Origin of the sequence: Agreia sp., from assembly GCF_964263775.1 — a bacterium.
Taxonomy (GTDB): domain Bacteria; phylum Actinomycetota; class Actinomycetes; order Actinomycetales; family Microbacteriaceae; genus Agreia.
Genome location: NZ_CAXVWM010000016.1, coordinates 1 through 42,175, shown reverse-complemented (window position 1 = coordinate 42,175; position 42,175 = coordinate 1). Strand labels below are relative to the sequence as shown.

The window sequence follows — 42,175 nt, the reverse complement described above, 5'->3', positions numbered from 1 at the left end:
AGGGCGTGACCGTCGTCATCACCGATCTCGATCAGGCGTCGCTCGACGAGGCCGCTGCCCGGCTCGGCGCACCCGATGGCACGCTCTACGCCTTCGCCGCAGATGTGACGGACACGGAATCGCTGGCGTCTCTGCATGCACGGGTGGCGGATGCGGTCGGACAGATAGACATCCTGGTGCAGTCCGCCGGAATCACTGGCGCGCAGGGCCTCTTCCACGAGATCGACGACGCGGGATGGGTCGACACGCTCACGGTCGACCTGCTCGGACCGGTGCGTCTGGTTGCCGAGTTCTTGCCCGACCTGAGGGCAGGCGGGTGGGGCCGCCTGGTGTTCCTCGCCTCGGAGGACGCCGTGCAGCCCTACGACGACGAGCTCCCCTACTGCGCCGCGAAGGCGGGAGTTCTCGCCCTGGCGAAGGGGCTCTCGCGCAGCTACGCGAGCGAGGGACTTCTCGTCAACGCCGTGTCCCCCGCCTTCATCCACACCCCGATGACCGACGCGATGATGTCCAAGCGCGCCGAGAAGACCGGCACCTCGGTCGACCAGGCCATCGACAGCTTCCTCGCCGACGAGCGGCCGTACATGGAACTCGGCCGACGAGGAGAACCCGAAGAGGTGGCCAGCGTCGTCGCGTTCCTCTGCTCAGACCTGGCCAGCTTCGTCAACGGCTCGAATTACCGCGTCGACTCGGGATCCGTCGCGACCATCTGACCGTCACTCACCGCGAATCCATTCGAAAGGAAACATCATGACCACCACCATCGAACGTCCGACGAAGTCCCCCAGCGACGCGGGAGCGAAAAGCACCCGCCGGCAGAACGCCGAGCGAGGATTCAAGGCCTCCAAGGAGTTGACCGACAACCTGCAGAAAGTGCTCGTCGACCTCGTCGAACTGCACCTGCAGGGAAAACAGGCTCACTGGAACGTCGTCGGAAAGAATTTCCGCGACCTGCACCTGCAGCTCGACGAGATCATCGACGCAGCCCGCGAATTCAGCGACACGATCGCCGAGCGTCTCCGTGCGCTGCACGCGGTGCCGGATGGTCGAAGCGACACCGTCGCCTCGACCACCACGCTTCCCGAATACCCCAATGGCGAAGTCGACACGGCGGAGACCGTCGACCTGGTCACCGTGCGGATCGAGGCGGTCGTCGGAACGATGCGAGATGTGCACGACGAGGTCGACGAAGCCGACCCGACGAGCGCAGACATCCTTCACGCGATCATCGAGCGGCTCGAGCAGTACGCCTGGATGGTCTCCGCCGAGAACCGGACGGCGACCAAGAAGTCCTGACGCACGAAGCCTTGACACGACGAACGGCGTGCCGCTCCCCTGCTGGGAAGCGGCACGCCGTCGGTCGCTGTATCAGGTGACGCGAAAGGAGCGTCAGCGCGTCTCCTGGAGGAGGATGTATCCCTCTTCGCCGTGCACGACGGTATCGATTCCGGCGATCTCGTCTTCGTTCTTGACCCGGAAGCCCACCGTCTTCTCGATGACGAGCGCGATGGCGTAGGAGAGAACGAACGAGTACACCATCACGATGAGCGCAGACAGCGCCTGCTTGCCGAGCTGGGCCGGGCCTGCACCGAAGAACAGGCCGACGCCCTCGCCGAGGAGTCCGATGTAGAGGGTGCCGATCACGCCGCCGACGAGGTGGATGCCCACGACGTCGAGCGAGTCGTCGAAGCCGAGCTTGAATTTCAGATCGATGGCGAGTGCGCAGACGGCACCGGCGATGACACCGAGAACGATTGCCCAGAAGGGCGACAGCGCGGCACACGCCGGCGTGATCGCGACGAGGCCGGCGACGGCTCCCGACGCGGCGCCCACAGAGGTGGGCTTGCCATCCTTGATCTTCTCGACCACGAGCCATCCGAGAATGGCGGCGGCGGGAGCGGCGATCGTGTTGAGGAACGCGATCGCGGCGATGCCGTCGGCGGCGAGCTCGCTGCCTGCGTTGAAGCCGAACCAGCCGAACCAGAGCAGACCGGCACCGAGCAGTACGAAGGGAGGGTTGTGCGGCTTGTGGATGCCCTTGGCGAAGTTCACGCGCTTGCCGAGGACGAGTGCCAGGGCCAGGGCGGCTGCACCGGCGTTGATGTGAACCGCCGTGCCACCGGCGAAGTCGATGACTCCGAGGTTGTAGGCGATGAAGCCGCCGTCGATCACACCCTCGTCACCGAGGGTGAAGTTGAACACCCAGCTGGCCACGGGGAAGTACACGACTGTCGCCCAGACCCCGGCGAAGATCATCCAGGCGCCGAACTTGGCGCGGTCTGCGATGGCACCGGAGATCAGCGCGACCGTGATGATCGCGAAGGTGGCCTGGAACGCGGCGAAGGCGATGGCCGGGAACGCGGCGTCGCCGTCGGTCGCCGACGCGAAGACACCGTTCAGACCGAGCTGGTCGAGGTCGATTCCGATGAAGCCGTCGATGCCGACGAAGTTTCCGACACCGCCGTTCGAGAACGCGATGGCGTATCCGTACAGCACCCAGAGAACGCCGATGAGCCCCATGGCCCCGAAGCTCAGCATCATCATGCTGATCACGCTCTTGGCCTTGACGAGTCCCCCGTAGAAGAACGCGAGTCCCGGCGTCATCAGAAGTACGAGGGCCGCTGCTATGAGCAAAAAGGCGGTATTGCCCTGGTCCAGCTCCATTGAAATTACCTCTCTTAGTTGGTGCAAAGGTGCGCCGAGAGATGATGACGAACGAGGGTGCTGTTAGAAGGTAACCAGCGCGCGCGCCTCTCTCGGGTATGCCCAACTATCGTGTGAAGAAGTTTCACAACATGCGCTCGAATGTTTCCGGCTCGTAACGCTCCCGGGTGCAATGTAACAACTGTGTTTCGCGGCCCTACCGAAGAGCGGACAGCGGAGCCCCGGTACGACCGTGACTCAGTACTGGGTCGACGCGATCAGCCGCGACACCGCGCGTAGGTACTTCTTGCGGTAGCCGCCCGTCATCATGTCGCCCGCGAACACCTCGTCGAGGGGAGTCCCTGTGGCGAGGATGGAGATCTGCGCGTCGTAGACCCTGTCGATGAAGGCGACGAATCGCAGGGCGTCGGTCTGGCTGTGCAGGGGCGCGACGCCGTCGAGCACGATGGCGTCGATGCCGTCGAGCAGCTTGACGAACTTCGACGGGTGGATGGTGCCGAGGTGGGCGATGAGGCCGCTGAAGTCGTCACGAGAGATCGTCGCCGCCGGCGACGTGTGCAGCATGGCCGACACGGCTTCGTCGACTTCGGTGTGGTCGAGGGTGCGGGCGTGCCCCTCGATGTCTCGTCGGCGGTAGTCGAGACCGTCTATGCGCACCGTATCGAACCGGTCGGAGAGCGACTGGATCTCGCGCAGGAAGTCGGCCGCGGCGAACCGTCCCTCGCCCAACGCGTTCGGCGGAGTGTTGCTCGTGGCCGCCAGGCGGGTTCCGGATGCGCTCAGCTCGGTGAGCAGGCGGGTCATCATCATCGTGTCGCCCGGATCGTCGAGTTCGAACTCGTCGATGGCGATCAGCGTGGCGCCGGTGAAGAGCTTAACCGCCGCCGCGTAGCCCATGGCCCCGACGATCGCCGTGTACTCGATGAAGGTGCCGAAATACTTCGGCCCGGGCGCCGCGTGCCACAGCGCTGCGAGGAGGTGGGTCTTGCCGACGCCGAAGCCGCCGTCGAGGTAGATACCGGTCGGCCCTGCCGGAGTCTTCTTCTGACGAGAGAAGAAGCCTCCGGTGCGCCCCGTCGGAGCACGAGACGCGGAGAAGGTTCGCACGATCTCCAGGGCCTCCGACTGCGATGCGTAATCGGGGTCGGGTCGGAAGGAGTCGAACGAGGCGCCGTCGAACTGCCGTGGTGGCACGAGAACCGCGGCCATCTCGGCCCCCGACAGGCTCGGCGCGCGATCGACGAGTCGAACGAGTGTGGTCGGGGAGGATGACGCCATGTAAGAGCACTTCCGAGGAGTTTGTGTCGAATGGTGACATGTGCGGGAGAACGGACACCCGAACGGCATAGATTCGATAGGGAGACAAGTCTCTCCAGACTAAACCGCAGAACCCCGCCGTTCGGTCCCCGACCGTTCGCACGCACCCAGGAGGAACCCCATGGCCGTCGCCGCCGATCCGTCGCCCCGCTTCGCAGAATTCGCGCATCCCGAGCGTCTGGTGAGCACCGACTGGCTGCAACCCCGGCTCGGCGAGCCCGGCCTCGTGGTGGTCGAGTCCGACGAAGACGTGCTGCTCTACGAGACCGGGCACATCCCCGGCTCGGTCAAGATCGACTGGCACACGGATCTCAACGATCCCGTCGTGCGCGACTACATCTCGGGTGAGCAGTTCGCCGCGCTTGCCGCATCGAAGGGCATCTCGAGAGACACTACCGTCGTCATCTACGGCGACAAGAACAACTGGTGGGCCGCGTATGCCCTGTGGGTGTTCACCCTGTTCGGCCACACCGACGTGCGCCTCCTCGACGGCGGCCGGGATGCCTGGATCGCCGAGGGCAGGCCCGTCACGACAGACGAGTCGGAGACAGCTGCGGCCTCGTATCCGGTCGTGGAGCGCGACGACTCGGCCATCCGCGCGTTCAAGGACGATGTGCTCGCCCACCTCGGCAACCCGCTGATCGACGTGCGATCACCCGAGGAGTACTCCGGCGAGCGCACCACGGCTCCTGCCTACCCCGAAGAGGGGGCGCTCCGCGCGGGGCACATTCCTACGGCGCAGAACGTGCCCTGGGCCCGGGCGGCCGCCGCTGACGGCACCTTCCGCGGCCTCGACGAACTGAACGAGATCTACAGGGCTGGAGCCGGTCTCGTCGACGGAGACGACATCATCGCCTACTGCCGCATCGGAGAGCGATCGAGCCACACGTGGTTCGTGCTCACCCACCTCCTGGGGTTCGAGGGTGTGCGCAATTACGACGGATCGTGGACGGAGTGGGGAAGCGCGGTGCGCGTTCCCATCGCGACGGGCGACGCCCCTGGCGCGGTCTCGGCGCGGTAGGTCGCACTTTTCGTGGGCCATAATTTCACTGACATGGATGCGACAGAACTACCCGAAACCCTTGCGGAGATCCGCGACGACTTTCTCGGCCTCGAGGTGAAGGAGCGATTGCAGCTGCTGCTCGAGTTCTCGAATGAGCTGCCCGAGCTGCCCGAGCGCTACCGGGATCACCCCGACCTCTTCGAACGCGTGGAGGAATGCCAGTCGCCGATCTTCATCGTCGTCGAGGTCGACCCCGACAGGTCGGTGCATCTGTTCGCCATGGCACCTGCCGAGGCGCCCACCACCCGCGGCTTCGCGTCGATTCTCGTGCAGGGCATCGACGGATTGTCGGTCGATCAGGTGCTCGCGGTAGCCGACGACTATCCGAGCATGCTGGGGCTCACCGCGGCCGTCTCACCCCTGCGCGTTCGAGGGATGACGGCCATGCTCGCGCGCATCAAGAGACAGGTGCGCGCCCGAGTCGCGTGAAGTCACAGTCGTTCGAGCCACGTTCTGATCGCACAGGTCCAGCGCTCCCGCCCGCAATAGTCTTCGTCGGCGTGCCTGCGGAGCGCAGCGTGCGAAAAACTCTAGTCTGCAGACGTGTCCGACACTCCAACCACGTCCGAACCCTCCGCGGCCTTCGAGGCTGCCGTGGCAGCCGTTCGCGCAGCTGTGACCCGCCCGGAACTCGTCGTCAACGAGATTCCTTCGCCGGCCAACCTCGCCCCGTATTCGCTCGCGCTCGCCGCCGACGTCAATCCCGAGCGTCACGGGTCGGATTCGGAGCTCGGCACCGGACGGTTCATCCTCCTTCACGATCCGGACGAACCGGAGGCCTGGGGAGGAACGTTCCGCGTCGTCTGCTTCGCCCAAGCTCCTCTCGAGACCGAGATCGGGCTCGACCCCTTTCTTGCCGACGTCACGTGGTCGTGGCTCGTCGATGCGCTCGACGCGCGCGGTGCCCGATACTCCGCAGCATCGGGCACCGCCACCAAGATCATCTCCAGCGGATTCGGAGAACTGAAGTCGCAGGGCGACGGGGCGCAGATCGAACTCCGCGCATCCTGGACCCCGGACGACTACGACGTGAGGGCGCATGTGGAAGGCTGGGGGGAACTGCTCTGCATGCTCGCCGGTCTTCCCCCCGCGGTCGACGGAGTCACACAATTGAATGCGAGGCGCTTTGGGCGCGACTGACGACAACGTGACCGAAGACACCGTGACTGAACACGGCATAGCCGAAGATGGCACGGCCGTGCTCGACGTCGAGGCGCCACACGCACTCACGGAGCCGGCGCCGCGCACCCGTGCACTGACGGTCATCGATACTCGCGAGGCCTACCTCGAGGCCGTCGACGTGATCGCCGCGGGTCACGGCCCCATCGCGGTCGACGCGGAGCGGGCATCCGGCTTCAAATTTTCTCAGCGTGCCTACCTGATCCAGCTGTACCGTCGCGGTGCCGGCAGTTTCCTCTTCGATCCTCCGGCGATCGGATCGTTCTCGGAACTCAACGATGCGATCGCACGGGATGAGTGGATTCTTCACGCCGCGAGTCAAGACCTGGCGTGCCTCCGCGAGGTCGGACTCGATCCCCGTGTCATCTTCGACACCGAACTCGCCGCCCGACTACTCGGGATTCCCCGGGTCGGCCTCGGCAGCGTCGTCGAAGAGTTCCTCGGGATCCACCTCAAGAAAGAGCATTCGGCGGCCGACTGGTCGCGCCGACCGCTGCCGGAATCGTGGCTCGAGTACGCCGCCCTCGATGTGGAACTGCTCCCCGACCTGCGCGACAAGCTCGCAGAGCTCCTGATCGAGAATTCGAAAGCCGTGATCGCCGCCCAGGAGTTCGAGGCGACACGAGCGAAGGAGCCCAAGCCCGTCGCGGCCGAGCCGTGGCGCAGGCTCACGGGCGTGCACTCGCTTCGCAATCCTCGCAACGTCGCCGTGGCCAGGTCTCTGTGGTTGGCGAGGGACGCCCTGGCCCGAGAGATCGATGTGTCTCCCGGCCGACTCGTGCCCGATGCGAGCCTGGTCGCGGCTGCGCGTGTGCTTCCCGAATCCAAGCGCGAGCTCGCCGCCTTGAGAGAATTCTCGGGCCGGGCGAGCCGCACCGAGATCGACAGGTGGTGGGCGGCGCTCGAAGAAGGCAAGGCCGCCACCGACCTGCCGGCACATCGCCGCAATGAAGACACGCTGCCGCCTCCTCGAAGTTGGGCGGACCGCAACCCCGAGGCGGACTCGCGCTTGAAGGCCGCCCGGTCGGCACTCGCTGAACTGTCCGAATTCGTCAACATCCCCGTCGAGAATCTGCTCACTCCCGAGATTTTGCGCAGAATCGCCTGGACCCCGCCCGAGCCCGTGACCGCAGAAGCGATCTCCTCGTCGCTGGCGGCGTTGGGCGCGCGGCCGTGGCAGCGTGAACTAACTGCACAGCCGATCGCCCAAGGCTTTGTCGATGCCCGCCAAAAGGCAGAGAACGAGCCCGAAGCCTCGTCGTAGAAAGAGTCAATGGATGCCGACGGCTCACATGCCCCGGCCTAGGATCGTCTCGGTTCTCAACCAGAAGGAGGCAAAGTGGCCGAAACAGCCGAAGTCGTATTTGTAGACGGGGTGCGCACACCCTTCGGGCGTGCGGGCGAAAAGGGCATGTACTGGCAGACCCGTGCCGATGATCTCGTTGTGAAGGCGATCATCGGCCTGCTCGAGCGAAACCCGGCCGTTCCCGCGGAGCGAATCGACGAGGTGGCCATCGCAGCCACGACCCAGCAGGGCGACCAGGGGCTCACGCTCGGGCGCACCGCGGCACTTCTGGCGGGGCTCCCCCAGTCCGTTCCCGGATTCGCGATCGATCGCATGTGCGCCGGAGCCATGACGAGCGTCACCACACTGGGCAGCGGAATCGGATTCGGAGCGTACGACCTCGCCATCGCGGGCGGAGTCGAGCACATGGGCAGGCATCCGATGGGATTCGACGCTGACCCCAACCCTCGTTTCCTTGCCGAGAAGCTGGTCTCCGAAGAGGCGCTGAACATGGGATCGACGGCGGAGCGCATCCACGACCGCTTCCCTTCCCTCACCAAAGAGCGTTCCGACCGCTACGCGCTCCGCAGCCAGCAGAAGGTCGCTGCCGCCTATGAGGCGGGCAAGATCCAGCCCGATCTCATTCCCGTCGCGACCCGCAGCGCGGCGGGCTGGGGGCTCGCCACCCGAGACGAGGCGCCCCGCCCGGAGACGACGTTGGAGGGGCTCGCCGGTCTGCGCACGCCCTTTCGACCGCACGGCCGTGTCACCGCCGGAAATTCGTCGGGACTCAACGACGGCGCCACCGCCTGCCTGCTGGCCAGCGGCGATGTGGCGAAAGAACTCGGACTCACCGTGAAGATGAAGCTCGTCAGCTTCGCGTTCGCCGGGGTCGAACCCGAGATCATGGGAATCGGACCCGTGCCGTCGACCGAGAAGGCACTGCGTAAGGCCGGGCTCTCGATCACCGATATCGGGCTCTTCGAACTGAACGAGGCCTTCGCGGTTCAGGTGCTCTCGTTCCTCGATCACTTCGGCATCGACGACGACGATGCTCGTGTCAACGAATACGGGGGCGCCATCGCGATCGGCCACCCGCTCGCCTCGTCTGGCGTTCGCCTGATGAACCAGCTCGCGCGCCAGTTCGAGGAGCACCCCGAGGTTCGCTACGGCCTCACGGCGATGTGCATCGGACTCGGCCAGGGCGGCTCCGTGATCTGGGAGAACCCGCACTACACCAAGAAGGCGAAGGCAGCGAAGCGATGACCGACTATTCCGCGATCGATTTTTCCGCTCTGGCCGACCTGTCGGCAGACGAGGTCGTCACGCACTCCTATGTTCGCGACATCCCGCTTCCGAGCGGAAAGATCCTGGCCCTCATCACGCTCGACAACGACCGTGACCACACGCGCCCCTCCACCCTGGGGCCAGTATCCCTCCTCGAATACGGAGCCGCGCTCGATGCCCTCGCGGTGCGGGCGACCTCGGGAGAGGTCCAGGCGGTCGCCGTCACGGGAAAGCCCTACATTCTCGCGGCGGGTGCCGACCTCTCCAAGGTGAGCGACATCCCGAGCCGCGCCCTCGCCAAGCAGATGGCGCAGCTCGGTCACTTCACCTTCGGCAAGATGGCCGAAATCGGCGTACCGACTTTCGCGTTCATCAATGGGCTCGCCCTCGGTGGCGGTGTCGAGGTCGCCCTGGCCGCCGACTATCGCACGATCGACTCGTCGATCCCCGCACTGGCCCTCCCCGAGGTCTTCCTCGGCATCATTCCGGGCTGGGGAGGCGCCTACCTCCTGCCCAACCTCATCGGCATCGAGAACGCGCTGAAGGTCGTCGTCGAGAATCCACTGAAGAACAACCGCACACTGAAGGGCAGGCAGGCCTTCGACCTCGGCATCGCGGATGCGATCTTCGGACCGGCCGCCTACCTGGAGCAGTCCCTGGAGTGGGCCGATGAGGTGCTCGAGGGTCGCATCACGGTGAAGCGCCCGAACATGCCGGGCAAAATCGAACGTCTCGTGAAATGGGATGCCGCCATCTCGATTGCGCGAAAGATGCTCGAGTCTCGAATCGGCACCGTCGCGGCGTCGCCCTACGTCGCGCTCGACCTCCTGAAGGCCGCGAAGTCCGGTTCTGCCGAGGAGGGATTCGCCCGGGAGGACGATGCGCTGGCCGACCTCATCGCAGGCGACCAGTTTCGAGCAAGCATCTACTCGTTCAACCTCGTACAGAAGCGGGCCAAGCGGCCGGCTGGCGCGCCAGACAAGACCCTCGCCAAGCCGGTTACCAAAGTCGGCGTCATCGGTGCCGGACTCATGGCCAGCCAGTTCGCGCTGCTCTTCGTTCGTCGGCTGCGGGTGCCCGTCGTCATCACCGACCTCGACCAGGCTCGGGTCGACAAGGGCCTTGCCTATATCCGTGATGAGATCGCCGCGCTCAGAGACAAGGGGCGTATCGGTTCCGATGAGGCCAATCGGCTCAGCGCGCTGGTGTCCGGCACGACCGACAAGGCTGATTTCGCCGACGCGGATTGGGTGATCGAGGCCGTCTTCGAAGAGTTGGGCGTCAAGCAGGATGTCTTCGCGGACGTCGAGAAGTACGTGTCCGACACCGCCGTGCTGGCGACCAACACGTCGTCGCTGTCTGTCGAAGAGATCGGCGCGAAGCTCGCGCACCCGGAGCGTCTGGTCGGGTTCCACTTCTTCAACCCGGTCGCCGTGATGCCTCTGATCGAGGTCGTCAACACGCCGTCCACCGACGAATCGACTCTGAGCACCGCGATGGTGACGGCGGCGAAGCTGCGCAAGAATGCCGTCATCACGCGCGACACCCCCGGTTTCGTGGTCAATCGCATCCTGGCCAAACTGCTGGGCGAGGCGATGCACGCGGTCGACACCGGAACGCCGTTCGAGGTCGTCGACAACGCACTGAAGCCGTTCGGTCTGCCCATGACACCGTTCGAACTGCTCGAGCTGGTGGGTCTCAAGGTCGGAGCGCACGTTCTCGACACGCACCATGCTGCGTTCCCCGAGCGGTTCTTCGAGAGTCCCAACCTGCACCGGCTCGCCGAACACGGCAAGATCTTCGACCGCGATTCGAAGGGTGTCATCAAAGGATTCGACAAGGCGGCCGTCAAGATAGTCGCCGCTGGGGGCCCGGGCGGCGCTGCCCTCACCGAGGCGGAACTCTTGCGCCGAGTCGAGGACGGCCTGGCCGACGAGATCAAGCGCATGCTCGACGACGAGGTCGTGCACGCGGCCGAAGACATCGATCTCTGCCTCATTCTGGGGGCGGGCTATCCTTTTCAGATGGGCGGCGCGACACCGTATCTCGACCGGGTCGGCGCGAGCGAGAGGGTCTTCGGAGACACCTTCCACCACCCGACGATAGCCGGAACCCCGTAGCGGCACCGCTCTCGGGGGCTCGAGGGAGAAGAGTTGACGCTCAGCGCGGGACGCGCCGCTCGTCTACCTCTTCGCCCTCGAGCGGACGGGCGATCGGAATCTTGCTGCCCAGAACCTGTGCCACGACGTCACGTGCGATGTGCTGCGGCGTGAGACCGACCCGTTCCATGATCTGAGCACGCTCCGCGTGATCGAGAAACTCGTCGGGCAAGCCGAGTTCCGTTACAGCCGTGTCGATTCCCGCGTCGCGAAGATCCTGACGAATTCTGGTGCCGACTCCACCGACACGGATGCCGTCTTCGATAGAGATCACGATGCGGTGTTCCGCGGCGAGATCGAGCACGCTGCGGGGCACCGGCACCACCCAGCGCGGATCGATCACCGTCGAACCGATTCCCTGCGCGGCAAGCCGCTCGGCCACGTCGAGTCCGGTCTTCGCCATGGGGCCGACCGTCACGATCAGCACGTCTTTGCGCTCGTGCTCGACGAGCACGTCGACACCGTCGCCGAGGCGACGCACGGCGACGATCTCGTCGCCCACGCTGCCCTTCGGGAAGCGCACTACGGTGGGACCGTCGGACACGGCCACCGCCTCACCAAGCTCCTCGCGGAGTCGCTCGGCATCGCGAGGAGCGCTCAACCGTATGTTCGGCACGACCTGGAGAATCGCGAGATCCCACATGCCGTGGTGGCTCGGCCCGTCGGGGCCGGTGACACCGGCCCTGTCGAGGACGAAAGTCACGCCGGCGCGGTGCAGCGCGACATCCATCAGAACTTGGTCGAACGCCCGGTTGATGAACGTGGCGTAGAGGGCCACCACCGGATGAAGTCCGCCGAAGGCGAGGCCCGCGGCCGACGTGACGGCGTGCTGTTCGGCGATGCCGACATCGAAGACCCGCGCGGGGAATCGCTCGGCGAGCTTGTGCAAGCCGGTCGGGCGAAGCATCGCGGCGGTGATCCCCACGATCGTGGGATCCTTCTCTGCCAGAGCGACGATCTCGTCGCTGAAGACGCCTGTCCACGACGGCGCACTGGGCCCGCCGAGCGCCTCGCCGGTCTCGGGATCGATCTGCCCGACGGCGTGGAACTGATCGGCGACGTCGCTGAGTGCCGGCTCGTAGCCGCGCCCCTTTTCGGTGATCGCGTGCACGATCACCGGTTGGGCGTAGCGCTTGGCCTGAAGGAGTGCCTCCTCCATCGCCTGCAGGTCGTGCCCGTGAATCGGGCCGATGTACTTGATGTCGAGGTTGGAGTACAGCGCCTCGTTGTTCGTGAATCGGCTCAAGAACCCGTGCGTGCCGCCGCGGATTCCGCGGTAGATGGCGCGCCCAGGGCCACCGAATCGGTCGAAGAGCAGCCTCGACGACTGGTGAAGGTTGCGGTACTTGGTGTTGGTGCGCACCGAATTGAGGTAGCGGGCCATGCCCCCGATAGTCGGAGCATACGAGCGACCGTTGTCGTTCACGACGATGACGAGCTTGCGGGTGTTGTCATCGCTGATGTTGTTGAGCGCTTCCCACGTCATGCCGCCCGTGAGTGCGCCGTCTCCCACGACGGCGATCACGTGCCGGTCGTTCTGCCCGGTCATCTCGAAGGCACGCGAGATGCCGTCGGCCCACGAGAGCGAACTCGACGCGTGCGAGCTCTCGACGACGTCGTGCACGCTCTCTGAGCGCTGCGGATAGCCCGCGAGTCCGCCCTGCTGCCTCAGGCGGGAAAAGTCTTGTCGGCCGGTGAGGAGCTTGTGCACGTAAGTCTGGTGACCCGTGTCGAAGACGATCGCGTCGCGGGGCGAGTCGAATACACGATGGATGGCCAGGGTCGTCTCGACGACACCGAGGTTCGGCCCGAGGTGTCCCCCGGTCTTCGACACCTCGGCGACGAGGAACTGGCGGATCTCGGCAGCGAGTTGGACGAGCTGCTTCTGGCTGAGAGCGTCGAGGTCCCGGGGACCCGAGATGTTCTCCAGCAGGCTCATGCAGACGGCCTTTCAGTTCGGTTCGAGGACCGGTCGGCCCCTTCTTCCGAGTCTATGACGGATCGCCCCGAGCGCCGTCGGGAACGCTCGGAGCGCCCCCGGGATGCTATGAGGCATCCGCCGGGAGCGCTCCGGCTGATCAGGCGACGAGGCTGCGCAGCACGTACTGCAGGATTCCGCCGTTGCGGTAGTAGTCGGCCTCGCCGGGGGTGTCGATCCGCACGACGGCCTCGAACTCCACCGTCTGCTTTCCCGCCGGCGACTGGTCGCTGGGGGCGGCGGTGACTCGCACGGTGCGCGGTGTGACGCCGGAGTTGAGCTGTTCGATGCCCGCGATGCTCACGATTTCCGTACCGTCGAGTCCGAGCGACGCCCAGGATTCTCCCGCAGGGAACTGCAGGGGAACGACGCCCATGCCGATGAGGTTCGACCTGTGGATGCGCTCGAAGCTCTCGGTGATGACGGCCTTGACGCCGAGAAGGCTCGTGCCCTTCGCCGCCCAGTCGCGGGACGAGCCGGAACCGTACTCCTTGCCGCCGAAGATCACCAGCGGGGTCGCCGCGGCCGCGTAGTTCTGAGCGGCGTCGTAGATGAACGACTGGCGCCCGTCAGGCTGAGTGAAGTCGCGGGTGTAACCACCCTCGACGCCGTCGAGCAGCTGATTCTTGAGTCTGATGTTCGCGAAGGTGCCGCGGATCATCACCTCATGGTTTCCCCGACGCGAACCGTAGGAGTTGTAGTCCTTGCGATCGACGCCGTGCTCGTCGAGGTAGCGGCCCGCGGGGCTGTCGCCCTTGATCGATCCGGCGGGGCTGATGTGGTCGGTCGTCACGGAATCGCCGAGCTTGGCCAGCACGCGGGCGTTGACGATGTCTGTGACGGGCGTCGTCTCCATGGTCATTCCATCGAAGTACGGGGGCTTTCGCACGTAGGTCGACTCGGCATCCCACTCGAAGGTCGCGCCCTCGGGCGTCGGAAGTGAGCGCCACCGCTCGTCGCCATCGAAGACGCCGGCGTACTCATGCTGGAACATGTCGGTGTCGATCGAGGTGTCGATGGTCGACTGCACCTCGGCCGCGTCGGGCCAGATGTCTTTCAAGAAGACGTCGTTGCCGTCGGTGTCCGTACCCAGGGCATCCGTCTCGAAATCGAAGTTCATCGACCCGGCGAGGGCGTATGCGATGACCAGCGGCGGCGACGCGAGGTAGTTCATCTTGACGTCGGGGTTGATGCGCCCCTCGAAGTTGCGGTTTCCTGACAGGACAGCCGTGACGGCCAGGTCGTTGTCTTGAACCGCCGTCGAGATCTCGTCGAGCAACGGGCCGGAGTTGCCGATGCACGTGGTGCAGCCGTACCCGACGGTGTAGAAACCGAGGTCTTCGAGATAGGTCGTGAGGCCGGCCTTCTCGTAGTAGTCGGTGACCACCTTCGACCCCGGCGCCAGCGTGGTCTTGACCCACGGTTTCGCCTTGAGGCCCCTCAGGCTCGCGTTGCGGGCGAGGAGGCCTGCGGCGAGCATCACGGACGGATTCGACGTGTTCGTGCACGACGTGATCGCCGCGATGGCGACTGCGCCATGGTCGAGGGTGAAGTTCGTGCCGTTCTCGAGCGACACCGCGGTGGGCTTGGATGCCGTCGCGGGCGCGTGGCTGGCGTGCGAATGGTTGTGGGCGCGTGCGGGCTCCGCGTCTTCGGGAGAGAGTTCGCCGGGGTCGGAGGCCGGGAACGATCCCGTGCCGACGAGGTCGACGATGTCGTGCTCGACGCGGGTGTAGTCGTTGAGATCGCGCTCGAACTGGCTCTTGGATTCGCTGAGTTCGATGCGATCCTGCGGACGCTTGGGTCCGGCGATCGAGGGAACGACCGTTGCCAGGTCGAGCTCGAGGTACTCGCTGAAGATCGGCTCGATGCTCGGGTCGTGCCACAGCGTCTGCAGTTTGGAATAGGCCTCGACGAGCTTGACCTGATCTTCGCTGCGGCCCGTGAGGCGCAGGTAGTCGAGCGTGACGTCGTCGATGGGGAACATCGCGGCCGTCGAGCCGAACTCCGGGCTCATGTTTCCGATCGTCGCCCGGTTCGCGAGGGGCACCTCGGCCACCCCGGCTCCGTAGAACTCCACGAACTTGCCAACGACGCCGTGCTTTCGCAGCATCTGCGTGATCGTCAGAACGACGTCGGTCGCCGTCACACCCGTGGGGATCGCACCCGAGAGCTTGAAGCCGACGACCTTGGGGATGAGCATCGAGACCGGCTGGCCGAGCATGGCGGCCTCCGCCTCGATGCCTCCGACGCCCCAGCCCAGCACGCCGAGGCCGTTGACCATCGTGGTGTGCGAGTCGGTGCCGACACACGTATCGGGATAGGCGCGGAGAACCCCGTCGACCTCGCGGGTCATGGTGACGCGGGCGAGGTATTCGATGTTGACCTGGTGCACGATGCCCGTTCCGGGCGGCACCACCTTGAAGTCGTCGAACGCGGTCTGTCCCCAGCGCAGAAACTGGTAGCGCTCGCCGTTGCGCTCGTACTCGAGGTCGACATTGCGCTCGAGGGCGTCTTCGGAGCCGAACAGGTCGGCGATCACCGAGTGGTCGATCACCATCTCGGCCGGCGCGAGCGGGTTGATCTTGGTCGGGTCGCCGCCGAGGCTGCCGACCGCCTCGCGCATGGTGGCAAGATCGACGATGCAGGGAACCCCCGTGAAGTCTTGCATCACGACGCGGGCGGGGGTGAACTGGATCTCGGTGTCGGGCTCGGAAGTGGGAACCCAGCTGCCGAGCGCCGTGATGTGGTTCGACGTGATGTTGCCGCCGTCTTCGGTGCGCAGCAGGTTCTCGAGAAGAACTTTCAGGCTGAAGGGCAACTTCTCGTACCCGGCAACCTTGTCGATGCGGTAAACCTCGTACGAGTCATTACCGACCTTCAGTTGATCTTTCGATCCAAAGCTGTTGACTTTCGACACGTGGCCATCTCCTTCGCGCGGTTGAAGTCAATCTTTGCCCTGCAGAACGCGGAAAGGCTAGCAAGGATAACCTAACTGCGTCGACGAAACGGGCCTCGATGCGAGGGTCGCAATCTATCTTGACGTCGAGATAAATAGTACCACTCGACGGATGCCCCGGCGGAGGTCAGGGTCGCGTGTCGACCGATGACTTGGTGTGGCCGAACGCCGCGCGAACGAGAAGCCAGGTCACCCACAGCATCGCGGCGTACAGGGGAACGCCCAGGATCAGTTTCATGGACGCCAGAGCGGCTGCCTCGCTCGCCAGGTACAGGGGCACTTCGACGCCCGACCGCAGGGCGAAGAGCCCGACCCAGCACCACGTGGCCACGACGACGACTCGATACTTGGCCCGATCCGACCGCCATCCGGTCGCATCGCCCGTGAGCAGTCCGACGATGACGCCGATGAGGGGCCAGCGGGCGATGACCGACGCCAACAGCACCACCAGGCTGACCGCATTGATGATGAGGCCGGGAAGGAAGTTGTCTTCCGCGCGCCCGGTGAACAAGGCGAGCGCCGCAGACACGGCGACGCCCAGGAGGCCTGCGATGGCCGGCATGATCGGACTTCGGGTGATCGCGCGCACGACGATGAAGCCCACGGCAACGACGACCGGCGCCACGACGCTCGGGGTGAGGTCGCTGGTGACCGTGTAGATGACGAGGAAGGCGATTCCGGGAAGAAGTGACTCGACGAGTCCGCGTACCCCGCCGATGGCGCGCACGAGCGATGCCGCGGTGGGAGTCTCGCCCGGCGTCACCTGGCCGATTCCCGCCCGCCGGGCCGCATCCGCGAATGTCTGCGAGAGGCTGGGGGCCGGGGCCTCGTCGCCGGGCAGCGGATCGGTCATCAGGCGCTCGTCGTGGGAGACGCGGTCGCTGCGGTCTTCGGCATGCTCAGAGGAATCAGGTCACGGGGCGGCATGGGCTGCGTTCCGCGCACGACGACGACGCTGCGGAACAACTCTTCGATCGCGAGTTCGGCCGTGGGATTGGTCAGGGCTTCGCCTGCGATCACGCCTCGGAGGAACCATCGAGGCCCATCGACTCCCACGAAGCGGGCAAGACGCGATGAGGACGCATCGGCGGACGTGCCGGCGGCCACGGGCACCTCTCCCACGAGTTCTGGCCCGAACACACCGTCGCGAGCGGTGCTCGTGCCACCCTGCTTGGTGATCTGGTCTTCGATCTGCGCTCGGATCTCGTGCCAGAGTCCGGTAGAACGAGGTGCGGCGAAGGCCTGTACCTGAAGCGTGGAGCCGGCGAAATCGAGGCCGACCGCGACGACGCGGTTGGTGCCCTCTTCGACCTCGAGTCGAAGATGAAGGCCTTCGCGGGGAAGGATCTTGAGGCCACCGAGGTCGACATAGGGTCGGGCGGGGTTCGCCTCGTCGGCGTCGAACGGTCCGTCTTCTGCGCGATTCGCCGGAGCCGACTTGGAATCCAGCGGCAGATCGTCGTCGAACCCATCCGTCGACTCATCGCTCGATTCGGCGTTCGGCTTGTGCAGATCGCTCATGCGTTCTCTCCTTGTGGTTCGAGGCGTGCGGGCCCATCGTCGGCGAGTGACGACGCGTAGCCGGTCGAACCGAACCCTCCCGCCCCCCTGTCGCTCCCGGGAAGGGTGGCGACGGGAATGAAGACGGCTCGGGTGACCGGCATGACGATGAGCTGGGCGATTCGATCGCCGACGCCGATATCGTACGACACGGTGCTGTCCGTATTCAGGAGGGCGACCTTGACCTCCCCCCGATAGCCCGCATCCACCGTGCCCGGGGAGTTCACGATCGTGATCCCGTGCTTGGCGGCGAGTCCGCTGCGTGGAACGACGAACGCCGCGAAGCCGTCGGGGAGGGCGATCCGCACGCCCGTGCCGACGAGTCGACGCTCTCCGGGAGCGAGCGTGAGGGCCTCCGTCGACGTGAGATCCGCGCCTGCGTCGCCGGGGTGCGAATACCGGGGGACGTCGGCGGCCTGGATGAGTACTTCGACTGACTGGGTCACGAAGTCGAGGGTAGTGCAGTTTTTCTGGTCGAATAGAAGCATGTCTTCGTATCGAGAGCGGCTCTGGCCCTCAATCTGGATCTACCTGGCCACCGCACTCGTCATCCCGGCCAGCATCCTCGTGCTCGCGCCGGTGAACCTGATCGCGGGCGTCATTGCGGCCGCCGTCCTCTTCGGAGGGCTGGCCGGGATCTTCGTCGTGCTCGCACCGGTCATCGAGGTGAAGAACGGCACGCTGACCGCGGGCAGGGCCCGTATCCCGGTCGACCTGCTCGGCCCCGCTTCCACCTACAGGGGGGAAGCGGCAACGTTGCAGCGCGGCCAACGCCTCGATGCGCGCGCCTGGCTCTGCCTGCGCGGATGGGTGGATCCGGTCGTAAAAATACCCCTCGAGGATCCGGACGACCCGACGCCGTATTGGCTCGTGTCGTCCCGGAATCCCGAGGGGCTGAGGGCCGCCCTGTCGCACTAGGTGTCAGCGGCCGTGCGCGGTGCTCTGCCTCAGGCGGCGCACTCCACGCAGATCGGGCCGAGCTTCTCCTCGTGGTCGATCTGCGAGCGGTGCTTCACGAGGAAGCAGTTGACGCAGGTGAACTCGTCGGCCTGGGGCGGCAGGACGACGACGTCGAGATCGAGGTCGGAGAGGTCGGCGCCCGGCAGCTCGAAGCCGCCGGGATTGTCGGCGTCGTCAACATCTACGACGCCAGACATCTTGTCTGGAACGCGCTCTTTGAGCGCTTCAATCGACTCCGAATCGTCGTCGTTCTTGCGCGGAGCGTCGTAATCAGTTGCCATGCCCATCCACTTCTGAGGAGATTGATAAAACCAAATCGGCGGCGTTAGTTTGCACGAAAGCCACCGGAATAGCAATTCGGATTGAGAGCCCGTATCGCACAACGAGGCCATCAACTTGCGGCACGCCCAATACATTCCCGGTATTCGGCTCTTGGGCGTGGCATGGTCGTAGCAACAGTGACCGCTGGAGGCCTCTTCACCATGCAGGAATTGACAGTAATCGGCGTCGAAGACGGCGCCCTCCTCGTTGCATCCGACGCCGGCGAGCGATATCGCATCGCCATCGACGACGTGCTTCAGAGCCGAATCAGGCAGACGTTGACGCCGTCGTCGACGGGCAAGCGCATTTCGCCTCGTGAGATCCAGGGGCATATCCGCTCCGGTCTGTCGGCCGAGGAGGTGGGCCGCCTCACCGGCGCAGACCTCGACTACGTCGAGCGATTCGAGGGTCCCGTGCTGGCGGAACGCGCATATGTCGTCAACTCCGCACTCAAAGTCGCCGTACAGGTCGACTCCGCCCTCGATCCGCTGGGCGAAGAACCGACATCGACATTCGGCGAGGCCATCCAGGAGCGCCTCGAGGCACTCGGCGCCTCCGACGAGCGATGGGCAAGCTGGAAAGACGAATCGGGTTGGATCGTGAAGCTGTCGTTCGCCGCGAACGAGATCGATCACGACGCCCGCTGGCAATACGACCCCAAGCGGCACGCTCTTGCCCCGCTGAACACCGAGGCCGTCACCCTGTCGCAGAACGGCGAGATCACCGAGGGCCTCATTCCCAGGCTTCGTGCGGTCTCATCTCACACCGCCGACGCGTCTGACGTCATCCTGTCGGCGACCCCGGTCGCCACGAACGACACCGCGCCCAACCCCGAGGTGATCCCCTACGGTCGCAGTACGCCGTCGGCCGAGTCGTCGGCGGCTGCGACCTCGGCCGCCATCTCGCGGGCAGAGGAACGACCGACAGAGAACCTGAATCAGACGGCCGATCTCCTCGAGGCTCTGCGCCGTCGACGGGGAGAACGCGAAGCCGCCGTCTTCGTCGATGACTTCGACGACAGCGGATCGGCATCCAGCAGCACTGCTGGCTCCAGCACACCCGAGGCGCCGACCCGCGACCCAGAGGCACGACCCACGCTCACGTCGTCGATCTGGGCCTCCGCCGCCCGCAGCGACGCGACCCGCACCGACACAACCCGCACCGACGCAACCCGCAGCGACGCGACCCTAGACGGTATAGACACGCCAGGATCGGCCGCGCCTGCGCCGTCACAGCCCAAGCCTCCACGACGCAGCCGTGCCGCCATGCCCAGCTGGGATGAGATCGTCTTCGGGGCGCGAACCGACGACGACCTCGCGTGACCCCTCAGGCCGAGCAGATCAGCGTGCGAACGCGCCGAACCTGAGCAGGGGCACGACCAGTTCATCCGAGCTCCACGATCCATGCTGCCCGACCATCCTGCGCGCGGGGTCGTTGATCTTGCGGGCGTCGTAGTAGACGATGTTCTTCGCTGCGGCAACGATGATGTCGCCGATGCGAGGCCTGACGTCGTCGTCGACGAGACCGAACCAGCCCGCGTCGATGGCCTCGTCGCGGGTGAGCACCCACGCTCGGTCACCCTCTGTCCGGCGCCAGGCATCCAGGACCGCCCGACGGGCGTCGTCTGTGAGGCCGGCATCGAGATGCAGCTGCACGCATCGGGGCTCGCCGGCGACATGGGTCACGCCGGCCATCTGCGACGGGTCGTCGCCGAAGAGCACCTGGGATGTCTGGGGCACGTCGAGCACGCCGTGGTCGGCTGTGAGCAGCACACCCTCGTCAGTGCGAACAGTTCGCACGAACGACTGCACTGCCGAGTCGAGTTCTTCGAGCAGGTGAGTCCACCGGTCCGACTGCCATCCCTCGGCGTGTGCGGTCATGTCGAGTTCGGGTACGTAGACGTACGAGAGAGAGCGGGCGTGGGCGTCGAGCACCGAGCGGGCGGCGTCGAATCTCTCTGCGATCGAATCGGCGGGCACGTAGCGCGCTCCGCGCAGAACCGCCTCGGTGAAGCCCGAGGATTCATAGCGTCGAGGCCCGATGACCGCGGCGTGTATTCCGAATTCGCCGGCGCGCTCGAACATTGTGGAGCGCCTCTGCCAGACGGCCGGCTGCATGTCGGACGCCCATCCGGTGAGTTGGTTGGCCACCCTGTTCGAGGCCGGAACGAGAGCCGAATACCCCACAAGGCCATGCTCTCCCGGTGACGCCCCGGTTGTGAGCGACGCGAGCGCCGTCGCGGTCGTCGTCGGGAACCCGCTGACGAGAGTCGCCTTCTTCGAGAATCTCGACGCGAGGAAGCGGGCATGCCCGGTGCGCTGGCGCAGGGCGGATGCACCGAGTCCATCGACGAGAATGACGACGGTCTTCGAGACGGCCGGGAGCCCGAGCCTGTTCTTCTCGCCCTGGACCGCCGCGAGGCAACTGGGCAACACGTCTTTCAGGCTGGGCTCGCCTTCTCGGGTCGCCGGTAGCATAGGGGGCATCGGGCCAAGTCTGGCACACGTGGCTGCAGGACGAGTCGTCCCGATTCCGAACCGAACGTGTGCCGATCTCGCATCGGTACGCCGCCTTTCTTCGACGAAAGCCCCCATTCAGGTATGACCCCCCAGATCCCAGACGTATCCCCCGAGACGCCCGAGAAGATCCTCGATGTCGACGTCTCCACCGAGATGCAGGACTCGTTCCTCGAGTACGCCTATTCGGTGATCTACTCGAGGGCACTGCCCGACGCCCGCGACGGTCTCAAGCCCGTTCAGCGTCGCATCCTCTACCAGATGAGCGACATGGGCCTTCGTCCAGACCGGGGACACGTGAAGAGTGCCCGGGTCGTGGGCGAGGTCATGGGCAAGTTGCATCCACACGGCGACACGGCCATCTACGACGCCCTGGTGCGCATGGCCCAGTCGTGGACCCTGCGGGTTCCCCTGATCGACGGACACGGGAATTTCGGTTCACCCGATGACGGCCCGGCGGCACCCCGGTACACCGAGGCCCGTCTTGCGGCAGCGGCCCTCGCCATGACTGACGGCCTCGACGAAGACGTCGTGGACTTCGTGCCGAACTACGACAACCAACTCACCCAGCCCGATGTGCTGCCGGCAGCGTTTCCGAACCTGCTCGTCAACGGAGCCGCGGGCATCGCGGTCGGCATGGCGACGAACATGGCGCCGCACAATCTCGTGGAGGTCATCGCGGGCGCCCGATACCTGATCGGCAACCCGGATGCATCGATTGACGACTTGATGTCCTTCATCCCCGGTCCGGATCTGCCCGGAGGCGGAACGATCGTGGGCCTGGCCGGAATCCGCGATGCCTACACGACCGGACGAGGGAGCTTCAAGACGCGCGCCCGCGTCAGCATCGAGAATCTCACGGCACGCAAAGTCGGGATCGTCGTGACCGAGCTGCCCTATCTCGTAGGCACCGAGAAGGTGATCTCGAAGATCAAAGACGGAGTCACCAGCAAGAAGCTGGCCGGCATTTCAGACGTCACCGACCTGACCGATCGCACCCACGGCCTGCGGCTGGTCATCGGCATCAAGACCGGGTTCAGCCCCGACGCCGTTCTCGAACAGCTCTACCGCTACACACCGCTCGAGGAGTCGTTCAACATCAACAATGTCGCCCTCGTGCGCGGCGAGCCGCAGACCTTGGGGCTACGAGACCTTCTGCAGGTGTACATCGACCACCGCATCGAGGTGGTCACACGGCGCACTCGTTTCCGCCTCGCCCGCAGAACCGAACGGCTGCACCTGGTCGAGGGTCTCCTCATCGCCATCCTCGACATCGACGAGGTCATCCAGGTGATTCGCGCGAGCGATGACACCGAGGCGGCTCGTGTTCGGCTGATCGACGTGTTCGAGCTGAGCGTGCTGCAGGCCGACTACATCCTCGAGCTCCGTCTTCGGCGCCTCACCAAATTCTCCCGCATCGAGCTCGAGGCCGAGAGGGATTCGCTGCGCCGGGAGATCGAGCAGCTCACCGCCCTGCTCGGCTCGCCCGCCCTCATCCGCAAGACCGTCTCGGCTGAACTGGATGGCGTCGCCGACACGCTCGGCACGCCGCGACGCACCCTGCTCACCGAGGCGAAGCCCGGCGACGCTCCCTCCTCGCGCCGTGCGCAGCCCGTGATACTCGAGCTGGCCGACACCGCCTGCGCGATCGTGCTCAGCACGACGGGCAGGGCCATCCGAATCGACTATCCCGACGGTGTGGATGCCGCGCCGTTACCCGGGTCGACGACCCGACGCGCGAGTCACGATGCCGTGCTCTCACTGGTGACCACGACGAGCCGCAGCGAGGTCGGCGCCGTCACCACGCTCGGACGGCTTATTCGCATGCCCGTTCTCGATCTGCCCGTCGTGCCGGTCAACTCCGTGCAACTGGCCGCCGGCGTACGCATCGCCGAATACCTGGGGCTCGACACGAAGAAGGAACGCGTCGTCGGCATAGTGTCACTCGACTCGGCACAGTCGATCGCGTTGGGCACCTCGAGCGGCGTCGTGAAGCGGCTGATCGCGCAGGACTACGCGAACAAGCCCGACTTCGAGATCATCGCACTCAAGCAGGGCGACTCAGTCGTCGGTGTCGCGCAGCCCGGCGAAGCGAGCGAGCTCGTCTTCGTCGCGTCCGACGCCCAGTTGCTTCGTTTCTCGGTGAGTTCCGTTCGGCCTCAGGGTCGTACCGCCGGGGGCATGGCAGGAATCAAGCTTTCGCCTGGCGCTCGCTGCATCTTCTTCGGAGCCGTGTCGCCTTCCGACGATGCCATCGTGACGACCGTCGCCGGCAGCACATCCGTTCTTCCCGGAACCGACCCGGGCAGCGCCAAGGTGTCCGACCTCTCGGAGTTTCCCGCCAAGGGCCGCGCGACCGGTGGCGTCCGCGCCCAGCGGTTCCTGAAGGGCGAAGACATCATGCTGCATGCCTGGGTGGGCCCGCAGCCGCCGCTGGCCGTCTCGGCAGACGGCGCGGTGCGCGGGCTGCCAGAGGGCGGATCCCGTCGCGATGCTTCCGGCGTGCCGCTCGAGGCCATCATCGGATCCATCGGCTCCACGATCGGTTCAATCATGCCTCACACAGAAGGAGACATGCCTCAGGCAGAAGAAGAGGCCGCTCCCCGGTAGGGAACGGCCTCTGTGCGCGTGGGCGTCAGCTTCGGCGACTACTTCTCGAGCAGCCTGGCCGACTCGTCGAGCCAACTCTTCGCGAGCGGCGAAAGCTTGTCGTGGAATTTCTTGCCGTGGTGCGAGCAGAAGAAGAGCTCGCTGCCGGACTCCATCTCGACCCGAACGTAGGCCTGCGCGCCGCAGCTGTCACAGCGGTCTGCGCCGGTCAATTGGTAGGTGGTCTCGTCTGTGATGGTGCCGTTCTCCGTTGCTGTTGTGTGCATGTGATGCTCCTCACGCCTCGATGCTCGACAACCGTTCTCCTCATCAAATCATGTGTCTGTTTCGGGGGTGCCGGTTTTGCGGGTGTTTCGCTCTGCGCGTACGCCTAATAGTCGCTTTCGTGTCGAAGACCTGGCACGCCGCTGCGGTAACTACAGTTGAACGTCGGGCCCCGATCCGATCGGCCCCACGCTTATTTGGGAGAACACGTGGCATCGGCCGACTATTCCGCACGGCACCTGTCCGTACTAGAGGGCCTCGAGGCTGTGCGCAAGCGCCCGGGCATGTACATCGGTTCCACCGATTCACGCGGGCTCATGCACTGTGTCTGGGAGATCATCGACAACTCCGTCGACGAAGCCCTGGGCGGCCACGGTTCCGAGATCGAGATTCAGCTTCACGCCGACTCAAGCGTCGAGGTGCGCGACCGGGCACGCGGCATCCCCGTCGACATCGAGCCGAAGACGGGCCTGTCGGGCGTCGAGGTCGTTTTCACCAAACTGCATGCCGGCGGAAAGTTCGGGTCGGGATCGTATGCGGCGTCCGGTGGCCTGCACGGCGTGGGCGCGTCTGTCGTGAATGCCCTGTCTGAGCGCCTCGATGTCGAGGTCGACCGCGACGGCAAGACCTACGCCATGTCTTTTCACCGGGGTGAGCCGGGCGTCTTCGATGATTCCGGTTCGACGCCCACTCCGGATGCGCCGTTCACCCCGTTCGAGAACGGCAGCGAACTGCGCATCGTCGGCAAGGTCAGGCGAGGGGTGACCGGAACCCGCATCCGCTACTGGGCCGACCGTCAGATCTTCAGCTCGACGGCGCGTTTCCAGACTGAGGAACTCTTCGATCGAGCGCGCCAAACAGCGTTTCTCGTTCCCGGACTCTCCCTCGGCATCACAGACGAGCGCGGCGACGAACCCCGACGCGACGCATTCCGTTTCGATGGCGGCATCGCCGAGTTCGTCGAACACCTCGCAACGGATTCGGGTGTGACCGAGACCTGGCGGCTGCAGGGAACCGGGTCGTTCACCGAGACCGTGCCCGTGCTCTCTCCGCAAGGCGCGATGGTACCCACAGAGCTCAGCAGGGAATGCGAGGTCGACCTGGCCCTGCGCTGGGGAACCGGCTACGAAACGACGTTCCGCAGTTTCGTGAACATCATCTCGACCCCCAAAGGTGGCACCCACCAGGCTGGCTTCGAAACGGGCCTGCTCAAGTTTCTACGCCAGAGCGTCGAGGCCAACGCCCGCCGACTCAAAGCGGGCACCGACAAGCTCGAGAAAGACGACGTGCTGGCCGGATTGACGGCCGTGCTCACCGTTCGGTTGCCCGAACCACAGTTCGAGGGACAGACGAAAGAGATTCTCGGAACTCCGGCCGTGCGAAACATCGTCTCTCAGGTCGTCGCCAAGGGTCTGAAAGAGCGGTTCGAGTCGACGAAGCGCGACGATAAGGCGCAGACCGCGCTCGTGCTCGACAAGGTCGTCGCCGAGATGAAGTCGCGCATCTCGGCGCGGGCACACAAAGAGACCCAGCGCCGAAAGAACGCGCTCGAGTCGTCGTCACTGCCCGCAAAGCTGGTGGATTGCCGATCCAACGATGTCGCTTTGAGCGAGCTGATGATCGTCGAGGGAGACTCGGCCCTCGGAACGGCGAAGCTGGCGCGCAACAGCGAGTTCCAGGCGCTTCTGCCCATTCGAGGCAAGATCTTGAACGTGCAGAAGGCCTCGGTCTCCGACATGCTCGGCAATGCCGAGTGCGCCTCGATAATTCAGGTCATCGGCGCAGGCTCGGGTCGTTCCTTCGACCTGGCGACCGCCCGCTACGGCAAGATAATCCTGATGAGCGACGCCGATGTCGACGGCGCCCACATCCGCACCTTGCTTCTCACCCTGTTCTTTCGCTACATGAGGCCGCTCGTCGAAGACGGCCGGGTCTACGCGGCCGTTCCGCCTTTGCATCGGGTCGTCGTGATGAACCCGGGCACGAAACCCAACGAGACGATCTACACCTACTCCGAAGCCGAACTGCACACGCTGCTGTCACGACTCGACAAGGCAAAGAAGCGCTATCAGGACCCGATCCAACGCTACAAGGGCCTGGGCGAGATGGATGCCGACCAGCTGGCGACCACCACGATGGACAAGCGGCATCGCACGCTGCGCAGGGTCGGCGTGAGTGATGCCGAGCGGGCGGAACGGACATTCGATCTGCTGATGGGAGACGACGTCGCTCCGCGTAAGGAGTTCATCATCGCGGGATCCGAGGGCATGTCTCGAGAGCGCATAGACACCTGATGCCGCAGCTCGAGTGCTCGGGCGAAGACGATCGTCGCCGATCAGGCCATGCGCCGGGGAATGCGCGGGCTGAGGCGAACGACGAGCTCCTCTGACATGGTCGACGTGGCGTCGCCCCATTCCTGCAGGGTCGGCTCGCCCGCGCCGCCGTCTCCCCAGAGCGTCACGAGATCTCCCACGGCAACATCGTCTGTCGGCTCCAGGTCGATCCATGCGCGGTCGACTTCGAGAGGCGCGATCAGCGGCAGGCGTCGGCCGTGGATCGCCACCCCGATGCGCCCGGGGGCACGAGTCGAGATGCCGTCGGCGTAGCCGAGGTCGATGGAGGCCCGGCGGCGGCCATCCGATCGCCCCTCGATGGCCGTGACACGCGAGCGCAACGTCATCACCTGTCGCAGTCCCATGGTCTGTGCGCTCGGCCCGCCACCGGGCGGCAGGCCGTACACGAAAGCCCCGAAGCGCACGAGATCGAAGCGGGCGTCGCAGCGTGAGAAGGCCGCCGCGCTGGCCGCGAGATGACGAATGGGCGCCTCGACGCCGAGTTCGCGCGCACGCGTGACGGCACTTTCGAAGCGGGCGATGGAGGTCGAGTCCTCGGCGTCATCTGCTTCGGCGATGTGCGTCCACACGGCCGCCACCTCGACGACGCCCTGCTTCTCGAGTTGCACGGCGCGAGCCACGAGCCTCGGCCAGTCTTCGACCGTCGCGCCGTTGCGATGCAGCCCCGTGTCGATTTTGAGATGGATTCGTGCTGCGACGCCGCTGCGGGACGACGCGATGGCGTCGAGCTGCTCGATCGTCGAGATGCCGAGGTCGATGGCCGACGAGATGGCCGGCTCGAGGTCGTCGAAAGGATCGAGCAGCCAGGCGAAGATTCGTGTCGGTGGCGAGATCCCTGCCCCTCGAAGCGCGAGCGCCGTCGGCAGGTCGAGAGCGCCGATCCAGGTGACGCCGGCGGCGAGCGACGAGCGGACCACGTCGACGAGTCCGTGCCCGTAGGCGTCGTTCTTGACGACGACCATCACCTCGGACGGGGCGACCAACGCCGTCAGCACGGCGACGTTGTGCTGCAGGGCGCTCAGATCGACCACGATCTCGCTTGCGTCGCGGGTCATCGATAGCTCCGAACGATCCTGTCGCCGAGTGACGCCGTGACCTCGGCCGCGGTCTTGCCCAGCGTTGCCGCCCAGGAGACGGGCGACGGAAACCCCTGGCTCTCGTCGCCGAACAGCACGACCTCGTCGCCGGGCGAAACGACGCTGTCGCCCACGTCGAGCATGAAGACGTCCATCGCCACGCGTCCCGCGATGGGATGGCTGGAGCCCGCGAACCATGCGCGTCCTCCCTCGCAGGCGTGCCTGTCTACGCCGTCGCTATACCCGAGGCAGACCATGGCCAGCGTCGTCGCCCGCAACGTGCGGTATACGTAGCCGTAGGAGACACCCTCGTCGGCACCCACCTTCTTGGTCGAGAAGACGCGAGCCGAGAGGGTGAGCGCTGGCAGCAGTCCTTGAGCGCGGGGATCAGGAACGGCCGGGGAATCGAGGCCGAACAGCTCTGGCCCGAGAACGGTCGATTTGTCGTGAGAGAGCTGGGCGCCCAGGACGGCGGGCGTCGCCACGCCGCCCTCTCGGAGCGCCCGCGCGCTCGCTTCGTCGGAAACAAGGAACGCGTCGACTTGTTCACGCTCGAATGCGCTCGCTATGGCGAGGGCACCGTGTCCGTAGGCGTCTCCCCTCAGATCCACCACACGCGGCGACGCCGAGTTCGCGTCGAAGAGGATGCGCGCATTGCCCCGCAGAACGTCGAGGCTGATGACAGCCCGGCGTGGAGGCGACGAGCGGATCGCGGCGGACATCGTGATCATCAGATCGTGGTGAAGACGCTCTTGACGTTCGCAACGATGACTTCTCTGGATTTTGCGGCAAGACGATCGAGCTCGGCGTGGGCTGCGGACGGCGCGTAGGCCACGTCTCGGCGCTCGAGGGCCGCTCGGATCACGGCATCGGTGAGCGATGGGTTCAGCGGGAGGACGGGCCCCTTCGTCTGGGTTGCGATGGATGCGCCCGACAAGACGCCCTCTCGGCCGTTGCCGTTTCCTCCTCCGCTCGTGACGACACCGAGGGGAACCGCGCCGGAGTCGAGATTCCATTCCGACGCATTGTCTTCGAACCCGACGATCGTGCCCTGGGCGGCCTCCACGACGATGTAGCCGACCTGGCGCGGCACGCCTCGGCGGGCGTTGAAGGGAAAAATGCCCAGTCCGCTCAGGATGCTCCCATCGGTGAGCGTGATGCCGCCTCCGAGAAGCTCCGCTCCTGCGCCGACGGCGAAGAACGGTACTCCGTCGTCTGCAAGGGTTCGCAGGCCCGAGGCATTCTCGAGGAGGTCGGAGTGCACCGCGCGAACCGCGGAGACGGGGCCGTTGCCGATCACGACGATGTCGGCATCGTTCGGAACTCTCTGCCCGATCGAGTGCTGCGTCACCGTGACGAGGTGGCCTGCTCGCTCAAGCCTGGCCGTGAGGGCGGTGACGTTGCCGCGTTCGCCGCTGGCCTCGAGCTCGTCGGGGTACAGCTCGAGGATCGAGACCGGAATTGCGGATGACGAACTCAAAACGAGACCTCCATGTCGCCGTAGCCGATGATCTTTCTGGCGAGCATCATCTGCTCGTAATTGACCACCCAGGTCTTGTGGCCCCTCTTCGGCGAGGGCAGGGCACGCATCAACTCGATCGCCTTTTTGAGATCGGGCTCGATCGTGCCCACCGGGATGCCCTCGTGTTCGAGTCGAAGCGCGAACTGCCAGGCTTTGGCGCCCGTCAGAACGTCGACGTGATCGAGCTGGGCGAAGTCGATGTCGTACAGCCAGGAGACGTCTGGGGTTCCTTCGTCGATGGCGATCATCACCTGCTCCGGCGCCTCCGGGAGTGCGTCGAGATTCAGCTGCAGGCTCGCGGCGTTCTTGAACATCACGAACTCGACCTTCTCGTCGCCGAAGTCGAGCAGCTCGCCGCGCCCGTACGCCGGGGTCATGGCCGAGAATGCGGCAGACGCTCGAGTCAGATCGAAATGCACCCCGAGCACGCGTGCCGCCGTCGCAAGGGCCGCGGCGGCGTCGACGCCGTAGTGCAGGCCCTTGGCGGGCAGAGCAATTTCGACCAGTTCACCGTCGACGCGGATGCGCGCTCCCGCGCTGTCCCACGATTCGAGCTCAGCGAGCGCGTCGATCGACGACGTCGATGCCTTCTCGCGGTGATTTGCCGCGTTGAAGAGACCGTGCGCGGAGCTCGCCACGAGCTTCGGCGACGCACCGAAATATGTGACGTCGGGAACGCGGGCGCCCTGTTCGTCGAGGATCTCGCCGATCTTCGACAGGTACGCGTCGTCGCGGTTGCTGATCACGTGCCGAGTGGCGACAGCCGCCGTGTCGAGCATCATGTCGGCGACGACCTCGGTCTCGAAGAACCGGTAGAGCTGGTCGACCTGCACGTTGAGCATGAGGATCGTCGACGGAAGCAGTGTCTTCGAGAGCTCGAGGGCGAAGGCCTCATCGACCTCGAGGATGCCGATGTCGGCCTTCAGCTTTCCGGTCACCCGCACCTCCGACAGGAGGGCGGAAGAGATTCCCTGCGGAAGATTCGCCCCTGACGGGTTGGTGAAGACGGTCAACCCGTGCCCGCGGAGAACCTCGGTGAGCATGTGGGTCGTCGTCGACTTTCCATTCGAACCGAGCACGAAGACGATTCCGTACTCGAACTGTGCGACGACATTCTTGATGAAGCCCGGTGCCATCTTGTTGACGATGTAGCCGGGCAGCGCCGAACCGCCGCCGCGCGCCCGGGTGACCGCCCGAACCGCACGACCGACGAGGACGGGCGCGATATAGCGCATCCGCGGCCTACTCGAGGTAGTCGCGCAGTGACTGCGACCGTGACGGATGACGAAGCTTCGCCATGGTCTTGGATTCGATCTGGCGGATTCGCTCACGGGTGACACCGAACGTGTCACCGATCTGGTCGAGCGTCTTCGGCATGCCGTCGCCGAGTCCGAAGCGCATGCGGATGACGCCCGCCTCACGCTCGGACAGGGAGTCGAGGAGCGACTCGAGCTGCTTCTGCAACATCGTGAAGCCCACGGCGTCGGCGGGAACCACGGCCTCGGTGTCTTCGATGAGGTCACCGAACTCGCTGTCGCCGTCTTCGCCCAGCGGCGTGTGCAGCGAGATGGGCTCCCGGCCGTATTTCTGCACCTCGACGACCTTCTCGGGTGTCATGTCGAGTTCGCGCGAGAGTTCTTCGGGCGTGGGTTCGCGTCCGAGATCTTGCAGCATCTGGCGCTGCACACGAGCGAGCTTGTTGATGACCTCGACCATGTGAACAGGGATGCGGATGGTGCGGGCCTGGTCGGCCATGGCGCGCGTGATCGCCTGTCGGATCCACCAGGTGGCATAGGTCGAGAACTTGAACCCCTTGGTGTAGTCGAACTTCTCGACCGCTCGAATCAGGCCCAGGTTGCCCTCCTGGATCAGGTCGAGGAACTGCATTCCGCGACCCGTGTACCTTTTGGCGAGACTGACGACCAGACGCAGGTTCGCGCCGAGCAGGTGACTCTTGGCGCGGGCGCCGTCGCGGGCGACCCACTGGAGTTCGCGACCGAAGGCGGACTTCTTCTCGGCCTCGCTCATGGTCGACATGGTGTCTTCGGCGAATAGCCCAGCCTCGATACGCATGGCCAGTTCGACCTCTTCGGCCGCGTTCAGCAGAGCGACCTTGCCGATCTGCTTCAGGTAGTCCTTGACCGGGTCGGCCGTGGCACCCGTGATCGCGGTCGAATAGACCGGAACGTCGTTGTCGTCGTCGGCGTCCGAAATGACCAGCGCGCCGGCGGGGAGAACGATCTCGGCCGCAGCCTTGGGGGCGCTGTCGTCGGACTCGTCGTCGGTCGTGGTCTCGTCATCGTCGACGACGACCTCCACGACGACCGCGGCGTCGTCATCCGTGCCAGGGCCGTCGGCGTCGGCGGCAGCCTTGGCCTTCTTGGCAGCGGCAGCGGTCTTCGCGGCGGCGGCCTTCGTGGGTGCCTTTGCCGCTGCGGGCGTCTTGGCTGCTGGCGCGTGAGCGTCGGGTGCGGCCTTCGCTGCCGCGGCTTTCGCGGCTCTCGTTGCGGCTGCCTTCGTCACCGGCTTGGTCGCGACTGCGACAGCCTCGTCGGTGGTGGGTTCGAGTGTTGTGGTTGATTTGCGGGTGGCCATACGATCACCTTTCACGCCGGTCTCACCGGGTGGATTCGACTTTCACAAGCCGATGCCGATTGGAGGCTGGAGTTGTTTTCTGACATTACTAAGACCCATGTCAAGTGCGGGTTTTCGTCGCGGCCGATTGCTCGGACACCCTGCACAAGAACGGGTCTTGATTTTCAATTATTGCATGGAATGCGGAATCGCCCTGACGTCTACCGGCGGCCGGCCTTCCACTTGCCTACCAGTGCAACCCATAAGGGGGCCACCGATATTCCCTCATCCTCCTGAAGTCGTCGACGGGTATGCCGACGAGCGCGAAGGAGAAACACGACTCCGGCGCCGATCACGAGGTACTGAACCGCGAAGGCCAGCCTGAAAGCATCCATGGAGTAGAGCGTCGTCGTGAGGCCTGCATCGAATTGCACATCGAGAATGAACCCGATGAGAAAGATCATGACGAAACTCGCCATGAATCCACCGACATTGACGACACCGTTGGCCGAGCCCAGTGACCGGGCGGGGTTGAACGACCGGGCGAAGTCGAAGCCGATGAGCGATCCGGGGCCGCCGACTCCCAGGGTCACGGTGAGGATTCCGATCAGCCAGACCGGAGGAACGCCGGGCCAGAGAAGAACGCTCGCCCACACGAGTGCGAGTGAGGCGGTGATACCGAGCACGAGATTCGAACGTCGGAAGGGGAACCGTGCGCTCAGGATCCCGAGGACCGGTCCGGCGACCATGCCCGAGACCACGATGACGACCAGAAAGGTGGAGGCGGTGCCGCGGTCGAGTCCCACGGCGGACACGAGGAAAGGGAATCCCCAGAAGATGGTGAAGGCCGTTCCCGAGGACTGACTCACGAAGTGCGACCAGAACCCCAGTTGCGTTCCCGGCCTGCGCAACGTGGGGGCGAGCATCCGGATCGCCTCGCGCATGCCCCCGACCCGGCCCTCGTCGAGAGCATCCGCGGGGCGGTTCCTGAGGAAGGCGACCGACAGGACGAGGGCACAGAAGGACACGGCCGCAGCCACGGAGAACGCGGTCGACCAGCCGAAGCCATGAAGAACCCAGGCGAACGGAAGTGCGGAGAGCACTTGACCGAGCTGTCCGATATTGCCGACCCACTGGCTGAGTTGAGGCACGAGAGCGCCCGCGAACCACGAGGTGACGAGGCGGATGACCGATATGAACACGGCCGCGTCTCCCGCGCCGACGAAGACCCGCCCGATTACGGCCGTGGGGATGTCGGGCGCAAGCGACAGAACGAGTTGCCCCGCGACCATCAGCGCACAGCCGACCGAGATCAACCATTTCGGACCCACCCGGTCGATGAGGATGCCGACCGGAATCTGCAGGCCTGCGTAGACGACCAGCTGGACGACGGCCAGCGTCGACAGCAGTGCCGCAGACGAGTCGAAGCGCTGCGCCGCATCGACACCGGCGACCCCGAGCGTCGTGCGCTGCATGACGGCGGTCATGTAGGCGAAGACTCCGACGCTGAAAACGAGCCAGGCGCCTCGAGAGTTCACGCGTGCCATGCTACGGCGCTCGTGTCGAAGCCGAGGTCAGAGACCGAGGGAGGGCCCTGGGTCGTCGTCGCCTGAACGGCGGATGGCGAGGAATTTCTCGAGCTCTTCGGCGATCTCGTCGGCCGACGGCAGTTCGCCGTCTTCGTCGGTGAGCGGGGATTTGAGCGGTGTGCCCTGCATGTAGGCGTCGTGACGTTCCTCGAGCGTACCCACGAGCTTCTCGAGGTCGACGTTCGTGCCGACCTGCTCGTCGATCTTCGACAGAAAGACCCGGCCTTCTTCTCGGAGCCTGTCGGTGGGAAAGATCAGGCCAGTGGCTGCGCTGATGCTCTCGAGACTGGCGAGCGCGGCGAGCGGATACTCCGTATCGGCGAGGTAATGGGGAACGAGCAGCGCGAATCCCGCGACGGGATGAGCGAGTTCTTGAAGTCGGAACTCGACGAGATGCATCGCGTTGGCGGGCACCTGGGTGTGCGGCTTCCAGACGGACAGCGCGTCGATGAGTTCGACTCGGTTGCCGCTCACAGTCACCCGGATCGGCCGGGTGTGCGGAACCGGCATGGGAATGGCGTGCAACGCCGTCGTGGTCTTGACCTTGAGCAGGCCGATGAGCTCGATCACCGACCGGGTGAACGCTTCCCACCGGAAGTCGGGCTCGAATCCGTTGAGGAAGAAGAACGGCTGGTTGAGCTCGTCTTGCACGAGGTAGAGCCGGAGGGCGGGAGGCTGGTAGTCGCTCAGGTGATCCTGGTCGAAGTAGATGACGGGCCGCCTGGCCCGATAGTCGAGGAGAGTATCGGTGTCGAACTCGACGATGACGCGGTTGCTGAGGTTGTCGAGGATGTAGTCGCCCACCTGTGAGATCGCGCCGCCCGCGTCGGTGAAGCCGGTGAGCGCCATCACCAGGTCGAGTCCGTCAGGGATGTTGCCGAGCTCGCCGGTGATCTCATAGAGCTCGCTCGAATCCGTCATGGATTCAACTCTAATCGCGGCTGCTGTCAGCACCCGCCCGCCGCGGCATGCCGAGAGCGAACATCCGCGGCCTAGGGTTGAATCATGACTCTCGCCTCTCTTGCCATCTCTTCGTCGGACGTCGGCGATGTCGTCGCCGATGTCCTCGTGCTCGGAGTGATCCGCACCGATGACGGCCCGGCCCTGGTCGGCGACGCGGTGGCCCTGCTCGGCACAGACCCGGCCTTCGCCGACCTCGCGATACTCGGGATCACGGGCTCCAAAGACGACCTCGTGCGCGTACCGGCACCCGTGGGGATCGCGGCACGGTCCCTTGCGCTCGTCGGGCTTCCCTCTGCCACGCCGGGTGCCGATGACCTGCGGTATGCGACGGGTTCCGTGGCCCGACGGATGCTCGGGGTCGAGTCGATCGCGATGTCGCTGCCGATCGCAGACGAGTCGCAGGCGCGCGCCGCGCTCGAGGGATGCCTGCTGGGGGCTTACGAATACACCGAGTATCGCAGCGACACCGGTTCAGCGCGCTCTCACCCGGCGCAATTCTTCACGCTGGTCACCGCGACCGCCGTCGGCGGAGCGGCGATCGAGTACGCCACAGAGGTGGGGCGCGCAATCCACCTCGTTCGCGACCTCGTGAACGAGTCGCCGCTGGATCTCTATCCCGAGTCGTTTGCCACGCGGGCATCCGAACTCGCCGACCTGCCCGGGGTCGAGGTCACTATCTGGGATGAGGCGCGCCTGGCCGACGACGGTTTCGGAGGCATTTTGGGTGTCGGTCAGGGATCGAGCCGGCCCCCTCGCCTCGTCAAGGTCAGCTACTCCCCCGGCGACGATGCGGCGAGGCATCTCGCCCTCGTCGGAAAGGGCATCACGTTCGATTCGGGCGGACTCTCGCTCAAGCCGGCAGCGTCGATGATCGGAATGAAGTACGACATGGCCGGAGCGGCCACCGTGCTGTCCGTCGTGCTTGCCGCCGCCAGGCTGCGCCTCCCGACGAAAGTGACTGCCTGGCTCTGCCTCGCAGAGAACCTGCCATCGGCCACGGCGATCCGCCCCGGCGACGTCCTCCGCATCCGGGGCGGCAAGACCGTCGAGGTGCTGAACACCGATGCGGAAGGGCGCCTCGTTCTCGCCGACGGTCTCGTCGCAGCCAGCGAGGAGTTTCCCGATGCCATCATCGACGTCGCGACCCTGACGGGTGCGGCCAGCGTCGCCCTCGGCAATCGCTATGTGGGAACGTTGGGCAGCTCCCCGCTCGTCGCGGAGGTCCTCGAGTCGGCGTCGGCGGCGGGCGAGCTCTTCTGGCATATGCCCCTCGGGGAGGAGTTCCGGAACATGCTCAACTCGGACATCGCGGACATCGCCAACATCAAGCCCGGCAACACTGCGGGCGGCATGCTCATCGCGGCGGTCTTCCTGAGCGAGTTCGTCGGCAATTCCGCCGACGGGTCGACCCGCATTCCCTGGGTTCACCTCGATATCGCCGGGGCGGGCACCAACAAGGACTCCCTCTATGGCTACACCGGAAAGGGCCCGACCGGCGTGACCGTTCGCACCCTGCTCGCCCTCGCCTCCGCGGCGGCTCCCGTGCGGCCCGAGTGACCCGGCCGTAGTAGGCTCGACAAGGCGAAAACACGTCGCCGAAGCCCGTTCCGCCCATCCTGTGGAGTGCGGGCAACGATGCAGTTTTACGAGGGAGTTACCGCGGGTGTCTGAACAGAAATTCGATCTGGTCGTCCTCGGTGGTGGAAGCGGCGGCTACGCGGCCGCACTCCGCGCAAGCCTTCTCGGCCTCACTGTGGGACTGATCGAAAAAGACAAGCTCGGCGGAACTTGCCTGCATCGGGGCTGCATCCCGACGAAGGCCCTTCTTCACTCCGCAGAAGTAGCCGATGTGGCTCGCGGTTCGGCGAAATACGGCATCTCGACCACGTTCGACCGGGTCGACATGGCCGGGGTCACCGCTTACCGCGAGAGCATCGTGTCGAGCAAGTTCAAGGGCCTCGAGGGGCTCATCGCGGCACGCAAGATCACGGTGATCCGTGGCGAAGGGCGCCTCGTCACCCCCACCCAGGTGCGGGTGGGCGACGACCTGATCACCGGCACGAACGTCGTGCTCGCCACAGGCTCCTATTCGCGTTCGCTCCCCGGTCTCGAGATCGGCGGTCGTGTCATCACCAGCGAGCAGGCATTGGAGCTCGATTTCGTTCCACGGAAGGTGGCCATCCTCGGCGGCGGCGTCATCGGTGTGGAGTTCGCCAGCGTCTGGAAGTCGTTCGGTGCAGACGTGACGATCATCGAAGCGCTGCCTCACCTGGTGCCGAACGAAGAGGAGTCGATCAGCAAGCAGTTCGAGCGGGCATTCCGCAAGCGGGGCATCGAGTTCACCCTGGGCACGCGCTTTCAGTCTGTCGAGCAGAATGACGAGGGTGTCGTCGTGATGCTCGAAGACGGCCGGCGCATCGAGGCCGAACTCCTTCTGGTCGCCGTGGGTCGTGGCCCGTCGACGCACGATCTCGGATTCGAGGAGGTCGGTGTCGAGCTCGACCGCGGTTTCGTCGTGACAACTGAACGACTCGAGACGAATGTGCCCGGCCTCTACGCTGTCGGCGACATCGTTTTCGGCCTGCAATTGGCGCACCGCGGATTCCAGCACGGCATCTTCGTCGCGGAGGAGATCGCGGGCCTGTCGCCGCAGGTCGTCGACGACGTCAACATCCCCAAGGTCACCTACTCAGACCCGGAGGTCGCATCCGTCGGCCTGACCGAGGCGAAGGCGGTCGAGAAGCACGGCCCTGAACGCATCACGTCCTACGACTACAGCCTGGGTGGCAACGGAAAAAGCCACATCATCGGCACAACCGGCTCGGTCAAGGTCGTGCGCGTCGTCGATGGGCCCGTCGTCGGAATCCACATGATCGGGGCGCGCGTCGGCGAACTCATCGGCGAGGCGCAGCTCATCGTGAACTGGGAGGCCTATCCCGAAGACGTCGCGCAACTCGTGCACGCTCATCCCACCCAGAACGAGGCCCTCGGCGAGGCGCACCTCGCGCTGTCGGGCAAGCCCCTGCACGCGCTGTGACGACACCGCGCCGCGCACAGACCCAATACAAGTAAGCTAAAAACCACGATCGGTTTCTAAAGGAGACAAGCTAATGAGCGAATCCGTCAACCTTCCAGCACTCGGTGAGAGTGTCACAGAGGGAACGGTAACCCGCTGGCTCAAGAGTGTGGGAGACCGCGTCGAGGTCGACGAACCCCTGCTCGAAGTGTCAACGGACAAGGTGGACACCGAGATTCCGTCACCCGTCGCCGGTGTGATCGAGGAGATCCTGGTTCAGGAAGACGAGACCGTCGAGGTCGGCACGGCGCTCGTGCGCATCGGGGATGGCAGCTCTGCTGCGTCGTCCGATGCTCCTGCTGCGCCCGAGGCCGCGGAAGAGATCCCGGCCGAGGAACCGTCGACCGAGGCGGAGACCGAGGCCGATGCACCAGCCCCGGCGCCGGAGCCTGAAAAGACACCGGCCGAGGCCGCAGAGACATCCGAGCCGGAGCCCGCACCCGCAGCGGCACCCGAACCAGCGCCGGCACCGGCACCCGCGACGCAAGCACCGACACCCGAACCCGCGGCCGCGCCTGAACCGGCACCCGCGGCGACGCCAGCACCGACACCGGCACCTGCGGCCGCGCCCGAATCCAAATCGGATGACGCGTCTCGCGCCGCGAATGCCGGCTACGTGACCCCTCTCGTTCGCAAGCTCGCCGGCGACAACGGCATCGACCTGTCGACGCTCACCGGCAGCGGCGTCGGCGGACGAATTCGCAAAGAAGACGTTCTCGCCGCAGCCGAGGCAGCCAAGGCGCCCTCCGCGTCGGCATCAGCCGATGCCCCAGTCGCCGTCACAACCACCCTGCCCGTGTCCGACCTGCGCGGAACTACTCAGCCGATGTCGCGCCTGCGCAAGGTTGTCGCCCAGCGCGCGGTCGAGTCGATGCAGTCCACGGCCCAGTTGACCAGCGTGGTCGAGGTCGATGTGACCCGGGTCGCCGCCCTGCGCGACAAGGTCAAGGGTGCTTTCCAGGAGAAGACGGGCAACAAGCTCAGCTTCTTGCCATTCTTCGCGCTCGCTGCGACCGAAGCATTGAAGGCCTACCCGATCATCAACGCGACCGTCGACGGCGACAGCATCGTCTATCCCGACCACGAGAACGTGAGCATCGCGGTCGACACGGAGCGCGGTCTTCTGACGCCGGTCGTCAAGAACGCCGGAGAGCTCGACCTCGCCGGGTTCGCTCGCGAGATCGCCGACCTCGCGGCACGAACGCGCGACAACAAGCTCAAGCCCGACGAGTTGGCGGGCGGCACGTTCACGCTGACCAACACGGGATCCCGCGGGGCACTGTTCGACACGCCGGTGGTCTTCCTTCCGCAGGTTGCGATCCTCGGCACCGGCATTGTCTCCCGCAAACCGCTCGTCGTGAAAACCGGCGAGGGCGAGGCCATCGCCATTCGATCGACCGTTTATCTCGCGCTGAGCTACGACCACCGCATCGTCGACGGTGCCGATGCGGCCCGGTTCCTCGTCGCGGTGAAAAATCGTCTCGAGGAAGGTGCCTTCGAAGGCAACCTGGGCTACTGATCGCCGACGAACACATCACGCACTCGCCATCCGGCCTCGCCCTTCATCAGAAGGAACGAGGCCGGTTGGTCGTTTAGCCGGGCGGCGACCAGAGCCGAGCCGCCCCATACGCCAGTGACGACCGCGTCTGCCGCGCCGATCACGATCGGCGCATCGCCGGCCGGGAGCGAGTCGAGGTACTCGGTCTGAAAAACTGTCAGGCGGCATGCCTTTTCTTCTGTGCTCGCCGAACACCCCTCGCTCGTGCGAGAAAGAGCCTGAAGCGCGGCGGCGGGATCGTCGCCGAGCAGGCTCGGCTCCTCGCCGATCGGCGGGATGCGAGCAGGCTCGCCGGGGTGTACCTCGGAAGCGTGGGTGCCGGATGGCCGAACGTCGCCCGCACCGGCCTGAGCCCCGTCGCCCGACGACGGAAGCGCCAGAAGCAGCGCCGTGGTAGCCACGACGGCACAAGACACTCCCACTATCAGGGGTCGGCGGCCCCAGTGCCTCGGCGAACTCCGATGTGCCTTCGTACCCTCCGCAGAGGGCTGGTCGCGGTCTAGGCGTCGTTGCGAGGTCGACCGAACGGCCACGTCGACGACAGACGAAGCCAGCTCGAGGACTGCCGACGATGCTCCCAGGACTCGAAGCGCCGCGATGAGCCGATTCTCTGCCTCGGGTGGGGGCGCGACAGTCGTCGATGCGGCCCAGTCGTACTCGGTCGCTTGCGCTGAGACGACCGAGTGCTCCCGCGCCGGCAGAGGTTGATCGGGCGCCGGAAAATCCGCGCCAGACGATACCGCGTCGACGGCGACGACCTGTGGCCTGGCCAGAGCGAAGAGCGCTGTCTCGAGCCGGGGCAAGAATTCCCTGCTCGGTCCCGCTCCGATCTCGCTGGACAACGCAGAGATCTCGACACGATCCATCGCAAGCGGTGCGTCGGCGTCGACCCGGCTCAGCACCTCGCTCACGACGGCGAGCAGGTCTCGCTGATCATCGTGCACTGCGGCGCGCCATGCGGTCGCTCGCGTCGATGCCGGTGCCACGGCGTGAACGCGGCCCGGAACGGGCGACTCGGCTTCTTGTGCCGCTGACATCTCCCGAAGCATTCCGCGCCCGAACCCCGTGAGCGTCGGCGCGCCTCTCTGGTCGAAGACAATTCTGCGCAGGTGAATCGCACCGTGCGTGACGCCGGCATCATGAAGGGCCTGCACCGTTGCGCACAAAGGCGCGAGGATCGTGACGGCCTGTCCGGCATCTATCGAAGCGTGTTGGCCGAGATGGGTGGACAGCGCGGGTCCGGGCAGCCTCTCCAGCACGAGGCACGGGGGCTCACCCGCCTCGATGCTGGCCACGTCGATGAGCCGCACGATGTGGGGGGTGTCGATACTGCTCAACGCCGCCAATTCGATGTCGACACTCGACATGGGCGTCTCCGGATGGAACACCTTCACCAAGCGAGCACCGGAGTCGTTCTGTTCGCCCGGAGACGAGCGACGAGCCAGAAGAAGCGTCGCTCTCGTTCCCACCGCAAAGCGCCTCATCACCCGATGCCCGGCAACGTCGTCGAGCCTCGACTGATCCGGAGCCCTGCGTTCGGCCTCGTCATCCCTCGGCGGGGCGGACAAACTAGTGCGACGACGACTCATGCTTCGATGCTGTTCCACGAGAACCGCACACCCGGCGCGGCACCGAAATCTGTGCGGACGTGCGCCGACCGAGCCCGTGTGGAGGAGCAGCGGAGCCGCCGTGAGCGAACTGGTCGGCATGAAGGAATCCGACTCGGTATCCTAGACGCATGGCACGCAAGTCTGAGCAATCCACCCCGACGCCCCCCAAAGAACCGGGTCCCATCAAGCAGATGTGGCAGGTCTTCAGCATGACTCGCCGCTACGACAAGAATGTCGTCTGGATCATGGCCCTCGGGTTCCTGCTGCCGGTCGCAGCGGGCCTGATCGTGGCTCTTCTGCTGTCTGATGGCAACGGCTTCGCGATGGCCATGTGGATCGTCGCGGGCGTGTTGGCGGGCTTCCTCGTGGCCCTCATCATCCTCGGCCGTCGTGCAGAACGGGCAGCCTACGGGCAGATCGCCGGCCAGCCCGGGGCAGTGGGCGCCGTGCTCCGCTCGAGCCTCAAGCGCAGCTGGCGGGGCAGCGAGATGCCGGTCGCCGTGAACGGCAAGACGCAGGATGCCGTCTACCGCGCCGTCGGGCGCGGCGGCGTCGTTCTGATCAGTGAGGGTTCTAAGACCCGCACGACTCGTATGCTCGAAGAAGAGCGTCGCAAGGTTCTGCGAGTGCTTCCGAACGTGCCGGTGACGTTCCTCTACGTCGACTCTCGAGACCCCGAGGCGCTTCCCCTGCACAAGGTCGCGAGCCGGATGGCCAAGGTCAAGCCGGCCCTGAACAAGGCCGAGGTCATGGCCGTCAGCAATCGCCTCACGTCGCTCGGCTCAACGGGCATGCCCATTCCGAAGGGCGTGGATCCGTTCAAGGTACGTCCGCAACGCGGTCGCTGATGTGGGCGCGAGGAGAGTTTGCCTCAGCGCCGCATGACGAGCACGGTCCCGGCGAACACGTCGTGCAGGCCACGTTGATCTGAATCCCAGATCAGGGCCGGAATGAGCAGCAGCAGCAGACCTGTTCGAAGGGCTGGCCGCCACACGCCCGCGTAACCGCCGTCGACCTTGACGATGCGGATTCCGAGAACGAAGTGGCCCAGTCCGCTGCCGAGGGTCGAGAGCAATACGACCTGCTCGATGGCGAAGATGACGAGGCTGGCCCAGTCGTTGCCGAAGAAGAATGCGAAGTAGATCACGTAGCACGCCGCGAAATCGATCGCGATCGCCGCAAGCCGACGGCCGCTCCGGGCGACGGAACCCACGCCGGCTCTCGGGAAGCCCATGCGCTCCCCCGGCCAGTTGCTGGGCGGGGCTCCGTTGAGCGATGACGAGCTGGTGGAATCGGGCACCAGATGAGTTTATGGCCGCTACCGAAAGCGGAATGAGGGCAAGCCGTAACATGCTCGAAACATTTGTGTCACTGCTGGGTAATGGCTTCCCCGTAGGCTCGGGACGGCTGCGTTCGCAGCTGTTCCCCTGTACCAAGCCATTTGGAGTCTCTCACATGTTCAGTGATTCTTCCGAGGTGCTCAAGTTCATCAAGGACACGGACGTAAAGTTCCTTGATATTCGGTTCACCGACCTTCCCGGTGTCCAGCAGCACATCACAATTCCCGCATCAACGGTCGACGAGTCGTTCTTCACCGTCGGGCAGATGTTCGACGGTTCGTCGATTCGCGGTTTCGCGTCGATCCACGAGTCGGACATGCAGATCATCCCCGACGTGTCGACGGCCTACATCGATCCGTTCCGCGTCAACCGCACGCTGATCATGATCTTC

At 65.3% G+C, this 42,175-nt stretch carries 37 protein-coding genes; 18 read left to right on the top strand and 19 right to left on the bottom strand.

Annotated features, from left to right (window positions below):
- A partial coding sequence (locus tag ACE5CZ_RS01920) for an SDR family NAD(P)-dependent oxidoreductase (RefSeq protein ID WP_374945671.1) occupies nt 1-713 on the top strand: 713 nt, incomplete at its 5' end.
- A 37-nt stretch (nt 714-750) separates the two neighbouring features.
- The gene (locus ACE5CZ_RS01915; protein ID WP_374945670.1) at nt 751-1,296 is read left to right on the top strand and encodes a Dps family protein; all 546 of its coding nucleotides are present in this window, start codon (nt 751-753) and stop codon (nt 1,294-1,296) included.
- A 93-nt stretch (nt 1,297-1,389) separates the two neighbouring features.
- Here ACE5CZ_RS01915 and ACE5CZ_RS01910 read toward each other — a convergent pair whose 3' ends face one another.
- A complete protein-coding gene (locus ACE5CZ_RS01910; protein ID WP_374945672.1) occupies nt 1,390-2,658 on the bottom strand; it encodes an ammonium transporter in 1,269 nt (422 codons plus the stop codon).
- A gap of 243 nt (nt 2,659-2,901) precedes the next feature.
- A complete protein-coding gene (gene zapE / locus ACE5CZ_RS01905) occupies nt 2,902-3,942 on the bottom strand; it encodes a cell division protein ZapE (protein ID WP_374945669.1) in 1,041 nt (346 codons plus the stop codon).
- Between the two features lie 160 nt (nt 3,943-4,102).
- Between zapE and ACE5CZ_RS01900 the strand changes: the two genes are divergently transcribed.
- The 6 genes from ACE5CZ_RS01900 (at nt 4,103) to ACE5CZ_RS01875 (ending at nt 10,915) form a co-directional block, all read left to right on the top strand.
- Nucleotides 4,103-5,002, top strand: a complete 900-nt coding sequence (locus tag ACE5CZ_RS01900) for a sulfurtransferase (protein WP_374945668.1) — start codon at nt 4,103-4,105, stop codon at nt 5,000-5,002.
- 33 nt (nt 5,003-5,035) lie between these two features.
- A complete protein-coding gene (locus ACE5CZ_RS01895; RefSeq protein ID WP_374945667.1) occupies nt 5,036-5,473 on the top strand; it encodes a SufE family protein in 438 nt (145 codons plus the stop codon).
- A gap of 114 nt (nt 5,474-5,587) precedes the next feature.
- Nucleotides 5,588-6,184, top strand: coding sequence for a DUF3000 domain-containing protein (locus tag ACE5CZ_RS01890; RefSeq protein ID WP_374945666.1), 597 nt, complete (start codon nt 5,588-5,590; stop codon nt 6,182-6,184).
- The gene (locus tag ACE5CZ_RS01885) at nt 6,171-7,487 is read left to right on the top strand and encodes an HRDC domain-containing protein (RefSeq protein ID WP_374945665.1); all 1,317 of its coding nucleotides are present in this window, start codon (nt 6,171-6,173) and stop codon (nt 7,485-7,487) included. Before ACE5CZ_RS01890 ends, ACE5CZ_RS01885 begins: the two co-directional genes overlap by 14 nt.
- A 75-nt stretch (nt 7,488-7,562) precedes the next feature.
- A complete protein-coding gene (locus ACE5CZ_RS01880) occupies nt 7,563-8,774 on the top strand; it encodes a thiolase family protein (protein ID WP_374945664.1) in 1,212 nt (403 codons plus the stop codon).
- Nucleotides 8,771-10,915 carry a 3-hydroxyacyl-CoA dehydrogenase NAD-binding domain-containing protein gene (locus ACE5CZ_RS01875; protein WP_374945663.1) on the top strand — a complete coding sequence of 715 codons (2,145 nt, stop codon included), beginning with the start codon at nt 8,771-8,773 and terminating at the stop codon, nt 10,913-10,915. The genes ACE5CZ_RS01880 and ACE5CZ_RS01875 overlap by 4 nt, the downstream gene beginning before the upstream one ends.
- Before the next feature lie 40 nt (nt 10,916-10,955).
- Here the strand turns inward: ACE5CZ_RS01875 and dxs are convergent, their stop codons facing one another.
- From dxs to dut, 5 genes are all read right to left on the bottom strand, one after another.
- Entirely contained in the window at nt 10,956-12,893 is a 1,938-nt protein-coding gene (gene dxs, locus ACE5CZ_RS01870) for a 1-deoxy-D-xylulose-5-phosphate synthase (protein ID WP_374945662.1), read from the bottom strand.
- 139 nt (nt 12,894-13,032) lie between these two features.
- Nucleotides 13,033-15,852 (bottom strand): aconitate hydratase, encoded by a 2,820-nt coding sequence (locus ACE5CZ_RS01865; protein ID WP_374945661.1) that lies wholly within the window; start codon nt 15,850-15,852, stop codon nt 13,033-13,035.
- A gap of 166 nt (nt 15,853-16,018) precedes the next feature.
- On the bottom strand, nt 16,019-16,744 hold the full coding sequence (locus ACE5CZ_RS01860; RefSeq protein ID WP_374945660.1) for a DUF3159 domain-containing protein: 726 nt from the start codon (nt 16,742-16,744) through the stop codon (nt 16,019-16,021).
- A complete protein-coding gene (locus tag ACE5CZ_RS01855; RefSeq protein WP_374945659.1) occupies nt 16,744-17,412 on the bottom strand; it encodes a DUF3710 domain-containing protein in 669 nt (222 codons plus the stop codon). Before ACE5CZ_RS01855 ends, ACE5CZ_RS01860 begins: the two co-directional genes overlap by 1 nt.
- On the bottom strand, nt 17,409-17,897 hold the full coding sequence (dut, locus tag ACE5CZ_RS01850; protein ID WP_374945658.1) for a dUTP diphosphatase: 489 nt from the start codon (nt 17,895-17,897) through the stop codon (nt 17,409-17,411). Before dut ends, ACE5CZ_RS01855 begins: the two co-directional genes overlap by 4 nt.
- A gap of 40 nt (nt 17,898-17,937) precedes the next feature.
- Here dut and ACE5CZ_RS01845 point away from each other — a divergent pair, with 40 nt between their 5' ends.
- Nucleotides 17,938-18,369, top strand: coding sequence for a DUF3093 domain-containing protein (locus tag ACE5CZ_RS01845; RefSeq protein WP_374945657.1), 432 nt, complete (start codon nt 17,938-17,940; stop codon nt 18,367-18,369).
- Between the two features lie 29 nt (nt 18,370-18,398).
- Here ACE5CZ_RS01845 and ACE5CZ_RS01840 read toward each other — a convergent pair whose 3' ends face one another.
- On the bottom strand, nt 18,399-18,692 hold the full coding sequence (locus tag ACE5CZ_RS01840; protein WP_055928962.1) for a DUF4193 domain-containing protein: 294 nt from the start codon (nt 18,690-18,692) through the stop codon (nt 18,399-18,401).
- A gap of 162 nt (nt 18,693-18,854) precedes the next feature.
- On the opposite strand from ACE5CZ_RS01840, the gene sepH reads away from it, so the two are divergent.
- Entirely contained in the window at nt 18,855-20,054 is a 1,200-nt protein-coding gene (gene sepH, locus ACE5CZ_RS01835; protein ID WP_374945656.1) for a septation protein SepH, read from the top strand.
- 18 nt (nt 20,055-20,072) lie between these two features.
- On the opposite strand, the gene ACE5CZ_RS01830 is transcribed toward sepH, so the two are convergent.
- On the bottom strand, nt 20,073-21,218 hold the full coding sequence (locus ACE5CZ_RS01830; protein ID WP_374945655.1) for an alkaline phosphatase family protein: 1,146 nt from the start codon (nt 21,216-21,218) through the stop codon (nt 20,073-20,075).
- A gap of 114 nt (nt 21,219-21,332) precedes the next feature.
- On the opposite strand from ACE5CZ_RS01830, the gene ACE5CZ_RS01825 reads away from it, so the two are divergent.
- The gene (locus ACE5CZ_RS01825; RefSeq protein WP_374945654.1) at nt 21,333-23,858 is read left to right on the top strand and encodes a DNA topoisomerase (ATP-hydrolyzing) subunit A; all 2,526 of its coding nucleotides are present in this window, start codon (nt 21,333-21,335) and stop codon (nt 23,856-23,858) included.
- Between the two features lie 38 nt (nt 23,859-23,896).
- On the opposite strand, the gene ACE5CZ_RS01820 is transcribed toward ACE5CZ_RS01825, so the two are convergent.
- Complete coding sequence (locus ACE5CZ_RS01820) at nt 23,897-24,124, bottom strand: hypothetical protein (protein ID WP_374945653.1); 228 nt, start codon at nt 24,122-24,124, stop codon at nt 23,897-23,899.
- A gap of 207 nt (nt 24,125-24,331) precedes the next feature.
- Between ACE5CZ_RS01820 and ACE5CZ_RS01815 the strand changes: the two genes are divergently transcribed.
- The gene (locus tag ACE5CZ_RS01815) at nt 24,332-26,416 is read left to right on the top strand and encodes a type IIA DNA topoisomerase subunit B (RefSeq protein ID WP_374945652.1); all 2,085 of its coding nucleotides are present in this window, start codon (nt 24,332-24,334) and stop codon (nt 26,414-26,416) included.
- Between the two features lie 41 nt (nt 26,417-26,457).
- Here the strand turns inward: ACE5CZ_RS01815 and alr are convergent, their stop codons facing one another.
- The 7 genes from alr to ACE5CZ_RS01780 form a co-directional block, all read right to left on the bottom strand.
- Nucleotides 26,458-27,531: an alanine racemase gene (alr, locus tag ACE5CZ_RS01810; RefSeq protein ID WP_374945651.1), complete on the bottom strand. Its 1,074-nt coding sequence runs from the start codon at nt 27,529-27,531 to the stop codon at nt 26,458-26,460.
- The gene (locus tag ACE5CZ_RS01805; protein ID WP_374945650.1) at nt 27,528-28,274 is read right to left on the bottom strand and encodes an alanine racemase; all 747 of its coding nucleotides are present in this window, start codon (nt 28,272-28,274) and stop codon (nt 27,528-27,530) included. Before ACE5CZ_RS01805 ends, alr begins: the two co-directional genes overlap by 4 nt.
- 8 nt (nt 28,275-28,282) lie before the next feature.
- Nucleotides 28,283-29,032: a hypothetical protein gene (locus tag ACE5CZ_RS01800; protein ID WP_374945649.1), complete on the bottom strand. Its 750-nt coding sequence runs from the start codon at nt 29,030-29,032 to the stop codon at nt 28,283-28,285.
- Nucleotides 29,029-30,309 (bottom strand): MurT ligase domain-containing protein, encoded by a 1,281-nt coding sequence (locus ACE5CZ_RS01795; RefSeq protein WP_374945648.1) that lies wholly within the window; start codon nt 30,307-30,309, stop codon nt 29,029-29,031. The genes ACE5CZ_RS01800 and ACE5CZ_RS01795 overlap by 4 nt, the downstream gene beginning before the upstream one ends.
- 7 nt (nt 30,310-30,316) lie before the next feature.
- A complete protein-coding gene (locus tag ACE5CZ_RS01790; protein ID WP_374945647.1) occupies nt 30,317-31,669 on the bottom strand; it encodes an RNA polymerase sigma factor in 1,353 nt (450 codons plus the stop codon).
- Nucleotides 31,670-31,869: 200 nt separating this feature from the next.
- A complete protein-coding gene (locus ACE5CZ_RS01785) occupies nt 31,870-33,186 on the bottom strand; it encodes a nitrate/nitrite transporter (protein WP_374945646.1) in 1,317 nt (438 codons plus the stop codon).
- Between the two features lie 36 nt (nt 33,187-33,222).
- Nucleotides 33,223-34,158, bottom strand: a complete 936-nt coding sequence (locus tag ACE5CZ_RS01780) for a proteasome assembly chaperone family protein (RefSeq protein ID WP_374945645.1) — start codon at nt 34,156-34,158, stop codon at nt 33,223-33,225.
- Between the two features lie 84 nt (nt 34,159-34,242).
- Here ACE5CZ_RS01780 and ACE5CZ_RS01775 point away from each other — a divergent pair, with 84 nt between their 5' ends.
- The 3 genes from ACE5CZ_RS01775 (at nt 34,243) to sucB (ending at nt 38,795) form a co-directional block, all read left to right on the top strand.
- Entirely contained in the window at nt 34,243-35,757 is a 1,515-nt protein-coding gene (locus ACE5CZ_RS01775; protein WP_374945644.1) for a leucyl aminopeptidase, read from the top strand.
- A 106-nt stretch (nt 35,758-35,863) separates the two neighbouring features.
- On the top strand, nt 35,864-37,237 hold the full coding sequence (gene lpdA, locus ACE5CZ_RS01770) for a dihydrolipoyl dehydrogenase (RefSeq protein ID WP_374945643.1): 1,374 nt from the start codon (nt 35,864-35,866) through the stop codon (nt 37,235-37,237).
- 73 nt (nt 37,238-37,310) lie between these two features.
- On the top strand, nt 37,311-38,795 hold the full coding sequence (sucB, locus tag ACE5CZ_RS01765) for a 2-oxoglutarate dehydrogenase, E2 component, dihydrolipoamide succinyltransferase (protein ID WP_374945642.1): 1,485 nt from the start codon (nt 37,311-37,313) through the stop codon (nt 38,793-38,795).
- On the opposite strand, the gene ACE5CZ_RS01760 is transcribed toward sucB, so the two are convergent.
- Nucleotides 38,789-40,201, bottom strand: a complete 1,413-nt coding sequence (locus ACE5CZ_RS01760) for a protein kinase (protein WP_374945641.1) — start codon at nt 40,199-40,201, stop codon at nt 38,789-38,791. The two genes, sucB and ACE5CZ_RS01760, sit on opposite strands and share 7 nt — an antisense overlap.
- Here ACE5CZ_RS01760 and ACE5CZ_RS01755 point away from each other — a divergent pair.
- Complete coding sequence (locus ACE5CZ_RS01755; RefSeq protein WP_374945640.1) at nt 40,200-40,355, top strand: hypothetical protein; 156 nt, start codon at nt 40,200-40,202, stop codon at nt 40,353-40,355. The genes ACE5CZ_RS01760 and ACE5CZ_RS01755 overlap by 2 nt on opposite strands.
- Before the next feature lie 217 nt (nt 40,356-40,572).
- Nucleotides 40,573-41,292: a DUF4191 domain-containing protein gene (locus tag ACE5CZ_RS01750; RefSeq protein WP_374945639.1), complete on the top strand. Its 720-nt coding sequence runs from the start codon at nt 40,573-40,575 to the stop codon at nt 41,290-41,292.
- Nucleotides 41,293-41,315: 23 nt separating this feature from the next.
- Here ACE5CZ_RS01750 and ACE5CZ_RS01745 read toward each other — a convergent pair whose 3' ends face one another.
- On the bottom strand, nt 41,316-41,744 hold the full coding sequence (locus ACE5CZ_RS01745; protein WP_374945638.1) for an RDD family protein: 429 nt from the start codon (nt 41,742-41,744) through the stop codon (nt 41,316-41,318).
- An 11-nt stretch (nt 41,745-41,755) separates the two neighbouring features.
- On the opposite strand from ACE5CZ_RS01745, the gene ACE5CZ_RS01740 reads away from it, so the two are divergent.
- Nucleotides 41,756-42,175 (top strand): glutamine synthetase (locus tag ACE5CZ_RS01740; protein WP_374945637.1); only part of this gene is annotated, 420 nt, incomplete at its 3' end.

Coding starts and splice junctions, on each gene's coding strand:
- ACE5CZ_RS01895 (WP_374945667.1), top strand. CDS start 5,036: ATGGATGCGACAGAACTACCCGAAACCCTTGCGGAGATCCGCGACGAC.
- ACE5CZ_RS01825 (WP_374945654.1), top strand. CDS start 21,333: ATGACCCCCCAGATCCCAGACGTATCCCCCGAGACGCCCGAGAAGATC.
- ACE5CZ_RS01805 (WP_374945650.1), bottom strand. CDS start 28,274: ATGTCCGCCGCGATCCGCTCGTCGCCTCCACGCCGGGCTGTCATCAGC.
- ACE5CZ_RS01875 (WP_374945663.1), top strand. CDS start 8,771: ATGACCGACTATTCCGCGATCGATTTTTCCGCTCTGGCCGACCTGTCG.
- ACE5CZ_RS01900 (WP_374945668.1), top strand. CDS start 4,103: ATGGCCGTCGCCGCCGATCCGTCGCCCCGCTTCGCAGAATTCGCGCAT.
- ACE5CZ_RS01845 (WP_374945657.1), top strand. CDS start 17,938: ATGTCTTCGTATCGAGAGCGGCTCTGGCCCTCAATCTGGATCTACCTG.
- ACE5CZ_RS01830 (WP_374945655.1), bottom strand. CDS start 21,218: ATGCCCCCTATGCTACCGGCGACCCGAGAAGGCGAGCCCAGCCTGAAA.
- ACE5CZ_RS01755 (WP_374945640.1), top strand. CDS start 40,200: ATGGGCGTCTCCGGATGGAACACCTTCACCAAGCGAGCACCGGAGTCG.
- sepH (WP_374945656.1), top strand. CDS start 18,855: ATGGTCGTAGCAACAGTGACCGCTGGAGGCCTCTTCACCATGCAGGAA.
- alr (WP_374945651.1), bottom strand. CDS start 27,531: ATGACCCGCGACGCAAGCGAGATCGTGGTCGATCTGAGCGCCCTGCAG.
- ACE5CZ_RS01855 (WP_374945659.1), bottom strand. CDS start 17,412: ATGAGCGATCTGCACAAGCCGAACGCCGAATCGAGCGATGAGTCGACG.
- ACE5CZ_RS01760 (WP_374945641.1), bottom strand. CDS start 40,201: ATGTCGAGTGTCGACATCGAATTGGCGGCGTTGAGCAGTATCGACACC.
- ACE5CZ_RS01750 (WP_374945639.1), top strand. CDS start 40,573: ATGGCACGCAAGTCTGAGCAATCCACCCCGACGCCCCCCAAAGAACCG.
- dxs (WP_374945662.1), bottom strand. CDS start 12,893: ATGAGCCTGCTGGAGAACATCTCGGGTCCCCGGGACCTCGACGCTCTC.
- ACE5CZ_RS01790 (WP_374945647.1), bottom strand. CDS start 31,669: ATGGCCACCCGCAAATCAACCACAACACTCGAACCCACCACCGACGAG.
- ACE5CZ_RS01795 (WP_374945648.1), bottom strand. CDS start 30,309: ATGCGCTATATCGCGCCCGTCCTCGTCGGTCGTGCGGTTCGGGCGGTC.
- ACE5CZ_RS01775 (WP_374945644.1), top strand. CDS start 34,243: ATGACTCTCGCCTCTCTTGCCATCTCTTCGTCGGACGTCGGCGATGTC.
- zapE (WP_374945669.1), bottom strand. CDS start 3,942: ATGGCGTCATCCTCCCCGACCACACTCGTTCGACTCGTCGATCGCGCG.
- ACE5CZ_RS01915 (WP_374945670.1), top strand. CDS start 751: ATGACCACCACCATCGAACGTCCGACGAAGTCCCCCAGCGACGCGGGA.
- ACE5CZ_RS01860 (WP_374945660.1), bottom strand. CDS start 16,744: ATGACCGATCCGCTGCCCGGCGACGAGGCCCCGGCCCCCAGCCTCTCG.
- sucB (WP_374945642.1), top strand. CDS start 37,311: ATGAGCGAATCCGTCAACCTTCCAGCACTCGGTGAGAGTGTCACAGAG.
- ACE5CZ_RS01840 (WP_055928962.1), bottom strand. CDS start 18,692: ATGGCAACTGATTACGACGCTCCGCGCAAGAACGACGACGATTCGGAG.
- ACE5CZ_RS01820 (WP_374945653.1), bottom strand. CDS start 24,124: ATGCACACAACAGCAACGGAGAACGGCACCATCACAGACGAGACCACC.
- ACE5CZ_RS01780 (WP_374945645.1), bottom strand. CDS start 34,158: ATGACGGATTCGAGCGAGCTCTATGAGATCACCGGCGAGCTCGGCAAC.